Origin of the sequence: Natroniella sulfidigena (assembly GCF_023223645.1) — a bacterium.
GTDB classification, from domain to species: Bacteria; Bacillota; Halanaerobiia; order Halobacteroidales; family Halobacteroidaceae; genus Natroniella; species Natroniella sulfidigena.
Genome location: NZ_JALKBY010000003.1, coordinates 1 through 57,671 on the forward strand (window position 1 = coordinate 1; position 57,671 = coordinate 57,671).

General features: G+C 34.2%; 42 protein-coding genes and 1 pseudogene (1 of these 43 running past the window's edge). 4 read left to right on the forward strand and 39 right to left on the reverse strand.

Annotation, left to right across the window (positions count from 1 at the left end; translation table 11 throughout):
• Positions 1-542: 542 nt before the first annotated feature.
• From ltrA to MWH28_RS02590, 7 genes and pseudogenes are all read right to left on the reverse strand, one after another.
• Positions 543-1,709: a group II intron reverse transcriptase/maturase gene (ltrA, locus tag MWH28_RS02560; protein WP_248617701.1), complete on the reverse strand. Its 1,167-nt coding sequence runs from the start codon at positions 1,707-1,709 to the stop codon at positions 543-545.
• 645 nt (positions 1,710-2,354) lie between these two features.
• Positions 2,355-3,239, reverse strand: a pseudogene (locus tag MWH28_RS02565) (reverse transcriptase domain-containing protein); the annotation flags it as partial.
• 706 nt (positions 3,240-3,945) lie between these two features.
• Positions 3,946-4,863 carry a transposase gene (locus MWH28_RS02570; RefSeq protein WP_248617703.1) on the reverse strand — a complete coding sequence of 306 codons (918 nt, stop codon included), beginning with the start codon at positions 4,861-4,863 and terminating at the stop codon, positions 3,946-3,948.
• Between the two features lie 17 nt (positions 4,864-4,880).
• The gene (locus tag MWH28_RS02575) at positions 4,881-4,994 is read right to left on the reverse strand and encodes a transposase (RefSeq protein WP_248617898.1); all 114 of its coding nucleotides are present in this window, start codon (positions 4,992-4,994) and stop codon (positions 4,881-4,883) included.
• 145 nt (positions 4,995-5,139) lie between these two features.
• On the reverse strand, positions 5,140-6,804 hold the full coding sequence (locus tag MWH28_RS02580) for a Na/Pi cotransporter family protein (RefSeq protein WP_248617704.1): 1,665 nt from the start codon (positions 6,802-6,804) through the stop codon (positions 5,140-5,142).
• Positions 6,805-6,847: 43 nt separating this feature from the next.
• A complete protein-coding gene (gene queG, locus MWH28_RS02585; protein ID WP_248617705.1) occupies positions 6,848-7,981 on the reverse strand; it encodes a tRNA epoxyqueuosine(34) reductase QueG in 1,134 nt (377 codons plus the stop codon).
• Positions 7,982-8,079: 98 nt separating this feature from the next.
• Complete coding sequence (locus MWH28_RS02590) at positions 8,080-8,268, reverse strand: ferredoxin (RefSeq protein WP_248617706.1); 189 nt, start codon at positions 8,266-8,268, stop codon at positions 8,080-8,082.
• 258 nt (positions 8,269-8,526) lie between these two features.
• Here MWH28_RS02590 and MWH28_RS02595 point away from each other — a divergent pair, with 258 nt between their 5' ends.
• Positions 8,527-9,924, forward strand: a complete 1,398-nt coding sequence (locus MWH28_RS02595; protein ID WP_248617707.1) for an aminotransferase class V-fold PLP-dependent enzyme — start codon at positions 8,527-8,529, stop codon at positions 9,922-9,924.
• Between the two features lie 47 nt (positions 9,925-9,971).
• Here the strand turns inward: MWH28_RS02595 and MWH28_RS02600 are convergent, their stop codons facing one another.
• The 5 genes from MWH28_RS02600 to MWH28_RS02620 form a co-directional block, all read right to left on the reverse strand.
• Complete coding sequence (locus tag MWH28_RS02600; protein ID WP_248617708.1) at positions 9,972-11,723, reverse strand: B12-binding domain-containing radical SAM protein; 1,752 nt, start codon at positions 11,721-11,723, stop codon at positions 9,972-9,974.
• Between the two features lie 166 nt (positions 11,724-11,889).
• Complete coding sequence (locus MWH28_RS02605) at positions 11,890-12,315, reverse strand: CBS domain-containing protein (protein WP_248617709.1); 426 nt, start codon at positions 12,313-12,315, stop codon at positions 11,890-11,892.
• Between the two features lie 64 nt (positions 12,316-12,379).
• On the reverse strand, positions 12,380-13,582 hold the full coding sequence (locus MWH28_RS02610; RefSeq protein WP_248617710.1) for an MFS transporter: 1,203 nt from the start codon (positions 13,580-13,582) through the stop codon (positions 12,380-12,382).
• A gap of 243 nt (positions 13,583-13,825) precedes the next feature.
• Positions 13,826-14,752: an AEC family transporter gene (locus MWH28_RS12955; protein WP_248617711.1), complete on the reverse strand. Its 927-nt coding sequence runs from the start codon at positions 14,750-14,752 to the stop codon at positions 13,826-13,828.
• A gap of 176 nt (positions 14,753-14,928) precedes the next feature.
• A complete protein-coding gene (locus MWH28_RS02620; protein WP_282580103.1) occupies positions 14,929-15,864 on the reverse strand; it encodes an AEC family transporter in 936 nt (311 codons plus the stop codon).
• Between the two features lie 267 nt (positions 15,865-16,131).
• On the opposite strand from MWH28_RS02620, the gene MWH28_RS02625 reads away from it, so the two are divergent.
• Positions 16,132-17,091, forward strand: a complete 960-nt coding sequence (locus MWH28_RS02625; protein ID WP_248617713.1) for a hypothetical protein — start codon at positions 16,132-16,134, stop codon at positions 17,089-17,091.
• A 271-nt stretch (positions 17,092-17,362) separates the two neighbouring features.
• Here the strand turns inward: MWH28_RS02625 and MWH28_RS02630 are convergent, their stop codons facing one another.
• The 7 genes from MWH28_RS02630 to MWH28_RS02660 form a co-directional block, all read right to left on the reverse strand.
• Positions 17,363-19,876 carry a bifunctional aconitate hydratase 2/2-methylisocitrate dehydratase gene (locus MWH28_RS02630; RefSeq protein WP_248617714.1) on the reverse strand — a complete coding sequence of 838 codons (2,514 nt, stop codon included), beginning with the start codon at positions 19,874-19,876 and terminating at the stop codon, positions 17,363-17,365.
• 79 nt (positions 19,877-19,955) lie between these two features.
• Entirely contained in the window at positions 19,956-20,417 is a 462-nt protein-coding gene (locus MWH28_RS02635) for a chemotaxis protein CheW (RefSeq protein WP_248617715.1), read from the reverse strand.
• A 235-nt stretch (positions 20,418-20,652) separates the two neighbouring features.
• Positions 20,653-22,521 carry a type I pullulanase gene (gene pulA / locus MWH28_RS02640; RefSeq protein WP_248617716.1) on the reverse strand — a complete coding sequence of 623 codons (1,869 nt, stop codon included), beginning with the start codon at positions 22,519-22,521 and terminating at the stop codon, positions 20,653-20,655.
• Positions 22,522-22,815: 294 nt separating this feature from the next.
• A complete protein-coding gene (gene glgP, locus MWH28_RS02645) occupies positions 22,816-24,474 on the reverse strand; it encodes an alpha-glucan family phosphorylase (RefSeq protein WP_248617717.1) in 1,659 nt (552 codons plus the stop codon).
• A 460-nt stretch (positions 24,475-24,934) separates the two neighbouring features.
• A complete protein-coding gene (locus MWH28_RS02650; RefSeq protein WP_248617718.1) occupies positions 24,935-25,981 on the reverse strand; it encodes a DNA polymerase IV in 1,047 nt (348 codons plus the stop codon).
• Positions 25,982-26,148: 167 nt separating this feature from the next.
• Entirely contained in the window at positions 26,149-26,868 is a 720-nt protein-coding gene (locus MWH28_RS02655; RefSeq protein ID WP_248617719.1) for a lysophospholipid acyltransferase family protein, read from the reverse strand.
• Between the two features lie 418 nt (positions 26,869-27,286).
• Entirely contained in the window at positions 27,287-27,520 is a 234-nt protein-coding gene (locus MWH28_RS02660; RefSeq protein ID WP_248617720.1) for a glutathione S-transferase N-terminal domain-containing protein, read from the reverse strand.
• Positions 27,521-28,205: 685 nt separating this feature from the next.
• Here MWH28_RS02660 and acs point away from each other — a divergent pair.
• The gene (acs, locus tag MWH28_RS02665) at positions 28,206-30,164 is read left to right on the forward strand and encodes an acetate--CoA ligase (protein ID WP_248617721.1); all 1,959 of its coding nucleotides are present in this window, start codon (positions 28,206-28,208) and stop codon (positions 30,162-30,164) included.
• A gap of 65 nt (positions 30,165-30,229) precedes the next feature.
• Here acs and MWH28_RS02670 read toward each other — a convergent pair whose 3' ends face one another.
• The 17 genes from MWH28_RS02670 to tnpB all read right to left on the reverse strand — a co-directional run bounded on the left by MWH28_RS02670 (position 30,230) and on the right by tnpB (position 55,614).
• Positions 30,230-30,838, reverse strand: a complete 609-nt coding sequence (locus MWH28_RS02670; protein WP_248617722.1) for a tetratricopeptide repeat protein — start codon at positions 30,836-30,838, stop codon at positions 30,230-30,232.
• 122 nt (positions 30,839-30,960) lie between these two features.
• Entirely contained in the window at positions 30,961-31,995 is a 1,035-nt protein-coding gene (locus tag MWH28_RS02675; protein WP_248617723.1) for a CsgG/HfaB family protein, read from the reverse strand.
• 133 nt (positions 31,996-32,128) lie between these two features.
• Positions 32,129-33,328 carry a PorV/PorQ family protein gene (locus MWH28_RS02680; RefSeq protein WP_248617724.1) on the reverse strand — a complete coding sequence of 400 codons (1,200 nt, stop codon included), beginning with the start codon at positions 33,326-33,328 and terminating at the stop codon, positions 32,129-32,131.
• A gap of 14 nt (positions 33,329-33,342) precedes the next feature.
• Positions 33,343-34,773: a hypothetical protein gene (locus MWH28_RS02685; protein WP_248617725.1), complete on the reverse strand. Its 1,431-nt coding sequence runs from the start codon at positions 34,771-34,773 to the stop codon at positions 33,343-33,345.
• A 208-nt stretch (positions 34,774-34,981) separates the two neighbouring features.
• Positions 34,982-35,515, reverse strand: coding sequence for a hypothetical protein (locus tag MWH28_RS02690; RefSeq protein WP_248617726.1), 534 nt, complete (start codon positions 35,513-35,515; stop codon positions 34,982-34,984).
• 239 nt (positions 35,516-35,754) lie between these two features.
• Positions 35,755-37,950, reverse strand: coding sequence for a SpoIID/LytB domain-containing protein (locus tag MWH28_RS02695; protein WP_248617727.1), 2,196 nt, complete (start codon positions 37,948-37,950; stop codon positions 35,755-35,757).
• 300 nt (positions 37,951-38,250) lie between these two features.
• Positions 38,251-39,153, reverse strand: a complete 903-nt coding sequence (gene galU, locus MWH28_RS02700; protein WP_248617728.1) for a UTP--glucose-1-phosphate uridylyltransferase GalU — start codon at positions 39,151-39,153, stop codon at positions 38,251-38,253.
• Between the two features lie 231 nt (positions 39,154-39,384).
• The gene (gene wecB, locus MWH28_RS02705) at positions 39,385-40,503 is read right to left on the reverse strand and encodes a non-hydrolyzing UDP-N-acetylglucosamine 2-epimerase (protein ID WP_248617899.1); all 1,119 of its coding nucleotides are present in this window, start codon (positions 40,501-40,503) and stop codon (positions 39,385-39,387) included.
• 150 nt (positions 40,504-40,653) lie between these two features.
• A complete protein-coding gene (locus MWH28_RS02710; protein WP_248617729.1) occupies positions 40,654-42,003 on the reverse strand; it encodes a UDP-glucose dehydrogenase family protein in 1,350 nt (449 codons plus the stop codon).
• Positions 42,004-42,664: 661 nt separating this feature from the next.
• Complete coding sequence (locus MWH28_RS02715) at positions 42,665-44,554, reverse strand: SLC13 family permease (protein ID WP_248617730.1); 1,890 nt, start codon at positions 44,552-44,554, stop codon at positions 42,665-42,667.
• A gap of 822 nt (positions 44,555-45,376) precedes the next feature.
• Positions 45,377-45,991 carry an OmpH/Skp family outer membrane protein gene (locus MWH28_RS02720; RefSeq protein WP_248617731.1) on the reverse strand — a complete coding sequence of 205 codons (615 nt, stop codon included), beginning with the start codon at positions 45,989-45,991 and terminating at the stop codon, positions 45,377-45,379.
• A 313-nt stretch (positions 45,992-46,304) separates the two neighbouring features.
• Entirely contained in the window at positions 46,305-47,138 is an 834-nt protein-coding gene (locus tag MWH28_RS02725) for a PHP domain-containing protein (protein WP_248617732.1), read from the reverse strand.
• A gap of 431 nt (positions 47,139-47,569) precedes the next feature.
• Positions 47,570-48,295: a cytochrome c biogenesis CcdA family protein gene (locus tag MWH28_RS02730; protein WP_248617733.1), complete on the reverse strand. Its 726-nt coding sequence runs from the start codon at positions 48,293-48,295 to the stop codon at positions 47,570-47,572.
• A gap of 160 nt (positions 48,296-48,455) precedes the next feature.
• Positions 48,456-51,599: an SNF2-related protein gene (locus tag MWH28_RS02735; protein WP_248617735.1), complete on the reverse strand. Its 3,144-nt coding sequence runs from the start codon at positions 51,597-51,599 to the stop codon at positions 48,456-48,458.
• 297 nt (positions 51,600-51,896) lie between these two features.
• On the reverse strand, positions 51,897-53,462 hold the full coding sequence (locus MWH28_RS02740) for an AAA-like domain-containing protein (RefSeq protein ID WP_248617736.1): 1,566 nt from the start codon (positions 53,460-53,462) through the stop codon (positions 51,897-51,899).
• Between the two features lie 165 nt (positions 53,463-53,627).
• Entirely contained in the window at positions 53,628-54,278 is a 651-nt protein-coding gene (locus tag MWH28_RS02745; protein ID WP_248617737.1) for a hypothetical protein, read from the reverse strand.
• Positions 54,279-54,501: 223 nt separating this feature from the next.
• A complete protein-coding gene (gene tnpB, locus MWH28_RS02750; protein ID WP_248617739.1) occupies positions 54,502-55,614 on the reverse strand; it encodes an IS200/IS605 family element RNA-guided endonuclease TnpB in 1,113 nt (370 codons plus the stop codon).
• A 92-nt stretch (positions 55,615-55,706) separates the two neighbouring features.
• On the opposite strand from tnpB, the gene MWH28_RS02755 reads away from it, so the two are divergent.
• Positions 55,707-55,859, forward strand: coding sequence for a ribbon-helix-helix domain-containing protein (locus tag MWH28_RS02755; protein WP_248617741.1), 153 nt, complete (start codon positions 55,707-55,709; stop codon positions 55,857-55,859).
• A 78-nt stretch (positions 55,860-55,937) separates the two neighbouring features.
• Here MWH28_RS02755 and MWH28_RS02760 read toward each other — a convergent pair whose 3' ends face one another.
• From MWH28_RS02760 to MWH28_RS02770, 3 genes are all read right to left on the reverse strand, one after another.
• The gene (locus MWH28_RS02760) at positions 55,938-56,720 is read right to left on the reverse strand and encodes an ImmA/IrrE family metallo-endopeptidase (RefSeq protein ID WP_248617743.1); all 783 of its coding nucleotides are present in this window, start codon (positions 56,718-56,720) and stop codon (positions 55,938-55,940) included.
• A 44-nt stretch (positions 56,721-56,764) separates the two neighbouring features.
• Complete coding sequence (locus tag MWH28_RS02765; protein ID WP_248617744.1) at positions 56,765-57,127, reverse strand: helix-turn-helix domain-containing protein; 363 nt, start codon at positions 57,125-57,127, stop codon at positions 56,765-56,767.
• Between the two features lie 219 nt (positions 57,128-57,346).
• Positions 57,347-57,671, reverse strand: the 3' portion of a protein-coding gene (locus tag MWH28_RS02770; RefSeq protein WP_248617746.1) for a hypothetical protein. The gene runs 116 nt beyond the window's last position; only the last 325 of its 441 coding nucleotides appear in the window; its start codon lies beyond the right edge, outside the window — the gene reads right to left on this strand; the stop codon is at positions 57,347-57,349.

The window sequence follows — 57,671 nt, forward strand, 5'->3', positions numbered from 1 at the left end:
TCCTTAGGATTTATTGTCGTTACTTTATTATACACAGATTTTACTCCTTACGACAACTATCCTAACACATAGGGGTTTTGATACTTGTTTAACAGTAGTTTCTTCATTAGTTCTTTTAATTTGGTGTTTCAGCTTATCAGCTATCTTCTTTTTAACACCATTGACTACTCTAGATTTACATACATATTTATTACCTTTCTTCCTAACTTTGAGTTTAATACCCAAAAATTCAGTATAAGTCCTTTTAAGGTTGGTAATTTTAGTTTTCTTTTTACTAACTTCAAGGTTAAGTCTTTCCTTTAGCCACTTGATTGTGGCTACTTTAATCTTGCTGGCTGTTTCATAATCTCTACACATAATCTTGAGTAGGGTCGAAGTCTGGTGCTCTAATTTAGGTTGGCGTTTGTGTTCTCCGTTTGCTCACCCTTTCGTCTGTGAGTGTCACAATATCCCAGCCTTGTCAGTTTCCAAACCCCGCCGCCACAAACCGGACATGAGGTTTTCCCTCATCCGGCTTTCTACCAAGCTTTCTTCTTAAGCATTCAGAGAGGCAAGTATTTAACTCGCCCCGATAAAAAGTATAGACCTATGTTTCTAAAGAAATGAGTATCATAATCTCTATTCCCGTGTCCTCGCTTCTGGTGCTTTCGTCTAAGCCATATCCTTATCCTCTGTTTTATATAATTATCTAATTTGATTAAATGTTCAGCACAGTTACTACGACAAAAATAATTACCCCAACCTATCAACTTTCTATTAATTTTCTCAACTATATATTCTATTTTTGGGGTATAATCTCCCTTCGTCAATGCTTTTACTTTATTTCTTATCTTCTTCATTGCTTTCTGCGATGGCCAGATATAGCACCACATCTTACCCTTTCGAGATAACTTCCTCCGAAAGTGCATACCGAGAAAATTAAAACCTTCCTCAGCTTTTGTAACCTTTGTTTTCTTTTCATTCAGAGTCAATTCTAACCTCTCTATTAGTCTATTCATTTTCTTATACCACGGCATTGGATTACCTTTGGTGAGGATTACATAGTCATCGGCAAATCGCACCAATTTAGCTTCTTTACTCCATCCTAGTCTATTCCAGTTCCTATCCAATAGGTTCAGATATGCATTAGCTAAAAGAGGAGAAATAACTCCTCCCTGTGGTGTTCCTGTGTCAGAAAAAGTTATCTTTCCTTTTTCCATAATACCAGCTTTTAACCAACATCTTATCATTTTAATAATTTTGGGGTCACTTATCCGCTCTTTAATTGTCTTAATTAAATTTTCATGCGGGATAGTGTCAAAATAGGATTTCAAATCAGCATCAATTACATTTGTATATCCATTGACTACATGCCGGCGTACAGCTCTTATTGCATCATGTGGACTTCTTTCAGGACGAAAACCATAAGAACAATCCTGAAAATCTGCCTCCAGTATTGGTTCAATTATAATTTTAACTGCCGCCTGTACTATCCTATCTTTAACAACTGGTATTCCTAATGGTCTCATTTCGGTGCGTGATGGCTCTTTGGGAATGTATGCTCGTCTAATTGGTTTCGGTTTGTATATCCCTTCCTGTAACTCTTTTTGTAGTTGTTTTAAATATAACTCAACTCCATATTCTTCAACAGCTTGCAATCTAACTTCATCTATCCCCGCAGAACCTTGATTTTGCCTCACCTGACACCAAGCTCTCTTTAGTATATCCATACGATATACTTTATCATATAAAATTCCATACCTCTTATTCGGTTTCTCTTTAGCACTAAGATATAGTTTCTGCTGAAGTACTCGAACCTTGTCTAATGACGTGTATATAGCCTTATCGGCAATCACGTAGCTCCTCCTCCTCTCGAAACTTAGCTTAAATCACAGATACTTCACTAGAAAAAGTTATGTTGTCTTTTTCATCATCGTTACTATTACCTGTTCCGACTCCCAATTCATACATTGACGATATCTTCATAGTTCCTCTACTTATATATCGTCTTACCTTTCAGATATGAACGGGCCTCCTTTACTTTCACGAGTTACTGTCATTACATACCGTTCTCTTTGTACCGAGGATGCCTCAACATAATTATTGAGGTTCTGCTTTCACTCAACGACTCGAAGTTCAACCATCCCTACTTCGACTCTCCTAGATATAACAGCCGAATATACGCTGACGATACTTTATTCAAGATTCCCTTCCGGTACGGTCTGTAACTTTGCCTCCGCCCCTTGTCTAGGTTCGAGGACGTTTGTCAGATCGCTTAGGCATAGCAGTTGCCTGCATATTACCCGACCTCAAGCTACTTTGCTTAGTTTTACAAAGGCAAGTACTTTTCAACTTGCTAGCAACAACGTGTGGTAAAGCGCGCAGTCATCAGCATATCTGACTATATATATTTCTTTAAGGTTTGATTTCCTTAATGCCCTGTATTTACTCTTGCTTTTACTGTATTTGTAGTCTGATTTAAAGGTTTCCCATTGATTAGATAACCACCAATCTAATTCATTTAAAACTATATTTGATAGTAAAGGTGAGATAATTCCACCTTGAGGTGTACCTTTATTTGGGATTCCTTCACCTTCAATTTCTGCTTTAAGCATCGCACCAAGTATTGATATTAATTTTTTATCTTTAATTCCCATTGACCATAATTGTTTCTTTAACTTACTGTGGTCAACATTATCAAAGAAAGATTTAATATCAATATCAACTGAGTAATGAAGTTTACTCCTATTCATTAAAGTTGATATTCTTGCTATTGCATGTTTGGTGCTACGATTAGGTCTAAAACCGTATGAGTGCTTATGAAACTTAGCTTCACAAATAGGCTCTAAGACCTGTTTCATACATTGTTGGATAAGTCTATCTTCCATTGTAGGAATACCTAAAGGTCTTTTTCTACCATCAGGTTTAGGAATGTAAACTCTTCTAACAGGTTGAGGTTTGTAATATTCTAATCTGTTTCTTACATAGTCAACCAATTTTTGAGTAGTCCATTGTTCCAAGTCCTCTATAGTAGTATTGTTAGTTCCTCTAGTCTTACTACCTGTATTCCTTTTAATATTACGATAAGCAAGTAAAATATTTTTCCTTGAAGTTATGTGTTGCATTAAGTTCTTAAAATCGTAACCTTTTTGACTATACTTATACAGTTTATCCTGTATTGTTTGGGTATCATAATACTCATTATTCCTTAGTTTTTGTTTCTTAGGATACTCAACATAATTCTCTGCTAATGCAGTCATAAGTCGGCTAAAACCTCCTTTTGAAAAGAGACTTCGCCTTTCTTAGTCTCACGAAGAACCTTATGCTAAAAATGATATATCTTATAACTTAGAATATTGACTATTGGCTATCCCTAACTCTACATTACTAGAGTATTATCGGTTAATGCCAACACTATCACTAACATTAAGGTATGTTATTAAAATCTTCCATACCACCATTTCATCAGTATTAAGACCTCCATGTTGTTAGCTTCCCTTGTTCCAAAAGACCTTACCTGTACATATACCCTTAGATTTCTCCTTTGAGCCTGTATGTTCCACTTTGGTATGGATATACACCCTGTAAGTGTATAAGGATTTTCATAGTTTACAATCTTACTAACCCCACATACCTCAAACTATTGTTGATATGATCATTTCTGATTATTAATATTTTAGACCCGTACTTCCAGAGATTCGTCAGTACCTTGTGGTACATACTAATCATAGGTATTTTATAGGCGACCGAGTTATCTTAACCTTACCTATCTCTAGGTACATTTCCTCTTAGCAAAGCTAAGTTAGGGGTTAATCTCACTTGACTTCACCGAGCTTATTACATTTCATTACTTAATTAACCAAATGCAATTCGGAGTATTATCGACAGCCCTTCAAGGCGTTACCCTCTCATTTGACTATTTAGGTCTCTTAGTTCTAATTATCTTCCGATAACTAGGCTAAACTTTTAATTTAGCAACAAGTCGCACGTAAACATATTCCAAGCACAATCAGAAATCTGTTTCGCTAGTTTAGAATTTTTAAGCATTCCCTTTACATTCAAGTCCTCTAGAACTAAAAGTTGGTTCTCCTTCGTTAATCTAGTGGACAGTTTATGTAAAAAGTCTTTACGAATATTCTTAATTTTAGTATGAACTTTAGCAATTTTCTTTTTAAGTTTATGCCAATTATTAGAATCTTCTTCTTTACGAGCTAATCTCTTTTGAAGTTTGGCTAATTTATCTTCATATTTAGAAAGATGTCTAGGGTTTGAGATATGTTTTCCATCAGAAGTAGTTAAAAAATCCTTAATACCCAAATCTAATCCTAACTTTCCTTGATTATTGTTAACAACAGTTTTTAAAATTTGTCTAACATTAATTGAAATATAGTATTTGCCTGTTCTAGATTTAGAAACTGTAACATTATTGATTTTGCCTTTAACTTCTTTAGATTTAGCAAACTTAACCCAAGATAATTTAGGCAATTTAATTTTGTTATCTTTAATTTCAATATTTGTACTACCACTAGGTCTGATAAACTTTTGTGTTCTATATGATAGTCTAGCTTTCTTTTTACTTTTGAATTTAGGATAATTATATTTACCACTAAAGAAGTTTTTAAAGGCTCTATCTAGGTCTTTAAGAGATTGTTGTAAAGCTATACTATCAACTTCTTTAAGCCACTTATATTCTTTCTTTAGTTGAGGTAGTTGTCTAGAATATTTAGTGTATGATTGGTACTCATCTTCTTTAGCTTTTGCTAAAAATTCATTGTAAATGAATCTAGAGCAACCAATAGTCTTATCAATTAACTCCTGTTGTTCTTGATTAGGATAAATTCTAAACTTATGTGCTTTATTAATTGGTTTGAATTTCTTAATCACTATAATCACCTCGCTTTCTAATTAGAATTTTGATTTTGAATATATCTCTTAATAGTTTTAGAGCTTGCATTCCCAATCGTACTAACAAAATACCCCTTACTCCAAAGCGAACCACAACGAGCATAACTAATTACCTGTCACTAATCACTAGTCACTAATCACTAGTCACTAATTATTAATTACTAACAAAAATTATATTAAAAAAAGCTATTATTGTCAACTCCTTCTATAATGGGTCAACAATAATAGCTAATCTAACTTAAGTATCATTAGATTTTAAATTACTTCTTCTTCCATCTCTTTTGCTTCCTTTAAAGTCAAAGCAATATCAGCAGTCTGATCACTAATATGCTCTAAACTATCAAGCACTTCTAAATAGATAATACCTGCACTAGGAATACAAACATCTTGACTGAGCCGCTCTAAATGTTTATCTCGATACTTCAATTCCAACTGATCCATCTTTGATTCAGTAGCAAGAATCTCATCAACTAATTCTAAATTCTCTTCTTTTAATAACACAATTGTCTTTTCCAATAAATTAAAGATAATTAAAAAGCTTTCTTTAAGACTCTGTCTTGCTTCTTCAGAGAAGACAATTTGATTATTTAAATCATGGAGTACTAGTTCAGAAAGTTCATCAGCGTCATCTGCTATACTTTCAATAGCATCAATCATTGCAAAATACATATCAATCATTTGCACATCACCTTTTGACAATTTAGCTTGTGGTATTCTAGTTAAAAAGATGAGTAACTCTTCCTCTAATTCGTTGATAATATCTTCTTTACACTTAACTGCTTTAGCCAACTCTATATCTTTAGTTAAAAATGCATCTGCAGAGTCATTTACCATATCTCGAGCGATTTCAAACATCCTAATTACTTCATTACTGAGTTGATTAACAGCAACACTAGGAGTCTCTAACATTCTTTCATCTAGATAACTTAAGCCACGCTTAAGGGACATATCCTCACCAGGAACAATATACTTGACTGCTCGAACCATAAAGCCAACAAAAGGTAACCATAATAAAGTATTTAGGATATTAAAGATCGTATGAGCATTTGCCACTAACCGCGTAGGAGTAGTTGTAAAGCCAAAGGTTTCAGAAAAATTAATCAAAAGCACCTCAATTGCTGCTGCAAAATTAGGAATTATATATAGTAAAATTAGAACAACCACTGAACCTAATACATTAAAAATAAAGTGACCTGCAGCTGCCCGCTTAGCGTTAATACTAGCTCCAATAGCAGATAAAATTGCAGTCACAGTCGTTCCAATATTACTCCCTAAAATAATTGGAATTCCAGCTTGGAAACTGATAGCCTCTACTGCAAATAAACCTAACAAAATTCCCATAGCAGCAGTACTACTCTGGACTGCTACTGTAATTAGGGCTCCAATTAAAACACCTAAAATTGGATAATCAGCAAATCTCTCCATCAAATCAAAAAAGACTGGTGAATCACGTAGCGGTCTCATCGTATCACTCATTACATTCATCCCTAAAAATAAAATTCCAAAACCTAATAAGACCTGACCTATATACTTAACTTTTGGCTTCTTGGCAAATAGATGAACAAAAAAACCAAGAGCAATAAAATGAAAAGCATACTCTCCTAAATCAAAGGCAACCATCTGAGCTGTAATTGTAGTCCCTACATTAGCCCCCATAATTACTCCGATTGATTGTACTAAATTCATTAAACCAGCATTTACAAATCCAACCACCATTACACTGGTCGCACTACTACTTTGAACAATAGATGTTACCCCAGCTCCTACTAAAACCCCCATCACTCGATTTGTCGTCAAAGCTGCTAATAAACTTTTAAGTTTCTTTCCAGCTGTTTTCTGTAAGCCTTCACTCATCTGCATCATCCCATAGATGAACAGACCCAAACCACCTAAAAAAGTAAAGATCATTTCAGCAGACAAAATAAAACCTCTCCTCTCTAAAGACTCTCATAATACTAAGCAATTATTTATTATTCAATTTCTCAAGTGCTAACCTTAAGTCCTCTTTAACTTGCTTATCATTTTCAATCTCTAAAGCTTGCCTTAAATCTTTAATTACTTCAACAACTCCAATTTCAGCTAAAGCCCAAGCTGAGTGTGCTCTAACTATTGGTTTAGGATCAGATAATCCATCCTTCAAATCATCAATAGCCCGCTTATCTTTTAAATTACCCAAAATTATTGCAGCATTCCGTTGGATTGGACGTTTGCCTCGCCAATTCATCGCTGCCTTTCCAAACTGTTGTTGATAACTCTCATCCGTTAGCTTTAATAATGAAGTTAATTTTGTTCTAGAAGCTAGATTCTGTGGTTTAAATTCAGCATGATCACCTGTAGTTACCTCTTGATTATGAGGACAGGCTTCTTGACAAGTATCACAACCCCATAATCTAGTTCCTATCTTCTTTCTATCTTGATGATCAATATAACCTTTACTTAAGGTTATATAACCTAAACATTGATTGCTATTTAATAGATAACCATCCTCTAAAGCACCAGTCGGACATGCTTCAATACACCTTTTACAATCACCACATTTATCTTCTATAGGAGAATCAATCTCTAAATCAAGATTGGTAATAATCCCTCCTAAAAAGATCCAAGAACCATACTCTGGATGAATAATATTACAGTTTTTTCCCTGCCAACCGATTCCTGCTCGCCGGGCCAACGCCCGATCTACTGTTGGACCAGTATCGGCAAATTTAACTGCTTCAACTTTTTGCTCTGCTTCTCGTTGTAAAAATTCAACCAACTGCTCTAACTTCTCTCCTAATACCTGATGATAATCCTTCCCCCAAGCAAATCTAGCTATTTTTCCTTTTAAATCCATTTGATCATCTTGATTATCATCAACTATAGAATCTTCATTAGAATAAGCCATCGCTACAACAATTACTGAACGAGTACTAGCCAAAACTTCTTGAGGATCAGTAATTAACTTAAAGTCATTTTTCACAAAAGAGGATAAATAATCCCGCTCCTTTAATTCTTTAAGTAATCTTTCTACTTGCGGAAAAGAAGTAGCAGTTGTAACCTTAAGTTCATCTAAGCCAATTTGAGCAGCATATTCCTTCAAGCAAGCAGTTAATCTCATCTTTTCTCCTCCCTTTCTTATTTTAGCATAATTTTCGACAAAATAAAAGAGGCAGAAGTACTGCCTCTTAGGAATTTATTGCTAGCCTTACTTAAAAGCTAAACTTCTATAATTGCATCTGTTGGACAACTCTCTAGTGCATCCTTAGTTTCTTGCTCTACTTTATCAGGTACATCATCTGTAATTGCCTCAGCTTTATCGTCACCATCCCAATCAAAGACTGCTGGAACTTCATTGACACATAATCCACAGCTAATACAATCATCTTTTTCTACTTTTACCTTCATCAATAATCCCTCCATTTACTTAGATTTACATATAGTATTACCTCCTAGTAGTCAATTATTCACTACTTAAAATCACAATTTAAAAGAATAATTCATAAACTAAAAGTAATCACATATATAACTGTGCCAGTGTGAGTGATATGTGTTAGTTAAGCTCAAGCTCCTTAAAATCTTTTAAATTAAAAGAACTGAATTTACAATTTTTAACTCACACAAACACTGAAACTCACACTATTTTGTAATTGAAAGGAGGTAATTATGCTTACCACCAGTTTCAAACAACAAGTCAGAAAAGAAATTGTCGGGATCAATACTAAAGTACCTGTCAGCAATAACCGCTACCTACAGTACATAAACTTCGATAATGCTGCTAGTACCCCTAGTTTCAAACAGGTTTTTGAAAAGATTAAAGACTTTCTTGTTTGGTATTCTAATGTGGATCGAGGTACTGGTTTTAAATCTCAAATTTCTTCAGAAATTTATGAAAAAACCTATCAATTAATTGCTAATTTCATGGGAGTTGACTTGGAAAAAAATACCATTATTTTGGTCAAAAATACTACTGAAGCAATTAATAAGTTAGCTAATTCATTACAACTAAGCTCGGAAGATGTTGTGATTACTACCTTAATGGAGCATCACTCTAACCTATTACCCTGGCGTAGTAAAGCTCAGGTAGTTTATTGCGGTTTAACTTCTAGTGGCAAATTGAATTTAGATGACTTAGAAAGAAAATTAAAAGAGTATCAAAATCAGGTCAAATTAGTAGCAGTCACTGGAGCCTCTAATGTAACTGGAATAGTCAATCCAATTCATGAAATAGCTAGGTTGGCCCATCAATATAATGCTAAAATATTAGTCGATGCAGCTCAGCTTGCTCCTCATCATCCAATTGATCTTAAACCAAATCATTCTGCTGAGCATATTGATTATTTAGCCTTTTCAGCTCATAAGATGTATGCTCCCTTTGGAACGGGAGTCTTGATTGGCCCTCAAGAAACATTTCTCAATCAACCACCTGATTATTCTGGAGGAGGAACTGTCAAATCTGTTACCTTAGATGATGTAATTTGGGCCAACTTACCTGATAAAGAAGAAGCAGGTACTCCTAATATTATTGGAGCAGTAGCATTACAAGAAAGCATTAAAAAAATTGAAGAACTTGGCTGGCAAAACATAATTGACACAGAAGAAGAATTAATCGCTTATACATTAAAACAGTTAAAGAAACTTCCCAAAATCAAACTCTATGGTGTCAATGAGCTAAATAATCTTTCTAATCAAGTTGGAGTTATCTCTTTTAATATCGAGCCACTACCACATTCATTAGTGGCTACAATTTTGGCCCATGAAGCAGGTATTGGAGTAAGAAGTGGTTGTTTTTGTGCTCATCCTTACGTTCATCAATTGTTAAATTTAACTCCAACTGAAATAAAAAGATTCAAAGACCAGATTAAAACAGATGACTTCTCCTCTAGTCCTGGTCTGGTGCGAATTAGCTTTGGCTGCTATAACTCTAAAACAGAAATTGATCGTTTCGTTGAAGTTATAGAATCAATTATTGAGCGAATAACTATCAACTTTGCCTTCTCAACCCAATATACTTTCAATCCCACCACTGGAGAATATATCCCTAACACTAATGCAAGCTTTTAAGGAGAACTAAAATTTAAATTTTAGTTCTCCGATTATATCTGTTAGGTCTATAATTCAACTACCTTAAATTGAGCTTTGTTAAATATTTTATCTCGCTGTTCATAATTAAATAAAACTGTTATTAATGACTCTTCAACCTCTGTAGTCGGTTGCTCAAGTATCTCTAATATATCATACTTAAAAGTTTCAATTTGAACCTTTCTTCTAATCTGGCGTGGTGAATATTCAGCTAACCTTGGTGCAACTTCTTTTATCTTTACTTGATCTGCAGTAAAATCCCTGAATTTTTGATCATAATCTTCAATTTTGTATTTATCCAAAAACTCAGGTAGATTAATCCTCCTTCTCCGCAACAAATAATCAAACTTTAAAATTTCATTAAATAGATCAAACCGTTTTGAACAATATTGCTGATAAAATTCCTGCAAGATTTGATATAATGATTCTAACTTATGAGAATAACGATAATATCCTTGCTCTTCCCAGAACTCTGCCAAATCTGCCCACAATAAAAAAGGATCTTGGTAGAAATTTTGCTCTATAAATTTCAAACTATGATCAAAATGATGAGCATTACAGAAGGTTTCTAAAACCTCTTCTACCATCTGCAACTCTAATAATTCTTGATAATTAAGCCACTTACTCTTTAAGACTTGATAAGGTGGCTTATCCAAATAAAGATAACTATACTCTTCAGCCTTCTCTCTTAAACCTGACCCCTTTAACAATTTTAAAAAACCCAACTGTAACCGACCAGCCCGTAACTGATAGACATCATTAAAGGAATTTATAAAAGTTTGATAGTCTTCAGCCGGTAAGCCAGCAATTAAATCTAGATGCAAGTGAATATTTCCTGCTGCTTGTAATCTCTTTACAACTTTAGCCACCTTAGTAAAGTCCATCTTGCGATCGATCAATTCTAAAGTTTTAGGATTAGTACTCTGTACTCCAATTTCAAACTGGAAGTAACCAGCAGGTACCTCCTCTAAAAAGTCAAGAATCTCTTCACTCAATAAATCAGCCGTAATCTCAAAATGAAAGTTCAAATCAGACTCATCAGGCCTATTTTCTAGCAAAAATTTAAAGATCTCAAGTGCTCGCTCTTGATCACAGTTAAAGGTTCGATCAACAAATTTAACCTGTTTGACATCCGCTTTAATCAGCTTTAATAGCTCCTTTTTTACTAAATCCAAAGGAAAATATCTAACTTTTGACAATGTAGACGATAAACAATACTGACAATTAAAAGGACAACCCCGATTGGTTTCAAAATAAACTATCTTATGTTCTAAGCCCTCTAAAGTAGAGTAAGGAGTAGGTAACTGAGCAAGGTCTAATACAGGACGAGCTTGATTTTTAACTACTTGCTCTTCGCTACGATAAGCCAAACCTAAAATTTGTTGAACAGCTTGATCAGTAGTTAAAGTGTTCAATAATTGTTGAAATGTCTCTTCCCCTTCACCATACACAATATAATCAATCTCTTGATATTCTCTCATTAAACTAACTGGATCATAAGATACCTCTGGCCCTCCTAAAACTATGATTAACTCTGGTCTAACTTGCTTTAAGATCTTAATCACTTCTAAAGTTTGTTCTATATTCCAAATATAACATGAAAACCCAACCAGCTCAGGCTGTTGTTTATAGATCTCTGCTGCAATATGATCACTAGCCTGATTAATTGTATATTCAGCCAGATCAATTTCAAACTGACCATGACAATAATTTTTCAAATATCTTAATGCTAAAGAAGAATGAATAAACTTTGCATTCAATGTTGTCAACAAGACATCCATCTAATTAAAACCTCTCTTTCGTAAACAGTTAAATTCAATTTTGGGTTCTATTATATACAGTTCTAGATTATAAATTCAAAACCTTCTTTACTACTCACTAACCTGATAAATTTAGAGATTAACTTAATAGCTAAAAAGCACCCATGTGGGTGCTTTTAGCTTAGAATTATTTTTGTGGCTTGCTTGGAATGGATATAGTTGATAATGCATCCCCAGCTTCCATATCCGCTTCAGATTGAACTGATATATCTCCTAAAGAAACAATACCTACTAAATTTCCATTTTCAACAATAGGTAACCTTCTAATTTGATTCTCTGCCATCAAATTAGCAGCTTCTTGAGTCGTCATATCCGGACTCCCATAAACCAAACCACTGGACATAACCTGCTCTACAGCAGTATTACCATCATGATTTTCAGCAACATTACGAATTGTAATATCTCGATCTGTTACAATCCCTACTGGCTCTTGACCATTACTGACAGGAATTGCCCCTACATTTAACTCTCTCATTTTTTGAGCTGCTTCACTTACAGGTGCATTTGGCTCCACTGTTGATACATCTGAAGTCATAACTTGTCTAAGATCCATCATATCCTCCTCCTTTTCAAGATTAGGATATGCAATTAATTAAATTTTAATCATAAATTTATAACTAATTATTAGCTTTACTCAAACTTTGATCATTGTTAACTGCTAAACAGTTTTCTGTTAAAGATTTATACTTCAGCCAACCGGTTAATAATATTAAACTGATCAGATAAAAGATTAATACCCCATAACCAAATTGAATACCTAATAGATCATTTACAACCCCCATCAGCCAATTAGCCAATAAAACATCTCCTATGCTACCTGCTGCCAAAGTTAGACTGATAATAATAGTCAGTTGCTCTTCAAAAGCTTCAAACATAGCAGCCTGCATTGTCGGAAAGATAGCTGACATAAATAATCCTACAACTGAAAATAAAATCGCAAACTGATCCGGGCCAACTAATGCCACAAAAATAAGAATTCCTGAAATAGCACCACAAATTAAAACCAGATACAAATAACCTATTTTTTCTACAATGAAAGTAGTCAACAATCGCCCTACAGTAAACAATACAAAAAAGAGCGATAAGAAGAAACTAATCTCTGTTTCACTTCGCCCCTGAACATCACTCAAATAAATTCCCAGCCAATTTATTAACCCAATTTCAGTACCAACATATAATAAGAATAACAAAGCAAAAATAACTACCTTATAATCTTTAATTACCTCTAAAAATACAGACTTCTTTTTATCTTTATCTTGCTTAACTGTAGGAAATTCACAATAAAGTCCTAACAATAATAAACATAGAACTAATCCCGTTGCAAAAAGATAGACACTTTCCCAACCAAATCCCCTACGCAATAAATAACCAGCATAAACTGGAGCAACAATACCACCAATTCCAAAAAAGAGATGAAATATATTCATCTTTTTACCACGATCTTCAATAAAAATTAAAGAGGCTAATGTATTACTAGTCACACTTAAAGTTCCTACTCCAATTCCAAACAATCCCATAGCAGATATAAAAAGTTGATAGGTCGGTAAATAACTAATTCCAATTAAAACAATCATGATCATTACTAAACCTGCTAAGAATGTATTCTTTAAACCAAACTTGCGAATTAAAAATCCACTACTAAACATAGCAATAATACTTCCACCAGCCATTACCGAAAAGGCAAAGCCTAAATAAGAATAACTGATTTGAAAGCTATCTTGGATTAAAGGAGCAACTTGGCCCCTTAAATTTACTAACACCCCAAAGGTTAAGAGCATTCCACAAGCTAAAACACCTAATAATTTATTATTATCTAACAAGCCTTAATCAATCCTCCTCCTAAATAGTGTACAGTTTACGGTTGACAGTTGACAGTTAAAACCTTAAAATCTATAACCTGAATTAAATTGATAAATAGCTTAAGTTTAAGGCTGAGGAAATGGTTTTTATTACGAAGGGTTTTTATAAACCCGAAGGTGAGTTTAAGTCAATCACTAGAAACATAAGAGCTTAGCTCTTACTTAGACTTAGACTCAAACTTAAACTTAATTGTAATTAAACACTTACAACAAATAGATCATTAACGGAATCGTCAATCCAGATAATAATGTAGTTAAGAAGATACCTTCTGAAGCCAATTCATAATCTCCACCAAATTCTTGAGCAAATATAACCGCAGTAACAGCTACAGGCATTCCTGTTAAAATAACTGTCACCCCTAAAACTAGATCATTAACTGGTAAACTTCTTAATAGAGCTAAAACAAAAAAAGGTAAAACAATCAGTCGCAATAAAGTTATCAACCATAATTTAAAATTAGTAAAGATTCGACTCAATTCTATTTGGGCCAAAATTGAACCGACAACAAATAATGCTAAAGGAGTTGTTGTTCCCCCTACTTTCTCTAAGGTAGTAAGGATTGGCCCGGGTAAATCAATCGAAAATAAGAAGAGAAGCATCCCAATCATTACTGCTACAATCCCTGGAGTCAATAACTGTTTAGCAGAAAACTCTTGTTTGCTAGTTCGAGGATTAATAATGAAGACCCCTATCGTCCAGATCATTAAATTAAAGATAGCATTATAAATTGCTGCTAAAAAAATACCCTCTGCTCCAAAAATCAAATCTATAACAGGATAACCTACAAACGCTGTATTGGCAAAAATTATCATGAATTGATAGATGTCTTTCTCTTTTTCTGTACTAGGTAATATAAATCTGATCAGATAAGAAACTGAAATCATCAATAAGTAAACAGCTAATGTAATAAAAAAAACACTACTTAAATTAGCTAGTCGTTCAGAACTAAATTCATAATTCATAGAAGTTATAATTAAAGCCGGTAAAGTAAGATTTAACACTAACCCACTTAAGTTTTGATCAATACTCGGCTTAACAATTTCTAACTTTCTAAAACTAAAGCCTAGCAATACTAATAAAAATAGAACTAAAACTTGATTGAAAATTGCTATAAATCGGATTAAAACCACCCTTTCTTCATAAAAAACAATTGCTTCTCTTGCTCATTATATTGAATTAATTATGTTTGTTATTGTATCATAATCACTCTTTAATTAATAGTTCTATAATAAATTAATACTTCTGTAAGTTATAAAGCAAAAATAAATGCTGGTTAATAACCAACATTTAATAAACATCTATTACTTCAAGTAATAATGGAGACTACTAGAGGAATAGTTACCAATGCTAATAAAGTACCAAAGAAGACTCCTTCAGAGGCTACAACAGGAGGGTGTTTTTTATATCGCTCAGCAAAGATTGCTGTAAGAGATGCTATCGGCATTCCTGTCAGTATAACACTAATACTTACAATCAAAAAATCAAAGTTCAATAAATTCAAAATAATAAATACTAATAATGGAAAAACAAGCTGCCTGAATAAAGCAATTGTCCATAATTTAAAGTTAGAAAAGACATTTGATACTTCAACCTTAGCTAAAGTTGAACCAACTACAAGCAAGGCTAAAGGAGTTGTAGTTCCACCCAACATTTCAAGTAAATCATTAATCAATCCTGGTATCTCTATCGAGAAGAGAAATATTACAAAGCCAAGTATAACAGCTACTATACCTGGATTTAATAACTTTTTATAGGAAAATCCACCTCCTTGTTCATCTTTAGTCATAATTATTACCCCAAAAGTCCACAAGAATATATTTACCACAAGATTATAAATTGCTGCTAAAAATATTCCCTCCCTCCCAAAAATAACATCAATAATTGGAAAACCTATAAATACTGTATTACCAAAAACTATCATAAATTGATAAATTGAATTTTTATCGGGTGTAGAACTCATTACATAATTTACTACAACATATGCAATTGCAATCATTATTAAAAAGATCACTAAAGTAATCAAAAACATATCTCTAATTGTAATTAATCGTTCTAAACTGAATTCATAATCCATAGAAATTAAAATTAAAGCAGGAAAACTAATAGAAAGAACAATATTGGCTAAATTTTCATTCAGGTTTTCATCAACTATATTATATTTTCTCATGAAGAATCCTAAAAATAAAATAAAAAATAAAATTAAAACCTGACTAAATACAGTAAAAAAGTTAATTGAAATCATTCCTTTCTTGATTTAGTTGATTTATCAAGTAGTTAATCAAACTTAACAGCTCTTTTAATACAATAATCCTTGTTTTTAAATTATTATAAACAAATTTCAGTTTGATTATTATATTAAATAATCTTATAATTAAATCTAAGCTACTTTACTGAGGTATCTAGCCTATGGTTATAGTTTATTTGAGTAAAAAATGTAATTTTATTGAAAAAATAACAAGGGTTTTAATTGAAAATAAAGAAAATAAGTAGTATAAAGGAGGAATCTATTATGGAAAGTAAGTATACAGTCAAAAATTTAGCTAAATATTTTGACTGTACTCCACAAACAATCCGTAATTATCTTAAACAGATTGAAAGGGAGAAGACTGAATTGGTTACTAGAGGTAAAAGAAATAAATATATATTGACAGAAACTGGCTTTCAATATTTAAGGCAATCATTAGATGATAAACTGACTTGTAGTAATAATTTTTTATTGAAATTTATTGTTTGTAATAAATTAAAATCACTAATCAATAAAGATACCAATTATATTTTACAATATACTAAACGTACTAGAATCAAACAGAAAAAAGACCTAACTTATTTTGAACAATTACCAACTTTACTACAAAAAAGGTATGAAAAGTTCGCTAAAAAAGTTTTACACTGGCTAAAAAGAAAGTTTCTTTCTCCAGATATAACAAAAATTATTGTAGATAGATTGCCCAAATGGAAACAAGATGATAAAGATAATACAGATCTTAGAATTACCTTCTATGAAGGTAATCATCCACAAGATTTAAATTTGATTATTAAAGAAAAATTGACTAGTTTACAAGAGATAAAAGTAGAAAAACTTGAGCAAGATTTAGAAAAGATTGATCAATTAAGGGCCAACATTTCAGACCTTAACCCCACTGCTGATCAAGAAATTTTTCTTGCTAATTTAGCCAATTTATTAAATAGAACTAATAATAAACGTTTGATCAAAAAACTCTTTAGAGTAATAGTCGGAGCCAACCCACACTACCAAATCATTGCTGAACCGGAAATTTTAATCATCAACTTTACTAAGATTAAATTACCAACTAAAGTATCAGCTGATTATGATCAACAAGAGAAGAAGCTATTAATCGACTTTAATAATAATTGCAATTTAACCTGTTCAATAGATACAGAAGAGTCAGAAAAATTAATCATTAATTTCCAACAAGTACCTCCGACTCTAGAACTAATTTCGTTATAAAAAAGTGGTTTTCACCCACTTTTTTAGCTTAAGGTTAAGTCTGAGTCTAAGTAACCCATTTAAAACCAATAAAAAAGTTGCCTCCGGCAACTCAGTTTAAGTCTAAGATTAAGTTTAAGTAAAACCAACAAATACAAGCTCTAAAATCATAATTTCCTTAGTGATAACAAAACCCCCTGCTAACTAGCAGGGGGTTATTAATTACTTCATATTTATTAACTTAAACGTACTTGGACTTATGCTTTTTAATCACACAGACACTCACACTAAATTACTTATAGTATTCAAAGTATTCTTCAGCTGTAGGAATTCTTCCTAAGATGGCAGCAACTGCTGCTACATGAGCACCACCTAAATAAGTCTTAGCATCAGCCGGGCCAATCCTAGATTGATAGTTACGAGTTGTCGTCGTCAGGGCAGTAGCACCAGAGCCAATTCTACGCTTATTACCCATACATAAACCACAACCAGGCATCGTAATTGTAGCACCTGCTGCTGTTAAGCTAGCTAGACTACCATCCTGTGCTAGTTGATTATAAATATCACGCGAGGCAGGACAGACTACAAAATTAACCCCCTGTGGTACTTGCTTACCTTCTAAAATCCTAGCTGCTGCTTGGATACTCTCTAAATCTCCTCCAACACAGCTACCAATAAAGATCTCATCCAACTCTACTCCACCTACTTCTGATAGGCCAGCTACATTATCAGGATGGTGTGGTTTAGCTACTAACGGCTCCTCGACTTCATCTAAAGGAATCTCAATTGTAGCTGCATACTGAGCATCTTCATCAGGCTGTAAAAGAATAGGATCAGCTAAAAACTCTTCAATTGATGCGATCGTCTCCTTGACTGATGGAGAAGTCTCAGCATCTACTCTAGATTTTAAATACTCCAAATTATCCTCAATCGCTTCGATAGTCTTCTGATCAGAGACTACAACTCCAGCTGAAGCACTCCTTTCAGCTACAGCATTCGTCAGGATATATCGCTCATCAGAATCTAAAAAGTCGACTCCTTCCATCTCAATAATTCGACCATTATAAACCTCTTTACCTACAGTCTTTTCAGCATAAGTTACTAATGTAGAGACTAGATCTCTAGCAGTAATACCCTCTTTAGGTTGACCAGTAAAGACAACCCTTACTGATTCATCCATCGTTAGATCCTGCTTACCATACTTCATCGCACCTGCTACAATATCTGAAGCCGCAGGGAAAGAAATCCCTCGTGGTGTTCTAGTATGAGAGTCACCACCAACGATTACATCTGTCGGTAAGACGAAACGATTAGCAATTGTATGAATAATCCCTTCACCAGGTTCAAGACAGACTCCACCCCGCTCAGTAACAAACTCTTCAATAAATTGATGCCTGTCCCGATCTTCTGTAGATGGACACTCACCTGTATGGCATAAAGATTGAACTACAAACTCTGCTCCAAAATCTTCTCCAGCCATAGCTTGATACTCATCAAGGGTCATTGGCCCTGTAGTATCTTGAGAATAGACTCCTCTAATCTTAACAGTAGCAGTCTCACCTGGCAAGATTGTATCTTTACCATCAAGTCGATTCAGACCAACGATCTTTTGGGCCAACGTCTGTGGTACCCGCTCCTCTTCAGCTTGAGCTCCTGCTGGCAACTTGCTTTGATCAAAGTCAACTCCTTGCTCTGTACAATAATCAACAGCCCATTGCTGCAATTCATTACCTGCATCAAAGTAAGTCATACCGCCTGCAGCTATCTTATCTAAGTTATACTGAATCGGTAATTCAACCTCTATTTCTTCTTCATTGACAATTAAGATTTCATTCTCTAAATCTACCTTCAATTGATCCCCTTCTGCAATACTATCAGTATCACACTCTAATGGTAAAATACCAGAGGCTACTAAAGAATTCTTAAAGATTGGAGCAAAGCTTTTAGCAATTACAACTCCACCTTCTTTCTTTTCTGGCTCACCAGCAACTGGCTTACCTAAAACCTGTAACATTGTATAGGTAGCAGACTTTCGTGAAGAACCTTCTCCTAACGCTGCTCCTGCTACAAAGAATATATCTTGGCCTTCTTCTTTCAACTCCTCTAACCGCTCTAAAAAGTCAGCTTCATCTTCTCGACCATCCATAATAAATTGAGCATGTAACGGATGATCAGTTCGACTATCAGCATTTTTAGAAGGGCTCAAATGGCCAGTAGTAATATTATCTCCAACCTTAATTGATAAACCTTGATACTTATCTTTTAACTTCCACTCTGTAGCAAACTCTCGTTCAGCCCAACCCTTAATTAACTCTGTAACAGCATCATTATCTACTGCTAACTGGGCTAATTTATCAAATTCTGTCCGATTAATTAAGACCGTCTCTTTTAAAATTCCTATGATCTGATCAACAAAATACTCTTCTTCTAATAGCTTCACTAATTCACCAGTAGCTGCTCCACCCTTCATCTGGGCCAACAACTCTAATGCTTCTTGTTGTGATAAGTAATCAGTCACTAGCTCTTCTCTTACAATATCAGCTAAACCTTCTGCCTTGACATGAGAAGAAGGGAAAGTTCCTCTTCTTACTTCCTCGGTCAACAATCTTAGTAATAATTGATCCAAACTTTCTTCCTCAAAGATAGTAAATGTCTCTTCCGCTAAATCTTCTAGTTCTAATCCTGCAATTATTGCTTCAACCTCAGTAGTTGATAATGGACGTGGTGCTAAATCATAATTCTTCTTCCGAGCTAAAGCTTTTTTCTTATAACCTTCTAAAACTTCTAACAGATCTTCTTTGTTCATACTCTACTCCTCCTACTATATATTTTGCTTATATTAATTATATATTAAAAGCTATAAATTTACAAACAGTTGACATCGATTAATTTTCATCTGCAACTTCTTCTAATTTAGCCTGCTCTGTTGTAGATAATAATTTATCTAGAGCTAATAAGATAATCAACCTATCTTCTAGCTTAGCAATCCCCGAGATAAACTCCGTCTTGATTCCAGCCATGCCCCCTGAAGGTTGAGAAATCTCTTCCTGAGCAATTCTAACCACCTCAGAGGCATCATCAACAATAAAACCTACATCAATATCATTAATCTTTACTACTATAATCCTAGTTTCAGCTTCAGGATCATATTCAAATTCTAGCCGTTTTCTTAAATCAATAATAGTAATGATATCCCCTCTTAGGTTAATAATCCCCTCAATAAAATCAGCACTCTGTGGCAACTTTGTTATCTCTTTCATCTTAATAATCTCTTGCACCTGTGTGATCTTGACTCCAAATTCTTCTGTTCCCAATTTAAAGACTATAAACTGATCAATTTTATTCATCACTCATCCCCCTTTCAATTTATGATATAATTTCTAAAAAAGAAAGTAAAGAGCAATTGATATAAAGTGGCACTTTGCCACTTTATATCAGTGTACAGTTTACAGTTGACGGTTGACAGTTAAGAGAATTAAAACATTAAAATCAATATAAACCTATGATTACAGGGGGTTAATGGTCTTAAGTCTTTAAGATTTTGATCTTAACTGTAAACTATACACTGTCAACTGTCAACTATTATTTATATAGCACCATCGTACTAATCCTAGGCACAATCACTTGCTTATCCGTTAATACCTCTAATGTTTCAACGCCTGCCTGCTGATCAGCCACCACAATTTTCCAAGACCCCTCAGTCGGTAAAAATATCTGCTGTGCCTCTGGGTAAGGATTATAGATTACAATAATCTCTTCCCACAGATCACCGTTAGCATGCTCTTGTAGCTGATAAGCAATTACACCTTCAGGACTATCCAAAAATTGTAGATATTTTTTGATTTGATCAGCAGTATTCATTCTAAATGCTGGATGCTCTCTTCTTAGTTCAATCAATCCCTGGTAATACTCAAAAGTCTCGTAATCATAAACTTTTCGTTCCCATTCAAGTTGATTAATGGCATCGGGATAATTATAACTATTTTCCACCCCATATTTAGTTCTTAAAAACTCAACCCCTCCATGTAAAAATGGAATTCCCTGTGAAGTCAGTACAATTGCATTAGCCAAATTATTCATTCTGACCTTATCCTCACGATTAGCATCTGGATTACTCTTTTTAATCTTATCCCACAAGGTTAGATCATCATGGGCTGAGACATAATTAATAGCCTCTTCAGGATCAAAACTGAAGGAATCAATCCCTCCCATGATTCCTACTTTTACCTTCTCGATCGTCTCCTCATCTAATTTACCGCTGACATAACCTCTATCTTCTCCTCTAGTACTACCCTTTAGAGCATCTCTAAAATCATCATTAAAGACAGCAACTCCAGACTCTTGTTGAACTCCTTTTTTCATCTGCTTTTCAATCGGCAACGGAGAAAGATCAGCCGTCCAAGGTTCTCCATAGATTAAGATACTAGGATCAATCTTTTTTAACTCTTGAGCTAATAACTCCATCGTTTCTTGATCATGAAGAGCCATTAAATCAAATCTAAATCCATCAATATGATACTCCTGAGCCCAATACTTAACTGAATCAATAATAAATTTACGCACCATCGGATGTTCAGAAGCAATTTCATTACCACAACCAGAACCATTAGAATAATTACCATGTTCATCAAACCGATAATAAACCTCAGGGGCCAACTTACCAAAATTAGAATTTATAGTTTCATAAGTGTGATTATAGACAACATCCATAACCACTCGGATTCCATTACGGTGTAAAGATTTAACCATCTCCTTTGCCTCTCGAATTCTAACCAATGGATTAGCAGAATCTCTAGCATAAGAACCTTCTGGAACATTATAATTTTGCGGATCATAACCCCAATTATACTGATAGTCAACACTCTCATCAACAGTAGCAAAATCAAAGATAGGTAATAAATGAATATGGGTAATCCCCAACTCTTTTAAATGAGCAATCCCTGTCTTGATCTCTGTTTTAGGAATCGTAGTTCCTTCTTCAGTAAATGCTAAAAACTTGCCCTTATGCTCCATACCTGAATGAGGAGAAATTGAAAAATCTTTGACATGCATCTCATAAAGAATACTATCTTCTAATTCAACCAACGGAGGTTTTTGATCCTTCTCCCATTCTACTGGATTAGTTTCTGCCAAATCAACAACTACCCCTTTATGTCCATTCTGGATTACTGCCTTAGCATAAGGATCAACAGCACACTTGATCTCATTATCTATCTCTACAATATAATTATAAAGTTTATTTTTTTGATTACCATGCACAGTCACACTCCAAACCCCTTGTTGATCCTGATTCATCTTAACAACCTGCCCCCCGTTTTGTTGAGAAGGATCTGGCTCATATAAGATCAAATCAACATTATTGGCCTTAGGAGACCAAACAGCAAATTCGGTCTGTTCAGGGTTATAGTTGGCCCCTAAGCTTCTATTCAAAGGATACTCAGTAGTCATCATTTAAACACCCCTCCTTGATAGTTTACAGTGTACAGTTGACAGTTAAAAACATTTAACCACCAAAATCATTCGCTTTAATTTGATACTTAATTGATACTTAGTGTCAGTGTGAGTAGTGTGTGTGAGTAAAAGCAAAACCTTATCCCTTATGGTTTTGACCTCACTCACACTCACACACATAACTGACACATAATTGTAATTAAGCTCTAGTCACTAATCACTAATTACTAATCACCAATTACTAGTTACTAACTGCTATGGAAAAAGCCAGCTTCACAGCTGGCTGATAGCACTTTACTTTGTCTTTTTGTACATTAATTGATAATAATCTTCAACCATTCTTGCTGCAGAAAATTCTTGATAAGTATCTTCATGGCTTGCTTGCATCATCTTGACCCACTTTTCTTGCTTTTCATAATAAGTAGGTAAGACCTCATTAAATAAAACTTGATAGAGATTCTTCAGATCATACTCATCTAACTTCTTAAGCTTCTCGTCGTGATCTCCTGAAAAATCTTCGGCAGTCTTAGGCTCAGTTCCAATCGCCCAACCATTCTTACCATGGCGACAAGCTTCTGGCCACCATCCATCAAGAATACTTAAGTTAAGTACTCCATTCATTGCAGCTTTCATTCCAGAAGTACCACTTGCCTCCTTAGGACGACGTGGATTATTCAACCAAACATCACATCCTCGTGTCAACCATTTACCCGTTTCCATATCATAATCTTCAATGAAGACAACACTTTCAGGATATTTTTTAGACATCTCAACTAGATTGGCTATAATCTCTTTACCCATATCATCTAATGGATGGGCTTTACCAGAGAAGATGATTTGAATCTTACCTTCTTCTAAATATTCCTTAACCCTTGCTTCATTAGTAAAGATTAAATCACTTCTTTTATAAGGAGCAGCACGGCGAGCAAATCCAATTAACAATTTTTCGGGATCTAACTCTACTCCATTCTTCTGCTTTACATATTCTAATAACTCTTTTTTTATCTCTTGATGGGTCTCCCAAACATTTTCCTGATCCCTAAATGCTTTAACTATTCGATCATCAACCCAAGTCGGTCGATGCACCCCGTTAGTAATTCCTAAAATTTCAGGAGCATTATCTACATAATCCCACATCTTGCGTGCTGTCTTCTTATGTAGCTGTGCCACCCCATTTGCATTCCGACCTAATCTTAAACCAGCAACAGTCATATTAAATGGAGCATCTCCTAAAGCTACCATCTGTTCTGTGGTCAAATTCTGATCTGCTCCCATATACCTTAATAATAAGTGAGAATGTCGTTCATTTCCTTGTTCTACTGGAGTATGAGTTGTAAAGACTATATCTTCTCTCGTCTCTTGCCAAGCTTGATCAAAACCAATTCCTTCTTCTTCCATCTTTTCTCTGATCAACTCAACCCCCGCAAAGACAGCATGCCCTTCATTAAAATGATAGACATCTGGTTCGATATCCAACTCTCGTAATGCTCTAACTCCTCCAATACCTAGTACCATCTCCTGAGCAATTCTTTCCTCAGAAAATCCACCATAAAGTTGCCCAGTAATCCATCTATCTGCACCATCATTTTCTGGAAGATCTGTATCTAATAAATATAGATCGGCATGACCAAACTCATCTACTTTCCAAACCTTACAGTAAACATCTCGTTGTCTGATCTTAACTTTAACCTTAACTCCCGTATCCTTCAAGAAATCATAATCATAAATCTTATAGCTATCATAGGGTTGGCCCTCTTCATCAATTTGTTGATAATGATAGCCCTGCTTCCATAAAATACCGATACCAACTAACGGAGCACCATCATCTTTAGCAGCTTTTAAATGATCACCAGCTAAAATTCCCAGTCCTCCTGAATAAATATTAAAACTATTATCTAAACCATATTCCATACAAAAATAAGATACTTGTGGCTTTTCTTTTTGATTAGCCATTAACATCCTCCTCTTAGCTTAAATTCAATTGATAATTGATAATTTAAAATTGATAGTTAAAAGCTTCAAAACCTTTGACTTTATGAACTTGATATTTAACTCTCAATTATCAATTATAAACTGTTAACTGCAATTACAATCAATCTACATCACTTATTATAAACCAAATGAAGTCTATCTATTTAACTTAATTCAATAATTTACAATAAACTCCTCCCTGTTTTAGTCTTATTAGTCAAAATTATAATTTATATCTTATTACTCTATTTTTTTACAGTTAGAAACCATCCCCAACATTTAAAAAGCAGAGCTTCCTAAATAATAAAAAAGTTGCTCCGGCAACTCAGTTTAAGTCTAAGATTGAGTTTAAGTAAAACCAACAAATACAAACTATTAAAAGTTATCCACAACCTCTAAAAAACACAATTCTTTAATGATAAAAAAGTGGCCACAAGACCACTTAATCAAATAGTTTCAGCTGTTTAAAATCACTATGATTTAAGGTTGATAAACTGATTCCAGCTAACCTTATCTTTTTATTTAATTCAATATCTTCTAGCAGTTGCTCAGCCACTTGATAGATTTGCTCTTGTGCTTCAAGATACCTTTCTCCAGTCTTACTGCGAGAAATTTCAGTGAAATCTTCATATTTTATCTTAACAGTAACAGTCCTACCCTTGACCCCTTTTTTAGTTGCTCGTTGTGCGACCTGTTGGCTCAATCGCTTTAAATTCTCTAAGACTGCTGCTTTATCATCTAGATCAAACCTGAAAGTCGTCTCCTTTCCAATTGATTTAGGAGGGCCAGCAGGGGTGACCTCCCGCTCATCTTTTCCCCAAGCTAAATTATATAATTGATAACCTTTTTTACCTAGCTTTCTAATTAAAAAATGCTTATCAGCTTGAGCAATATCTTTAACTTTATGCAAGCCTAATCTCTTTAACTTTTCTTCTGTTTGCGGGCCAACACCCCACAACTGACTAACATCCAACGGAAATAATATCTTCTCAGCTGCAAAAGGTGAAATAACCTTAAATCCATCTGGCTTATCAAAGTCAGATGCTAGCTTAGCCAAAAATTTATTATAACTAACTCCTACCGAAGCAACCAAACCTACCTCTTTTTTAATTCTACGCTTAATCTCTTTGGCCAACTGGAGACTATTTCTATCATTTTGACTCAAATCTAGAAATGCTTCATCCAACGACAACGGTTCAACCAACTCTGTATATTGACAGAAGATCTCTTGAATTTTAGCTGATACTTCCTTATATCGTCCATGGCGTGGTTTAAGATAAACCCCATGTGGACAAAGTTTTCTGGCTTGATGCATCGGCATCGCCGAATGGATTCCATAATTTCTAGCCTGATAAGAAGCAGTACTGACCACCCCTCTTCTACTCAATCCACCAATAATCACTGGCTTACCGACCAATTCAGGATTATCCTTCATTTCAACCGCTGCATAGAAAGCATCCATATCAAGATGAATAATATCTAACTCCATAATCACACCCTCGGGAATACAGTTTACAGTTGATAGTTGATAATTGATAGTTAAAAAACTTTAAATAATTATAAAGCAAATAAATTATCCCTTCATGTTAAAAACAAGCTCTTAGATATTTCTATTGAACTTTTTCTTGATCTTAATTGACAATTGTCAATTGTCAATTATTTTTTCAGGTTTTCCGCAATGACTTCCCTAACCTGTACAGTCAAATCATCCTTTTCTTCTTTTGATAACTCGTCCACATAAATTGGATCAGAGATAATAAGCTCTACCTCTGTTGCTGAAAGCAGACCTTCTTCCCCGTTATTGATTTGATAAGAATTATTAATTGTAACCGGTACAATCGGAACATTCTCTCGTAAAGCTATCTTTAAACTACCCCGCTTAAACTTATTCAATTTAGCAGAACGACTCCGCGTACCCTCAGGGAAAATAACTAATGATTGACCGGTCTCAAAGACTTGGCCCGCATTCTTAAAAGCCCGTAAAGTTTGGCGAAAATCACTTCGTTTAATAAAGATACACTTTATCTTCTTCATCCACAGATTAATTACTGGTAGATACCTCAACTCCCACTTAGCAATAAATGATTTAGGCTGTTTAATATAACCTAATAATAATGGAATATCAAAAGCTCCTTGATGGTTAGCCACAAATAAAACAGGTTGATCAGGTATTTTTTTAACACCTAATACCTTAACTTCACTACCAGTAGTCTCAACTACTTTTTCTCCCCACTGATAAGCAACTTGATTAGCATAAGCTCGAACTTTCTCTTCTGTAGCTGTCAATTCTAAAAAACTCAATTTTATAAATTGAGGTAATCTTAAAAAGATCAAATCTGCTACAAACATTATTACCCATATTAAATCCTTCAACATACTATCACTCCTGGTTAATTTATTAAAGAATTTCTCCTCCGCCTTTATTATATCTAATCCTCCTGCTCTAAACAACCTCAAACCAAAGCTTAACTTCAATTTACAATGTACAAAATTGACAATTGACAATTAAAACCATTGAATCTTATAATCAAAATCAACCAAAGCTTATTGCCCAAGACTTTTCAAAGAACTTAAGCTTTTAAGAACTTGACCTTATCCTTCGGGTTCTTTGAACTCTTCGTGATGAAAAAATCCGCTCTTAGATTTTTTCTATCCATTGTAAATTGTACCTACGGGTCTTTATCAAGACCCTTCGTGAAAATCACAAAAACCGTATCCATTGTCAACTGTACATTATATTGTGGCACAAAATGCCACAATGAAAAAGACTACCCTTGCGGATAGCCTTTATTATTTATGCATATTTTTCCTCTAAATATTCAACTATCTTAGCTGAATCATTGACTACTGTACCATCACTATCCTCTATTACAGGCACTTTAATCTGACCTGATAACTCCTTGATCTTAGTTCTTTTGCTTCTCTCCCTGGGAACTTCTATCTTTTCATAGTCTAAATCCAGTTGAGCAAGTTTTCTTCTTACTTTAGCACAATAAGGACAAGCTTCAAATTGATAAAGCTTAATCATTTTTAATCCTCCTACTGTAATTTTTAACAACTATACTTATTATTATAGACTATTAGCTTATATTTTGCCACAATTATTATTTTATTTATTCTAGATTAATAATCATCCCTCTTCTACTTCAATAAACACTTAAAATCATCCACTATTTAATTAATTATTAATTACTAAGCTTTTTTAGTTGATTTTTAAAATATATTGACAAAATAATCATTTTTCTATAAAATATGTAATACTAAGCTGTTTTTGCCCCATATTTCTTAATTATCAGAAATTTTAGAAAACCTATTGACAAAATAATCATTTTAAGATAAGATATAATCAATAGATAATTCTGATTAACCAGATGTTTCTCAATTATCAGAAATTTTAGAAAACCCATTGACAGAATAATCATTTTCTGGTATTATATGATTGGATAGTGAGCTAAGATACTTTTATTAGTTAGCCGCACAATTCTTTATTTAATTTTAATTTTTAGAAAATTACATATATTAAAAATGTCTGTTATCCTAGCTATCTTAGCTAAATTTACTATATAGATTATTTTTATTGTTTAAATTATTTGAAAATTTTATATTTTGCCATTATGCTTTAAATTCTGATTTGCAATTAAATAATCTTTTCAATAATGTGTATTAATAAGCTTTTTTATAAATATCAAAAAAATTAAAGGAGTGATTAATTTATGTCCAGTAAAGAAGTTATTGATGTCTTGTTAGAGGAAGATCGTACTTTTTCTCCGCCGGAAGAATTTGCGAAAGATGCTAATGCTAATGATCCGAAGATTTATGAAGAAGGCGAGGATTTAGAAGCATTTTGGGCTGAACGAGCAGAGGAAAATATTGATTGGTTTGAAAAGTGGGATGAAGTCCTTGATTGGAGTAATCCTCCTTATGCTGAATGGTTTATCAATGGTAAATTAAATGCTTCTTATAACTGTCTGGATCGTCACTTAAAAAATGGTCGTAAAAATAAAGCAGCTCTTACATGGGAAGGTGAGCTAGGCGAAACTGTTACTTATACTTATCAAACTTTATATAATGAGGTATGTAAGTTTGCTAATGTACTAAAAGGTTTAGGTGTTGAAAAAGGAGATCGTGTTGCTGTTTATCTACCGATGATTCCTGAAGCAGCAGTTGTTATGTTAGCTTGTGCTAGAATTGGTGCTCCTCATACAGTAGTATTTGCTGGTTTCAGTCCTAGTGCCTTAGCAGAAAGAATGAATGATGCAGAAGCTTCTGTTGTAGTTACTTGTGATGGGTATTATCGTCGTGGAAATGTTATCGATCATAAGACTAAGACAGATAAAGGACTAGAAGAAGTTGAAAAGCTTGATGATGTTATCGTTGTACAGCGTGCTGAAAATGATGTTAATATGGAAGAAGGTCGAGATCACTGGTGGCATGAATTAATGGCTGATGCAGATAGAGATTGTGAACCAGAAGTAATGGATGCTGAAGATATGTTATTCTTAATGTACACTTCTGGTACAACTGGAAAGCCTAAAGGAGTTGTTCATACAACAGGTGGTTATTTAACTTATGCTACTACTACTAGTAAATACATCTTCGATTTAAAAGAGGATGACACTTATTGGTGTACTGCTGACGTTGGTTGGATTACAGGTCACTCCTATATTGTTTATGGTATCTTAGCTAACGGTGCTTCTATGGTAATGTATGAAGGTGCTCCTAACTATCCTACTAAGAATCGTTTCTGGGAAATCATAGAGAAGTATCAAGTTAATATCTTGTATACTGCTCCAACAGCAATCCGTTTATTCATGAAGTGGGGTGCAGAGTATCCTGAAAGTCATGACTTAAGTAGCTTGCGTTTGTTAGGATCAGTAGGAGAGCCAATCAACCCACGAGCGTGGATGTGGTACCACGAGCATATCGGTGGTGGAGAGTGTCCAATCGTTGATACATGGTGGCAAACAGAAACAGGAGGTATTATTGTTTCTCCTCTTCCAGGAATTACAGAGCTTAAGCCTGGTAGTGCTACTAACGCATTCCCTAGTCTTGAAGTTGATGTCTTGGATGAAGATGGAAACCCAGCAGACTCTGGTTATCTAGCAATTAAGAGACCATGGCCTGGTATGTTAAGAACTTTATATAATAATCCTGAACGTTTTGAAAACACTTACTGGAGCAAGTGGGATAATACAACTTACTTCGCTGGTGATGGAGCTAAGAAAGATGAAGACGGTTACATCTGGGTTCTAGGTAGAGTCGATGATGTAATGAACGTAAGTGGTCACCGCTTAAGTACTGTTGATATCGAAAGTGCTCTTGTAGATCATGAATCAGTAGCTGAATCTGCTGCTGTAGGTGTTAAGCATGATGTTAAAGGACACGTTCCTTTCGCTTATGTAATCTTAGATGATAAAGCAGAACCATCTGAAGAGTTAAAGCAGGAGTTAAGAAATCATGTTTCAGATATAGTTAGTCCGATTGCTAAGCCGGCTGATTTAGTATTTGCTCCTGACTTACCTAAGACACGTAGTGGAAAGATTATGCGTCGTCTATTAAAGGCAATTGCTAATGGAGAAGATATGGGTAACACTAGTACTCTAGCTAATCCAGAAATTGCTGAAGAGTTACAAGCAAAAGTTGCTAAAGAAGAAGTCGCTGCTACTAAGTAATTAGCAACTGGATATGTTCCACAAGAAAAGTCCCAGCAAATGCTGGGACTTTTTTTATTTAATTTTTAATCTAAAAAGAGACTGGCTGCCCTTCTTCCTCTGGATATATGATAAAGAGCTCTAAAAAAATTACGCTGTTTATGATAGTTGGCCCCTAATAAAAAGTGGGTATACTGATTTTCCTCTAACTCCAAAGAATATTTCAAGTTCTTTTCAGCTTGATCATAATCTTCTAACTCATAATTTACAACAGCTAAATAATTATAACTCCAAATATTTTTAGGATCAAGTTCAACTATCTTTTCAAAGTTATCCTCTGCTTGTTGATAATCTCGACTGATATAATAAGCAAAAGCTAAATAATTAAGTAGTTTAACATTATCAGGTTTGTTGACCAGTTGAGTTTGATAATCCTCAGTCATCTCTTCTATCTTTGTCTCATAATCTTCTATCTCTTCATCTAAATAGTCAAAAATATCATGGGCTTCTTTTATCTTACCTAAGTTAGCATAAGCAACAGCTAACTCATATCTAGCTTCTAAATCATCCTCTTGTTCTAAAATCTTGTTTCTTGCTGTTATTACACCCTGCCATTCAGCTTCGTATTTCGTCCGAGCAATGACTAGACCTTGGCTTAAGATTAAAATAATCAGACAACAAGCTAACTTTTTCATTATCTCCCCCCTGGAAAAGCAGATAATAATTAATAGTTAATAGTGAATAGTTTAAAATCAAAAGCATTAGTTCTTTAAAATGTACATTGTACATTTTACATTTTGTCAATTGTTCATTATCATTAGATCTCATATTTCTCATAAATCAATCGGGCCAACTCATCTACCGCTTCAATCAAGACATCATCTAACAGCTCTTCATTAGAAGGAAGAACTATCGTTTCTCCTTCATAATAAGAATCTTCATATCGGTCTCGTTTGGCAATTGTTCTACTCATTTCCACTGCTCCTGTAGAGACATCTAGTAATCTAAAATTAACCCGAGTATAGGCCTCTTTAATTACAGTATATTTATCCTTTTCCTCTCCAGTATAAATTTCTACTTCTTGACTACTCTCATCTTGGCTAACACTCCCACTAATTACATCACCTGTTATTAAAAGATCTACTCCTAATATATCACCTATCTCTTGAGCAGTAGAAGAATCAACCAACCCTGACTGACTTAAATGTTGCTCTTCCAAAATGGCATTAATCTGCTCTCGTTCAATTACTTCAATAAATTTAGGATCTTTTTCTAATAACTGAGATATAAATAAGCTAGTTGCCCTCCTTCCTAAGTTATAACGATAGCTAGTATCAGAAAAATCAAGAATGGCCACCCTTTTTAACTTTATCTCTTTTAGATTTTGATAAGCTTCTTCTTCCTTTAAAGCCAATTCTTTATAATTTGAATCATACTGAGCAACATCTCTAAATGCTCTATACGCCACTTCCCACTCCTCTTGTTCTAAATAATCTACCCCTAGTTGATAATTCTCCTCTTGATACTTCAATTGGGCTCTACTTAATAATTGCTTAACCTCTGAAGTATCATCAATCGCTTTAGCTTCTTCTAAGTTAACTATAGCTAATTCATACTCTCCTTCTTCTAAATACTTCTCCCCCTCTTCTAAATGAGTTTGATATCTAGCTTCTCGGCGACTGTTAACTCTACGATAAATACCCCAAATTCCTAATCCAACCAAAGTTACGACCCCTGCTCTTTTTTCTAAACTAGAATCACTGGAACTGGCCACTCCATAATCAACCCTTAAAAATGTAACAGTTACTACAATTAATAAAATCAACGCAATCTTTCTTAGATTACTATGCAACAAAATCATCACCTTTCTTGATAACTTATGATTAGTTACTAATCACTAATTACTAAATTCTAGATTTTCCTATAAAAACCTTTTTCTAATTAAGCGGTAAAATAAAAAAGCAGGGGTTGGCCCCTGCCCTTTCTTAAAACTCTATCCTTGCTGTCAATCCACCTTCTATACCCTTAGATTCATTAAATAAACCCATCAAATCAGAGACTCCTAGATCTGCTTTCAACGGGCCAAGGTGTAAACCAAAACCTGCTGCCCATTGAAAATCATTCTGTAATGTAGAATAATTAATTCCCGTTCGCAATGGTAAAAAACTTAACTTTGTTAACTCTGTAGCCGCAGAAAATTTATGATCATCATATCCCGACTCATGATAACGAGTATAAGCATAATCAACCAACAGATCAATATTTGGAGTATAATCCATCTTACCTCCTAATCTTAAAGTAGAAGGTAGTTGCCAAACAAGTTCTTCATCTTTGTATATCTTATCTTGTTCTTCCCATTCTTCATCATCAGTATATTCATACTTAGCTTTTGTATAACCATCAACTACTAACGAACCGATATTCATCGTACTAAAACCAATTGTATAGCGATCATTTAATATAGCGTATCCACCAATATCAATTGCTGATCCTGTAGCCAAGTTCTCGTCTGGATCATTATAGTTAACTATAAATTGACCATCACCAGCAAACTCCCGATCTTCAGTTAGCTTACTACTTCCTTGGCCTTCAAACTGATAAATCATTCCTTCCAATCGATGATAAGTAAATCCAACATATAAATCATCTATCCCCCAATCATCAACTAAATCCTGTGGTGCTTGTAAAGAAAGATTTAATCCTACATCTCCATAAACTCCACCTACTCCAGAGCTGCCATCAAACTCGTACTCTCGATCGATCTCATTTCCTTGTAGCAATAATTCTGCAATATCAGAATTCAGTCTCAATAGACCATCATGTTTGATATCCCCAACAAGACCAACCGGGCCAACGATCAAATTCCCCCCACTACGTACATCAGTCCCAAACAATAAACCATCATCCTCTATATTCTCTAATAAATCTTCTTTATCCGCATTATCAATATAATCATTCATTAATAGGTTATTCCATAACGAAGCTGTCGCTCCTAACTCTAGGCTAAAGAAATTATCTCTGACATTGACAGCCCCAGGATTACTCGATAAAGCATCTGACCCAGTAACTGTTGTAAACTGATTACCAAGACCAATTGTTTTAGCCGAAGAGGCAGCAACAGTTGTAGATAACAGAAAGATTAAAAACAAACTGAAAACTAAAATTTTCCTATAATTAATTACCATCTTTATCACCTACCTTATTGATTTATCTCCACTTCTAAAACAGCATAGGAGTTTAAATTAATATCCTGTCCAGACTCAAACACTTCATTACTAACCCTTAATTTAACTCCTAAGTAAGCTGGTTCCCCTCTAAACTTATCTCGAATATCCTGCTTAAGAATAAATTCATCAAACTTAATCTCATTTGCTGGAATAGTAAGTAACTCCCCTACTAAATTTTGCTTCTCATATAAAGTATCCTCTTTCTCATTACCAACATAAAGCTCTACAATAATATCAGCCGGAAAAGTACTGTCAGCCTCAAATATCAGACGACCTTCTTTTAAATTTTCCTCTATCTTATCAAGTTTATCATCCGTCATCTCAAACTCATTTCTTTCCTTAAATACCAGATAATCATCCTCAGCATCTAAATCTATATCAGGTAATTTAACAGTAATTGAGCCATACATACCTAGCTCTAATTGTAACTTTTCAGTAAAATCAAAGGTAACATCTCCAATATCTTTTATCTCACCATTCAATGTTAAATCATCATTTAAATCTACATTTGAAATTTTATAATAGCCTTCATCGGCACCACTTTCTTCTTTGGTTAACTCTGTCTCATCAATCGTAAGCCTATCAATTATAAACTCTAGATTGCTTCCTTCAGGAAATTTAGGATCAATCCTTAAATATAATCCTTCTTCTCCAACCTCTGCTTCTTCACCAATATCAAGATTAGTAGTAAAATTAACCTCTTCAGCTATCCCTTCATTATATCCTTCTAACTTATCCACTTCAAACTTCGATGAACTAATTTCAATCTTAAAATTAGCCTCACCAGAAGTTTGATTACTTTCTAATATAATTTCTAAGTCATTACTCAATTTTTGAGCAGCCAATGTAATATATTTTGTTCTATTCTCTGTAATATCAGTAAAATTAACTTCACCTGAAATCTCTCCACTACTATTATCCTTTAACTTAACAGTAAAATCATCAATTTTTTCCTTATCAATCTCAGTTAAAGCTACCTCCAATCGATTATACTCCCCTGCCTTATCAGATAGAGTAATACTATCAAATTCTTCAATACTCACTTCCCCACTAAACCCACCAAAATCTTCACCATCAACCTGATCTGATACTATAATCTCTGTTGGCCCAATATCAATTAATTCATCCAGTTCAAACTTGTCCAATTCCACTTCCAACTCAGTTATTATTTCATTCTCAGATTCACCTTTCAAAATAAATCGTTCTTCTTCACTATCGTATTTAAGAGATTGAAAGCTATCCATATTAACTAAATCATTTATCAACCAATTATCTTCTATTGCCGGTATCTGAATCCCTACATCCCAAGACGGGCCAAAAGTACCGCGCGGGTTCTCTGCACAACCGACCACAACAAAAACAGGTATCAGTAACATTACTACTAAACCCATTACTCTCTTCATCTCTAGTCCCTCCTCTAATTTTTATTATCGTAAATTAGCGAAATTTGTTAAGCACCTTATATCAATTGATAGTGTATAATTGATAGTTGATAGTTAAATTCATTAAAATCGAGAATTTCAAACATATTCAAGTATATAGGATTTTTTTAAGCTTTTGAACTTTAAATTTTTTAACTGTACACTGTCAACTGTAAACCGTAAACTGCCCTTAATGCAAAGTCCCTTCCCGATGTACGACATCATAAGCAAAGAGTGCATAGCCAACCTCTGCTACCTTAAACCCTTCCTGCTTAGCCATCTGACGAATAATCTCAATCATCCGCAGATAATCATCAGGTTTAAACCGCTCCTTCTCCCGCTCAAAATAACCAAGCTTATACAAAGTAGCCCACACCCTAGTATCAACGACAGCATGCTGGGTATCATCCAAACTGGTCAAAATTGCCGAAGCAGTCGGAGTTCCAATCCCTTGTAGACTGACCAATAAAGCCAGTTGACAGAATTCATCTTCAAGCTGATAGGCAGCCTCGGTCACCTTCTCCACTCGCTTTGCTGGATTCTTCTTGACATGATAGGAACTGCGAGTAGAGTTAAGATGGGCCAACTGATATAACTCTTCTATAGTTAGATATCCTTTCTGGTGATATTTTTCACCAATCCGCCCTAACTTCTGCGGATACAACCCAGAAGTCTCAGGGTAAATTTCTAAGTACTTCTTTATATTTATTGTATTAATAATCATCACTCCCTGTCAAAAAATTACTCATATATTTATTATAACTCGCTCTAGTTATTTTGTCCATCAGAATTAAGGTTAAGTTACACTTAATTGATAAATAGCTTAAGTTTAAGGCTGAGGTTGAGTTTAAGTCAACCACTAGAAACATAAGGGCTTAGCTCTTACTTAAACTTAGACTCAAACTTAAACTAAATTGTAATTGAACATAAAAAAAGAGACCCAATCTCTTGGGCCCCTAATGCTTAATTCCAATCTTCAATTTCAATACCTGTATAGAAATGCTTTAATATCTCTTGATAACTATAGCCTTGACTGACCATTCCTCCCGTAGCAGTCTGATCCATTCCTACACTATGACCCCAACCACTACCCTGGAATTTATAACCAACTAGCTCACCATTCTCATACTGTGGCTGAATCCAGAAGCGATTACTTCGCAGTTCACCGAATCTAGATCGTAAATCATTTTTAAATTCCCGTTCTTCCTCAGCTCCAATTACTAACATTGCTTCTACACTACCTGCTTGACCACGCTTAGTAGGTCTAATCTCTTGAATATCTTCAATCCCCAATCTTGCTTCCAAGTAATCTAAAGATAACTTCCGTTGCCAACGATAATTACTCATCGTCCAACTTTCAGTCAATAAATCTGAATAAGAGTCAGGTCGTTCCCGTAGCCACTCCCTTAACTCCAAAGGAGACTTTGAGAACTCCTGTTCGTTGATTTCAGTTCCAATCTCAGTTGATACACCACGCAAATAAGGGATCACTCCCCCCCAGACATCTTCACTATTCTCAGTATGACCACCTGAATTGGAACTATAGACAGCATTAATCGGTTGATCATCATAAGTGGCTACCTCACCGCTCGTCTCTATTACAGCCTGATTAGAACGAGGGTGCTCTCTGCCAATTCCATTATAAGCTGCACACTGTACAGTATCACATAAGTCATACCCTTTATCTGCAAAGCGACCTAAATTGAACAAAGTATAACTTCTAGCTGCCACTGCCTGAACCTTTAAGGCCTCTAGTTCCCAGGAAGCTGACATCTCTGAAGGTACTACTGCCAATAAATATTCCTCTAGGCCAACTAAATTAACCGCTGTAATTCCATCCTCTCGTGGTAAAAACTCCATTGTACCCCGATATTGACGATCTTCAATTCCACCCCAGTAATACCCTTCTCCATAGATCACATTATGCAATAAGACTGGCTTCTCTTCTGTAAGCTTCAACTCAATTGCTTCACTAAATTGAATCTCTTCTTCTGGCAGTTCTAAATAGTAATTACCATCAACAAAACTAACCTTATATAACTCACCTTTTTCTCCTGCAGCAATTTGAGTTCCTGCTTCTTCAACAACAAAATCACTACCTGCCCTAAAATAGATCTCTTCTTGATCATCCATAATCCCAACTCTAATCTCTTCTCCTGGATCTTCTAATGGTTCAATCTCTTTAAACTCGACTTCTTCTGGAATCTCTCGGTCTTGTTCTTCTGGTAATAGCCGTTCCTCTTCTTCAAAATAATCTGGATAATCTACTTCTAAATCAGTCAACTTAGCCTTAACTAATTTATCAGCTCGATCTTCACTTTCAGCCTGCTGTAAATAATCTACTGCTTGTTCAATCTGACCTAACTCAAGATGTGCTAAACCAATCTGTCGCTTAACCCCTTTTAAGCTTCCATCAATCCGCAAGGCTTGATTATAACGCTCAATTGCGGCTTGATAATCTCCTTGAGCAGATTTAACCTCTCCTAATTGAAAAGAAGCTTGGGCAAAGGTATCATCAACTTTTATTGCTTCTAACAAATGCTGCTCAGCCTTTTCATATTGCTTCTGGCTAGTAGCTAACAAAGCCAAATAATAATTGGCATCTCTTCTTAGATAATTAGCTCCAATATCTGAAGTCAAAACTAAACTTAGTTCCTCTTTAGCCTGCTGATACTCTCCTAACTGATAATAAGCAACCCCCAAATCCAATCTCCACTGAGCTACTTCATCTTGCTCTAATAACTGCTGATACTGCTCAACAGCAAGTTGGTAGTTACCAAGTTCTTCAGAAATAGCAGCCAAATTCAGTCGTGCCTCTTTATTTTCTTGATTAGTAAGTATTTCTTGATACTGTTCAATACTTGCTTGATAGTCTCCTTGATAATATAAATTTTTAGCTTCTTCTAGTAAAGGTTGTAATTGAGAATCATCTTCTATTTCTTCATCGCTTTCTTCTTCAGTTTCTCCTGTTCTTCCTTCAACCTTTTCTTCTGTTTCTTCTTTCTGTGTCTCATCAACTTCTTCTGATTTTGTATCATCAATTACTTGCTCTTGGCCCTGATTGTTGATATAAGCTATAACTCCTGAACTGATAAATGAAAAAATAAGCACTATCATAATTAAAAGTCTGATTTTCTTTTGTTTGAGTAGTTCTTGCATAAGTTATCACAACCTTCATTTATAATTAGTAATTTGTAATTGGTGACTTGTAATTAGTTTCCAATCACCAGTTACTAATTACTAGTTACCACTTGTAATTATAACGTAGTTTAAGCTGTAAAACAATTTTTAAATCTTGGAAACAAAAAATGACCACAGGTCATTTTAGGCTAAGTTTGAGGTTAAGGTTAAGCCAACCATTAAAAAAATAAGGATTTAGACCTTACTTAACCTTGGACTTAAACTTAAACTAGATGATAAAAAAGCGTTAGGATAATTATCCTAACGCTTTTTTATCATCTATTCAGTTACCGCAATCTCCTCTAACATATCTGTATCTCGCTGCAAAAATTCAATCAAATACCTCTTAAAATCATCTCTAATATCATCTCTAGCCAACGCAAATTCAATCGTCGCCTCTAAAAACCCTAGCTTATTACCTATATCATAACGCTTACCACTGAAGGCTTGAGCATACATCTCTTCTTGTTCCATCAGCGTCTGTAAGGCATCAGTCAATTGAATCTCATTACCTTTGCCTGGTGGAGTATTCTCCAAAATCTCAAAGATCTCTGGTGTAATGATATAACGACCTAAAATAGCAATATTTGATGGTGCCTCCTCTAATGACGGCTTTTCAACCAAGTTCTGTATCTTATATAAGCCATCATCATTGTTAGAATAGTCAACAATCCCATACTTATGAACAACTTCATCCTCAACCTCTTGAACACCAATTACAGTTGTCTGTTTTTCAACAAAAGCCTCGATTAACTGTCTAGTGACTGGCTTTTTAGCCCGCACAATATCATCACCTAAAAGAACAGCAAATGGCTCATTACCTACAAAGGTCTTAGCACACAAAATAGCATGACCTAAGCCTCGTGGCTCCTTTTGGCGAACATAATGAACATTGATCAAATTAGAGATATCTTGAACCGTCTCTAACATCTCATGCTTACCTTTCCGCTCTAGTGCTAACTCTAACTCTAAATGCTTATCAAAGTGATCCTCAATTGCTCGCTTATGCCGTCCAGTCACAATGATTAAATCCTCAATGCCAGACATAACAGCTTCTTCTACAATATATTGAATCGTTGGTGTATCAACAATCGGTAACATCTCTTTCGGTTGTGCTTTTGTCGCTGGTAAAAATCGCGTTCCTAATCCCGCTGCTGGAATGACAGCCTTTTTAACTTCCATCTACTTTTAACCTCCTATATTAAAAACCATTTAATATTTAACACTTAATAAAATTGCCTAAAGGCAATTTTAGGCTAAGGCTAAGACTAAGTTTAAGTAAAATCAAAATCTTAATAAAAAGTACTTAAACTCAAACTTAGACTCAAACTCAATCTAAATTACTCTTGCTTTCAAGATAATACTTATGTAGTTATCAGTGAATTATTAAGTTTAAATTTATCCTTGATAAACTTAATTAGCAAATAAATCTAATATCTTCCTGACAATCCGTTGGCTTGCCTGTCCATCACCATAAGGATTTTCGGCTTGAGCCATCTGATCATACTGCTGCTGATCAGTTAATAAGTGATTGATCTGACTAATAATCTGCTCAGAAGTAGTACCGATTAACTTGATTGCCCCTGTCTCAACTGCTTCTTGTCGTTCAGTAACCTCTCGTAAGACCAAAACAGGTTTATTTAAGCTAGGTGCTTCCTCTTGAATCCCTCCCGAATCAGTGACAATTAGATGAGATCTAGCCATTAGATTAACAAACGGCTGATAATCAAGCGGAGAAACCAAATGAATCCGCTCTACCTCTTGTAAGATATCAGCAGCCAACTCTTTGACCTGCGGATTTAAATGAACAGGAAAAACCACTTCCACTTCAGAATTTTGCTCTACTACCTTCCTGACCGCTTTAAAAATATCCGTCATCGGCTGACCAAAATTTTCTCGCCGATGGCAAGTAAATAAGATCACCTGTTTAGAAAAATCAAGTTTCCTTAGATGCGGATTATTGAACTGATAATCAGCATCTACTGTCTCTAATAAAGCATCAATCACTGTATTGCCGGTCACAAAGATCTGCTCCTCAGCTATATTTTCAGCCACTAAGTTGGCCCGATTTTTAGCAGTCGGAGCAAAATGAAGATCAGCTAGTACTCCTGTCAAATGGCGATTGACCTCTTCAGGATACGGGGCATACTTATCATAAGTCCGTAATCCCGCTTCTACATGACCAACCTTAATCTGGTGATAAAAAGCAGCCAAACTAGCTACAAAGGTCGTCGTCGTATCACCATGCACTAAGACTAAATCAGGCTCTTCTTCATTTAAAATCTGACCAAGCTTAGTCAAGATTCTACTCGTTAAAGCTGATAGAGACTGCTCTTTTTTCATCACTGCTAGATCATAATCAGGCTCTAACTCAAATAAGGCCAACACCTGATCTAATAACTGACGATGTTGGCCCGTCACTGTCAGAGTAGATTCTATTCTAGCTTCTCGTTCTAGTCTTTTAATCACCGGGGCCAACTTAATCGCCTCCGGCCTCGTGCCACAAACAGTCATCACCCTAATCTGTTCCATAATCTCTTCCACACACCCTTTTAGAGATAGTATATGGAAGAAAAACAGTTAATATTTAAATTTGAGGTTGAGTTTAAGCTTAAGTTTAAGTCAAGCATTAAAAAGCTTTTAATTTTTTACTCAACCTTAACCTCAGACTTAAACTTAATATTACTCTCCCGTCGCTGCTATCTCTTCAAATGCTAGTAGATCCTCTTTAGTTACTGCAGGTCGCCCAACACTATGATAAATAAAACCTTCTTCTTTCATCTCGGCTGGCTGATAACAGTTACGGCCATCAATCAAGATCGGTTGCTGCAATAAGTTCTTAACCCGTAATAGATCAAGCTCTTGGAACTCATTCCACTCTGTAACTAAAAGTGCTGCATCGCTATCTTTTAAAGCGTCATAAGCATCAGTAGCATACTCAATATCGTCACCAAAGATCTCTTGAGCTTCCTCCATCGCAATTGGATCATAGGCCTTCACTTCAGCCCCTGCTTCTAACAACTGCTTGACTACAGTCCTTGACGGAGCTTCTCGCATATCATCTGTATTCGGTTTGAAAGCTAGTCCCAATAAAGCAATCGTTCTTCCTGCTAAATCAGGTAGTATCTGCTTTAGCTTAGTTACTAAACTTTTCTTTTGTAACTTATTGACCTCAACTACTGAGTTGACAACCTTAAAGTCATAGCCATACTCTTGAGCTGTTTTGACAATTGCCTTCGTATCCTTAGGAAAACAAGCCCCACCAAAACCGACTCCTGCTCGTAAGAACTTATCACTGATTCGATGGTCAGTACCAATACCACGGGCTACTTCTTCAACGTTGGCCCCTGTTAACTCACAAATGTTAGCTATTTCATTGATAAAGCTGATCTTAGTAGCTAAAAAAGCATTAGCAGCATACTTGATTACCTCTGCACTATAGCGATCTGTATGTATAATCGGTGCTCCAAAATCTTGATGTAACTGATCTAAAGTTTCAGCAGCTTGTTGATCATTAGAACCAATCACAATCCGATCTGGCTCCATCGTATCACTGACCGCTGAACCTTCTCGTAAGAATTCAGGACACGAAACAACCGTAAAGTCATGCTCAGTCGTCTTATGCTTTGCAATATACTCCTCTACCCAATCACCTGTTCCCACAGGTACTGTACTTTTATTGATCACAATTTTATCATCATTAAGGTTAGTAGCAATCTTTTGGGCTACAGCTTCAACAGCTGAAAGATCAGCCCCACCATCTTCTGCTGAAGGTGTCCCGACAGCGATAAAGATAATATCACTCTCTTGTACCCCTTGCTCAATAGATGTAGTAAATTTAAGATTACCTTGTTCATGATTTCTTTCAACAATCTCTTTTAAACCTGGTTCATAAATTGGCATTACACCATTTTTTAATCCTTCTATCTTTGCTTCATCAATATCAACACAGATGACTTGATTGCCCAAATCAGCAAAGCAAGCCCCTGAAACTAAACCTACATAACCTGTTCCTACAACCGTTAATTTCATCTATTCACTTCCTCCTTATCAATTACTTAAATTTAATACTTGTCTAGTTAATTATGTTCCCCTCACAGTCTAAAGTTCAAGACTGCTCGTGAGTGGTTGACAATTACTACTCCTTAACCGTCAGTCTCTACACCACTCTACAACTGTTAATTTCATCTATTCACTTCCTCCTTATAATATAGGGACTAGTTACTAGTAATTAGTCCCTAGTTGGAATCTGATAACATATCATATGCGTCAACTTAATACATATTTTTCTAGTTAACTTGCTTTTAATTGATATATAGTTTAAGGCTAAGTCTAAGTTTAAGTTTAAGTAAAATCTAAACCCTTATGCTTTTAACGGTTGGCTTAACCTCAAACTTAAACTAAATTGCAATCTAGTAAAATTTAACTTAAGTTAACACGTCTAACAAAATATCAAAAATTTATTGACTGATCATCCCTCTAATTAAATATTATAACATAAAATCCAATAGTTGTGAAATAATTATCTAACGGGAAATACCTTTTTTCTTATTATATTCTTCTTTTTTTAGAACTTAAACTCCTGCTTATGAAACTGGTAAAATTAACAGCAAATCATCCAAAATAATTATCTCAATTAAAACAAAGTTGCCGCTAGGCAACTTTAGATTTAAAGATATATTCTCTTTTCAGATTAGATCCCCCAAAACAAAGAAATAAAAACAGGAACTACAATAGATAAAAGTAATTGTAATGGAGCTCCTACTAAGATAAAATCACGGAATTTATATCCTCCAGGGCCATAAACCATTAAATTTGTCTGGTAACCTACAGGAGTTAAAAAAGAAGCACTAGCAGCAAATGTTACTGCTAAAATGAAGGCAAATGGATTTGCTCCTAACTGATTAGCTGCTCCTACTGCTACAGGAATCATTAAGACTACACTGGCATTATTACTAATAACACTAGTTAATATTGCAGTAAATAAATAAAAGACCCCTAGAATTATGACCAAAGGAAAGGACCCTGTAAGTTTTATTAATTGTGAAGCCATATACTGAGCTGTTCCAGTCTCTTCAATAGCTACCCCTAGAGGAATCAATCCTGATAATAAAAAGATGACTTCCCAATCTATTATGTCATAAACTTCGTTAGAATTTACAGTATTAGTTAACACCATAGCTATTACTCCACCTAAAGCAGCGATTGAAATCGGCATTATATTCAATGCCGCCAGGCCAATTACAGCTCCTACAACCCCTAAAGAAGTGGCTATTTTAGTAGGCTGATACTCAAAGGTTTTCAATTCTACTTCTCCAACAATGAAATTATCATTATTCTTTAATCGCTCCAATGTTTTTTCAGTAACCAACAAAAGCAATACATCACCAGGTGAAAAAGTAAATTCCTTTAAATTTCTATGCTCTAGCCCTTCTCCATGCCTAATTCCAATTAAGCTAGCATCATAACGTTCAAGAAAATTAACCTCTTTAACATTTTGATCTGCTAAAAAAGAATGATCTGGTATAACAACTTCTATAACTTCTTGTCCTTTATCTAGAGATTCCAATTCTTGTTGAGTGATTTGAAAATCTGATAAGATCTTTATACCTTTTTCCTTGATAAAATCCAGTAAAGTCTCCTTATCAGCTCTAATAATCAAGCGGTCACCATTACGAATTGTCTTGATCTCTAATGGCTTCATAAATTCTTCTCCATCACGAATCAGGCGTAAAATATCTAAATCCTTCTCTATATGCTTTGCAAGTTCTCCTATATTTTGACCAAGCAATGAAGAGTCCTCTTTAATTTCAACTTTAGTCAAAAAATCTTTCATCTCATATTCTTTAACTAAATCATTCTCATAGGTAATTCGGGTTGGAATCAAATGATAACCTATTGTAATTAAATAAAATAATCCTACTATAAATACTACTATTCCTAATTTAGTAAATTCAAACATACTAAAAGGGTGCCCAATCAACCGAGCAGATATATCACTGGCCAAAATATTAGTCGAAGTCCCCAACAGAGTCATAGTACCTCCAAACATAGATGCATAAGACAGAGGGATTAACAGCTTTGATGGTGATACCTTAGTTCTACGAGCAAGATTGGTTACCATAGGAATAAAAGCAGCTACTACAGGAGTATTGTTAATAGCACTAGCAACAACCCCAGTCAAAATAGAGATTACCCCTACTTGTGCTCTTTCATTACCTTTAGTAACCTTTTCTATTTTACTACCGAGAAGTTGTACAGCACCACTATTTTGAATACCTTTACTCAAGACAAACATAGCCATGACAGCAATTGTAGCATTATTACTAAACCCTGATAGAGCTTGCTCAGTAGAAATCTTAGTCCATGGGCTTAAAACCACAAGAATTACCGGGACTGATAAAGCTATCATGCCAATTGGCAGTGGTTCCCAAATAAATAAAATTAAAATTAACATTATTAATGACATAACTATAGCTATATTAATATCAAAAGTTACTGTAGAGACTAGTTCTTCTTGATAATCTGCCGCATTAACTATAGTAGACTGACTAACAAAAGATATAACTAAAACTATTAACAAGATAAAGATTAATTTAAAACTAAAATTAAAAAATTTACTCTTATAACCAAACAGATTAACCCCCTCCTTACAAAGACTTTAGTGCTCTCAATTAAATTCAACTCACTTTTAATTATTATTATCAAAATTATTTTATTATGTAAAATTCGATTAATCCCTACTAAAACTATATGTTTTTACTACTTTAGGTTTGTTTTGATTATAACAAACTATTATCCAGATTACAAATTATTAATAAATAGATTACTTACAATTAATTGATATATAGCTTAAGTTTTAAAATTAAAAAATTACAATTTAAACCTTAAAATCAAAACCATTTTACGGAAAAGTTAAAAACCAAACTTTATTCCGTGCTACCTTTTTTCTTGATAAAAAAGTAGCCAAAAAATCAATAAGAATTTGAATTTTTGCAATCACCAAAATCTAATCATTCTCATTTGAAGTATTAAAATTACATATAAACTCCTCCACTTCCACCGCAATCGCATAAATTCTTCGGGTAAATCAAAACATTACAATCTAAAAACTTAACATGAGGGGTGTTTCGCAGTGACATTTAGATTTTTTCGTCTAGCTTCTTGATGAGTCGAGAAATGAATAAGAGTATGAATTAGCTAATTTCCCCATTTTAAATTAGCTTGCTCTTATTTATTCGCAGACGAATCTTAGAAGCTTAGAAAAAATCTTTCCAAACAAGAAATACCCCTCATGTTTCACATCATAACTGACACAATATTGTAATTAAGCTATAATTTATAACCACAAACAAAAAACACCCCTCTATCTTGCGATAGAAGGATGTCTTCTAGGAGGTTGAGCTTAGTTTTGCAAATAATCTATGATTTTTTCAGTAATATCCTGAGTTCCTGCAACGACCCCTTGATCAGTGATAATTATCTCTAATCCTAACTCTTCTCTAACTTCAGTTAAGATAGGGTCGATAACTTCCTCTAATTGCTCTTCTTGCTCTTGTTGTAAAGCAAAAATTTCTTGTTGAACCTCTTGTTGTAACTGCTGTGCTTTTTCTTGCTCATCTTCACCTAATTCTGATACCTGTTGATAAAATTCTTCTTCTAAGGCTTCTACTTCTGCTTGTAACTCCATCTCCATCTCTTCTACTTCTGGATGGGATTGATAAACTCTAGCCAAATCTACATAACCGATCATTCCCAATTCACCTGTTGGTTCAAAACTTGACTCATCATCATCTACTTTTTCCTCTTGCTCTATCACTTCAATCTCTTCCTCAAAATCCTCATCTTCAAAATCTTCATCTTCGAAATTTTCTTCTTCAATTACTTCCTCTTCTACAACTTCATTTTGCAAGTCTTCTTCACTCAAATCAACATCTTCGCCATCTTTACAACCTACTACAACCAATCCAACGACAATAACTAGTACGACTAGAAGAGTCTTCTTGTTAAATTTGATCATTAATTAATTCCCCTCTCAGTTAGATTCAATCCTACTTATTTCAATTCACAATTCAAAAAATCAAAACTGGCTGTGAATTGCTTTCAGCTCTTGATTTGTCAACTATTCATTATTCACTATTAACTATTCACTGTCTTTTCTAACTCTTCTTTGATAATAGTTTAAATTACAATTATGATGATTTTGTGAGAAGGGATTGATATTAAGTTTAAGGTTAACTTCAATTGATAATTGATAGTTTAAAATTGATAGTTTAAACCTTTTAATTCTCTTGATTTTAAGGACTTGATCTTTAATTGTCAATTATCAATTATCAACTATCAACTGATTTAATTGCTCGCTGTAAGGAAGCCAATAGCTCAGTCGATATATCCAAAGTTCCTAATAATAACTTGTCATTCTCGTTTGACCCGTGACAGTCAGAACCACCGGTAATGATTAACTCCTCCTTACTGGCTAAGCGAAGATAATAACTGAGTTGTTCTGGACTATGCTGAGGATAATAAGCTTCTATCCCTGCTAAATCTGGCAGTTGCACTAGCTCTTCTACAATCTCGACCTCAGAAATGATCCCTGGATGGGCCAACACCGCCACCCCACCTGCTGTAGTAATCAGCTCAATTGCCTCCTTTGGTAGAAGTTGATACTTATCTACATAAGCTGGCCCGCCATCTGCTAAGTATTTATCAAAAGCTTCTTGTTTGCTAGCTACATGACCTTCATCAGCTAGTAGTTGGGCCAAATGTGGACGACCGACCCCTTCTTCCCCAGCTAACTGTTGAAGTTGCTCGTAATCAACTTCAATTCCTAGATTAGCAAGCTTGTTGATCATCTCTTTGGCCCGTCCTTTACGGGCTGTCTGTAACTTCTCTAAGATCTCTAATAATGCTTCATCCTCCCAGTCAATATAATAGCCTAGGATATCGACCCGCTCACCTTTGTAATAGGTTGTCAACTCTATCCCTGGGACTACCTCTACTCCTAGCTTCTCCCCTTCCTCTAAAGCCTCAGTTATTCCACTGATGCTATCATGATCAGTGATCGCAATTGCTGCTAGATTCCTTTCTTTAGCTGCTGCAACCAACTCTTTCGGAGTTAAGTTTCCATCTGATGATGTCGTATGTAGGTGTAAATCTATTTTTTTCATTTTTTTACTCCCCTCGTGAAAACATTTAAATTTAATAATTAATATAAATTTTCACTTTCAAAATTAAGATCTTAAACCAATAAACTTCAAAATCAGTTTCGAGAGGGCTAAAAACCAGCCCTTCCTCGACTAAATTTTTTTACTGCAAAAAAATTCAGAAAAAAAACTCAAAACCAGAGGAAAATTAAACTCGCTACCCAAGCTAACTCTTTACTTAAAATTAATTCTATTACCTAATATTTAAAAATTTAATTGCTGTTCAGTAAATTAAGTGCAGAATCTATGCTTAGCTCAAACAGAAATTTTCCTAAAACCTAATTAGTACCCTAAATTTAAAATAAACCTATAAATATAATGCTTTTAAGAAATCTTAAGCTTTTTAGGTTTTGATCTTTAACTATCCACTATCAATTATCAACTATAAACTGAACTTATCCAGCGTTAAAAATAAATTTAATCAGATCACGAAATAACCTTTCCATGATAACTATTCGATTGGTAACTAACAAAAGCCCAACAATTAATAAAACTCCCCCAAAGATGACTTGAAAGAATCTAGTATATCTTTTAGCTCCTGCCATTAATCCTACTGCTTTCTCAAAAGAGATCGCCATTAAAAAATAAGGAATCGCCAAACCAATAGAAAAGAAGAACATAATCAATAGATTATTCACTTCTGTAGTTCCTGTAATTACAAAGATCGAAGATAAGGTTGGGCCAACAAGATGAGATGCTATCAGTGCAAAGAAAATACCAGTGATGAAGACAGTTAGATACTCATATCTTTTCGAGACACTGACAATACTAACTCTACTGCTGAGATTATGTAGCTTAGAACTTGGTAGAACTCCTAAGAGTTTGGCCCCTATGAAGATGATAAAAATTCCAGCTACTAAATTAAATAACCTCATCTGATCCATCAATAGATGCCCTAAGCTATCGATTAAGCCTCCGATCGAGACAAAGACCAAGGTAAATGCTAGTACAAAGATAGAAGTATTGACTAGTAGCTCTCTTCTTTCAAAACTAGCTGCTTCCATATTCTCGACAGAAAAGCCTGAGATCATACTGAAATAAGCTGTCATCATCGGGATGATACAGGGTGCTAAAAACGAAAGAAAGCCGATCATAAGTGCTATTAAGTAAATACCTTCCAATAATCTCCCTCCTTTTGATACCCTCTAGAGGTATGTTATTGTAAGGTATATTACTTTTTAAGCTAAATTATGATTTAAAATTGAGGCTAAGTTTAAGTCAAGTAAAATCTAAGCCCTTATGCTTTTAACAATTGACTTAGCCTTAAACTCAAACTTGAAGTTAATTATACTCCAATAAATCTTGAATATCCTCCCAACTAATACTCTGAATTGGACTACTATTCTTCTCGATTATACTCTCAAAGATATCCTGCTTTCTTTGTTGTAACTTCAACATCTTCTCTTCGACCGTTCCAGTTGTGATCAATTTATAGACAGTTACCTGCTTAGTTTGACCAATCCTGTGGGTTCGATCGGTAGCCTGTCGTTCGACCATCGGATTCCACCAGGGATCAACATGAATTACGATATTAGCAGAGGTTAAATTCAAACCGGTTCCTCCTGCCTTTAAGCTGATTAAAAAGACCTTTAACTGATCATCTGCATTAAACTTCTCAACCCGTTCCATTCTATTTCTAGTACTACCATCCAAATAGGTGAAAGGTATTTCTTGCTTCTCAAATCCCTGCCTGATTATCTTAAGCATCTTCACAAACTGACTAAAGACAACTATCTTATGCCCTCCAGCAATAGCAGCTTGGACTATTTCTAATAAGGCGTCTAACTTAGCAGAACTTAATTGCTGCTCACTCTCTTCTAAAATCAAGCTAGGATGATTACAGATCTGGCGTAACTTGGTCAAAGCAGCTAAAATATTAATCCGTGACCGATTAAATCCCCGCTCTTCAATCTGGGCTGTTAAATCAGTCTTGACCTGCTCTAAGATCATCCGATAGCTATCCTCTTGCACCTTAGTCATCTCGACTGGATGGATATTGATCAACTTATCTGGCAGATCAGCTAAGACCTCTTCTTTTCTTCGTCTTAAGATAAAAGGAGCAATCCTCTTCTTCAATTCTACAAGCTTTGTCTCATCTTGATCCTTAGTAATTGGATTTAAATACTTCTTTCTAAATTGACTATAACTATTTAAATAGCCTGGCATGATAAAATCAAAGATAGACCATAGCTCTTCTAAGGAATTTTCTAAAGGAGTTCCTGTCAGAGCCAACCTATACTCTGCTGTAATCTCTTTGACACCTTTGGCCCGCTTGGTAGTTCTATTTTTGATATAGTGTGCCTCATCTAAGATAACATGAGAAAATTTAAAATCCCCTAACTCTAAATAATCACGACTGATGATCGAATAAGAGGTAATTATTAACTGATACTTACTAAAATCTTGTCGCATCTCTGCCCGCTCTTGCGGAGTACCATAATAGACTAAGTAATCAAAATCTGAAAAGAACTTATCAACCTCAACTCCCCAATTATAGATCAAGGTTCGCGGACAGATAATTAAAGCAGGTTGGTTATGCCCCATACTCTTAAGCAAGGTCAGAGTCTGTAAGGTCTTACCTAAGCCCATATCATCTGCTAAAATCCCACCGAAATGATATTTAGCTAAGAATTTCAACCAATAATAGCCTTGCTTTTGATAATCTCTTAAGATATCTTCAACCTCCGTAGGAAGTTCTACCTCCTGGACTAAATTATCCTGGGTAATATCCCGATCCAACTGATCATAGACCTGATTACCTGTAAAACTAATCCCTGCTTCTTGAACTAGATTACGATAATATAAGAGTTGATAATAACTACTCCGATAGCTACCATCTTCTTGCTTGTCGGCTTGAGCAATCATCTGCTCGACCTGTTGTTGGTTATCTTCTTCGATCAGATAATACTTATTATCAAGCTGTAGATAACCCTCACCTTGTTGATTATACTTCAATAATTCTTCTAACTCTGCTTTAGTATAGCTTTCTGCCCCGATATTATATGTAATCTTAAACTCAAACCAATTAATATTATCATCATCTTCAACAAATTCAATTACTGGTTCGAGCTGACAAGGGACTACCTCTAACTCTTCAAAGTCAGGAGTAGTCTCTACCTCCCATTCTGCTGATAAGTCAGCTAAATCCTCAGTAATAAACCTTTGCTGATCAGTCTCATCCTTAATACTGAAACAATCAGGCTGGAGATGAAACTCATAATCCTCTAGAAAGTTCAAAAACTGCTTAACCTTTGCTGTATTCCACGCCGACCATACTTTAGGGTCTTGTTCATCTTGTTGATAATGCTTCGCATCATAATCAAACCCTACAATCTCAGTATTGTGATAAATTTGCTGGTCAATCTTGACCTCTGATTGGCAGATGATAGTCTGTTCTTGATAATCAAACTTCAATCTTATCTGTGGCTCTTTTTCAATCAATTGATAACCCTCTAAGTTTTGAGCAACTTCTAAATTTAAATTCTGCTGCAATGAAGGCAAGACCTCAAAGATAAACTCCCCTTGCTTCTTTTCAGGGATCGGTATCTGCGTAGGTGCATTCCTAATAGTTTCCATCTCCACAGGATGTACCTTAGCCTCTTGAACCGTCCAAGTAATTCCATTACCTTGATAAGTTTGATAATTACTATCTTTAATCTTGATTTTGACTTTGCTTAGATCACCAGTCATGATTAACTTAGGATATAGTAATTGCCCTACCTCAGCTAGTTGATCACTTTCTGCTAAATAGACTTGACTATCTTCTATCAAGCCTAATAAGAAATTGAAGTTAGCCTCATCTTTAGAAAAAAGAAGTGCTCCCTCAGTCTGACTACCTTTTGTTTCAACTTGAGCTAGATAATTAATCTGAGCTAAATCTTTGCTTGTTAATCTATCTTTAAAAGAGTCTAAGCCTGAATAATAAGAATCTTGAATATAAGCGATAATCCTTTCTAGTTCATCTACTTCTAATTCTTCAGACTGTAAAACCAGCTTGAAATTAACCATTGAACTGGTCATTAAGCCTTTGATTACAAATTGCAAAGACGCTGTCTCTTTAGTTCTGACCTGCTGACTCAACCCTACTAATTTATTATAATTAACCTCTGTTAAGCGATTAAAATTGAGTGTAGGATAATCCTCTTCTAAAAATTTATACAAGACTGCTATTTCGTGCTTACAGATTGGCCCCCAATCATAGGGACAATTACATTGGCCCTCCGGATAAACCTTCTTATTTTTCAAGTTAATCTCTATTTTGACCTGATAGAGTTTAGTACCTGATACTTCTGCTTTGATTTCTAATTGCTGATCATTTATAATTTGATAATCATAATCGACAACCCTACCGGTTTGATAATAGTTTCTTCCTCTGTTATAGATTTTAGTTGAAACATTTCTTCTAAGCTGCTTCAGTACTGACATCCATTACACCCTTTCTTTTAAAGCTCATTAAGATCATTATATCTTATTTCAGGGTTTCTTAAAAGAAAAATTAGATACAAAAAGTTGCCGTTAGGCAACTTTAGGTTTAGGTTGAATTTAAGTGAAATTTAAAGATCAAACTTCAAAAGCAATTTCGAGCGGGCCAAAGACCAGCCCTTTCTCGACTAACCTTTTTTTAATTGTAAATTGTACATTGTCAATTGTTAATTATCTTAATTTCTCCCACCACTCTCTATGCTCTAAATACCAACCTATCATCTATATAGCTAATCAACTTTAAACCCAAACTGCAAATATATCTTTATCATTCTTTGTTACCTCTTCTTCTTTATATTCCTTATTCTGGTTAAAATTAAAGCTGACTAGATAACCTTGCTCTAGATTCTGCTGATCAAGATAATCTGCTAATTGTTCCAAACCCTCCTGATGATACTTCTCTCCTCGCCAAATCTTTAGTTCTACAATATATTTCTTATCTAAATAAGTAACCACTACATCCAGCCGCTTCTCCTGAGAGATTTGAACTTCTTTAAAGTCAAAGCCTTGTCCGTTAATGATCGGTTTGATAAAAGCCAAAAAGATAAGTCTCCCATTTCTTTCTAGAAATTCTTGATCTTTATCACTATACTGCTCTTTAATGAACAACTGGAACTTCCTTAATATCTTCCTAAAGTCTAAATAGCCATCTGCTTTAATAAAGTTCTCTCTAAAATTATAGACTGTCATATCTAAATCTGTCTCAATCTTTGAGCTTAGATAATTATAAATAGCCTGCTCATAGATTCTATTATGAACCTTTACTCTCCCGTTATCATTCTTTAAAATTCCATATAATTCTCCCAACTCTATAAGTGGATTATGCCGATTATAACTTAGCTTCTTACCTTCCATTATTAGTTCATAGACAAGTTGATATAAGTCTTGATTATTTTCTAAATTCTTGATCAAACTTTCAAAATTAACACTCTTATCCTCTAATATCAGCTTCACTGCTGCTTCTAAATCTTTTAAGTCCCAGCTTTTATTCTCTTTTTGAGGTAGTATCTTTTCATCTATTATCTTAGCTATTTTACTAACTAAATAAGGATGGCCTGAAGTATAATAATGAATCTTTTTAGCTATTTTCTCTACATTTAATTTAATATTTTTATCTTTTCTATAATCCTTAAGCATTGTAGCTATTTCTTTTGGATTAAAACTTAAATCTATATCAAAATCTACTGCTATATTCCAAGGACTATTATACTTTTTCTCATCATCTGCTCTTAACTTTACCTTAAGGTTCTTAACATCATGGACTCCTGCTAAGATTACACTATGGAAAGTATAATCTTCTCCTTCAATACTAGCAAGATATTTACTTCTTAACATTCCTAGAAAATCCAAAAACAATTGATTATTGCTACTTTTATCTACTTCATCTATCATTAATACTATTCTTCTTTTCTCTTCTTTAGTTAATTCAGTTATTACTCTTGCTAATTTTCTCATATTTGTAGCTGTAGCTAAATTATTTTCTATAATATTAATTAGTTTTTCTTCATTTTTAAGCTCTAATTTATCTTTTAAGATTAATAAAAATTCCTCTATAAATACCTTCTGTTCTTTATATATTTCCTTATCAAAACCTTCAAAACTAATCCTTAACACTAAATAATCTTCTTTGCTTAATTTATTAGATAATAGATATAGTGCAGTTGTTTTTCCATATTGTCTTGGTTTATTAATAGTAAAGTAATTCCCTTTATCTACCAACTTCTTCATCTGATCTAATTTATTCTTTATATCAACCATATAATGTTTAGCTGGAATACAGGTTCCTGTTATATTAAATTCTTTCATTTTTTCACCCCTTTTATTATTATTATACCCTAATTTTAGGAAGGATAAAAGAGGGGAGTGGCTTTTACTCAGCCTCAACCTTAGACTTGGACTTAGTCCTTTTTTGCTTCCTTCAGACAAAATTTCTTCGAATACCAAACCTTTAAATTCAGTAAGAACTTAAAACTATTTTAAGATGAAATCTCCTGTTATAAGCCTTTTTAATCTACCAGCATACAACTTTTCTATTATAATGTTATTCTCCAATTTAATCATATTTCTTTTCTGATCGTATACTTTAGTCTTTGTAAATGAAAATTTCTTAATATATTCCAATGCATTAACTTTAGCTAAACCATTTTCCTTTAACAGATCAAAAGATCCTAAAACACTAAGTCCAGTAATCTTATCATCGTAAATTGTCTTTCCGAAAGTCAAGACTATAGCTCTTCGTGCTCTACGATCATCAGATAAGAAATAATTAATCTGTTTATTTGCAATATCTCTTAACAGTATAATCATATGTAAAGTTTTAATTTCACCGATATCTTTTAGTTGATTATCGATAATCTCTACAGCATTAAGAAGTTCTTCATTAGAATTTGAATCCCTAAGCTCATCATAATACTGCTCATAATAATCTACTCCAAAAACTTCACAAACCTCTTCTAAAGTCGCAAGAAAATATTCTCTTATTTCTATTTTAGTTAATAACTCTTCATCATTTACTAAAATTATCTGTTGTTTTTCAATTAAATCATTTAATCTAACCACTACTTCATCTGGCCACTTAACTTCTTGATAAACTCTACTATGGAGATAACATTTATCAAACAATGAGATTACTTCTTCTAATAAGTTGGAATTATTAAAACTCATCTTGATAATTGCATCAGTATCTAAACATAGTACTTTATTCTCCTTGACCCTCCTCGAGGCAAGCCACCGAGGATTCTTAGGCTGAGAGTGTAACCACTACTCATATATAGCAAGTTTAAAATTCAAAACCTGCTATGTAAACTCCTAAGCGTAATTTCCTGTTAGCCCGACAGTACATATCCTAAGTGCTATTTGCCTTTATTTTTAGTCCTTCGTTTAAAATATTCAAACTTGCGTTAATGTCCCTATCGTGTACTTCTTTACATTCGGGACATTTCCACTTTCTAACATTTAAATTTTTAACCTTTTCATTCTTATAGCCACAGTTGCTACATAATTGACTACTTGCAAAGAAAGTATCTATTTTAACTAAATCCCTTCCATACCATTTAGCTTTATAAGTTAGTAATTCAATAAACTTGCTCCAAGATACATCTGATATTGATTTAGCTAATTTAGAGTTTTTAAGCATATTCTTTACTTTTAAAGTTTCAACTACTATGAATTGGTTTTCTTCAATTAACTTAGTTGAAACCTTGTGTAAGAAATCTAATCTAATATTAGCTACTTTTTCATAAACCTTACCTAATTTCTTTTTAGCTTTATACCAATTATTAGAACCTTTTTCTTTTCTAGCTAGACTTCTGTTTAATCTAGCAATCTTTCTCTCGTATTTCTTTAATACCCTAGGATTAGCTATTTTCTCACCATCTGACATAATAGCAAACTCTTTTAATCCCAAGTCTATTCCTATTTGCTTATCTACTTTAGGCAACTCTTCAACTTCTTCTTTAACTGCTATTGAGATAAAATATTTATCTGTATTAGATTTAGTTACTGTAACATTTAATATCTTACCTTTGACCTTTTTAGACTTTCTAAACTTAATCCAGCCCAATTTAGGCAATTTAATTTTGTTATCTTTTATTTCAATATTTGTATTTCCACTTTTTCTAGTAAATTTATTAGTACGATAAGAGTTTTTTCTGTTTTTCTTGGATTTAAACTTAGGAAAATCGTATTTTCCATTAAAATAGTTTTGGAATGCTCGGTCTAAGTCTTTAAGTGCATTTTGTAAAGCGAATTTATCTGGCTCTTTTAACCATTCTAGCTCTTTCTTTAGTTTAGTTAATTGCTTAGAATATTTAGTATAAGCTAAGTATTCATTTTCTTTAGCTTTATCTAAGAAATGATTGTAAACAAATCTCGCACAACCTACTGATTTATTAATTAATATCCTTTGGTCTTTATTAGGACATAATCTAAACCTGTATGCCTTTTCTCTAACTGTCATATTTTCACCTCCTACTTAACATTATAGCATAAACTTAAATAAGTTGCAATATTAATGTTTAAGTGTTATAATTAATTTAGGAGGTGCTTATTATGTCAGATTTAACCACTAGAAAGAGAATTACTACTACTTTAGATAAAGATTTAATTGATAAATTAGATAATCTTTCTAAAGAAACCAGAATACCTAAATCTAAATTATTTGACGAGGCTATTAAAGATTTACTTGAAAAGCATAAAAAATAAAGTCAAGACCGTCCACTCTTACCACAGGGCATTATCAAGGGAATACGATAAATCCGCCACAGTGGTTTGCGAGTGGACTTAACTTCCATCACTATCACCAATAAGGCTTAAATCCTTCTCTATCTTTTGCTTAGGTAACAATTCTGCTAAATCATTGTCAATAATTAATGATTTAAGATTGCTATACTTAACTTCTTTCATTCTCTTTTGCCATCTTTGTCCAATTTGATGTTTATTAATCTGATATAAAACCCCTTCTTGAGGGTTTCTGTCAGGAATAGAAAGCCACTTTTTAACCTCTTTTAGCTCTAATAACTCAACCTCATAGAGTCTTAAAATAATCGTTTTATAAGGAACTGCAAAGGTATCCATCAGTTTAATAATCTTTAATAAATCTAGATCTTTTTCGGTTCTAACCTTTAATAATTTTAACTCTTCTAATAAAGATAACTCAGGTACTAATATCAAAGCAGCAAATAAATTGGCTTTACTCTCTTCTAAATTAAGCTCTTTATTCTCTTCTACAACTCGCCGATGTAATAACTCCTCTTTATCCTTATTATGTAAGTGATATAATTCATGGGCAGCAGTAAAGATCTGTTTTTCGTATGGTAAATAAGTATTAATATAAATAAAAAACTGACCTCTATGTTCACAAATAAAACCACAGAGGTCATCATCATTAATAGGAAATCTTAACAGATCAACTTCTTCTTTCTCTTCAATGATCCTAAAAATATTATCCTTTAAGACCTTATTACTAGCCCCTGCAAATTGATCTAATAAATATACCGCTTCCTTTTTAACCTCTTGGTATAATTGGGGTTGAACTTTCTTAATAGTCTGATTTAGTAGCTCCAATATTTAAGCTCCTTTCTTCTCTAACTAAAAATATTCTTAGTAGCTTATACAAATAAATCTTGATGGCTATCTTTTAAATCACGATGAAAGATAATTAAATCCATGATTTCCTTAGCATGTTCTAGTCCTTCTTTAGCTTCTTTAGAGTTTACTTCACCCATGAAAGCAATAATAGGATCAGTCTTTTCTTCTTCCATAGGTTTTTCAGTCAGTTCTTGTAGCTCAACATTTAAAATCTCAGCAATGCTTTTAAGCTCTTCAATCGTTATTTTCTTTCTACCATGAACAATTTTATTGACCATTTGGCGTGAAGTAGCTAATTTTTCTGCTAAGTCAGTCTGAGTCCAGTTAAGTTCATCTAATTTCTGTTGGATTCTAGTTCCTACTAATTGGTTAAAAGAACTCATCTGTAATCCTCCTTTCTTTAGTTTTATTATACCACTCCCAATGGTTTCTAGCAATGATATATTTACATTAATATTATATGCACATTTCTTGTGAATGATACATTTACAATATTAGAAAAATAAAAAGAGTAGATCAGCAATAAATCGACCTACTCCTAATTTAAATATTCTTTTAATTTTTTATCTCTTCGATCTCAAATAACCAATAATCCCTTGTTTTTAACTGACAAACTCTAAATTAGATAAGTTTAATTCTACATTCCCTACCTCTTCTTTCAATTGCTCAAATTTATCCTTTCGAGTAAAATCACACAAAAACTTAAAGTAACCTTCTAATAAATCATTATCAAAAACAGGTTCAATATAAGAAGTACTGAAATATTTAGCTAGTAAAGAGTTAGCTACTTCCTTGATTTCAGAAGAACCATATACTTTGTGATTTTGAATTTCAGTTAAAACATATTTGGCTATACCTAAATATCTTCGACCTAGCTTAGAAGAAAGAAAATAATTAAAAGTTTCTTTATCTCTCAAACCGTAAAAA

What these genes read in the sequence shown, in the direction of transcription:
- ltrA (WP_248617701.1), bottom strand. Translation starts at nt 1,709, where the DNA reads ATGGATATACTAAAGAGAGCTTGGTGTCAGGTGAGGCAAAATCAAGGT.
- queG (WP_248617705.1), bottom strand. Translation starts at nt 7,981, where the DNA reads ATGAGATTAACTGCTTGCTTGAAGGAATATGCTGCTCAAATTGGCTTA.
- MWH28_RS02590 (WP_248617706.1), bottom strand. Translation starts at nt 8,268, where the DNA reads ATGAAGGTAAAAGTAGAAAAAGATGATTGTATTAGCTGTGGATTATGT.
- MWH28_RS02595 (WP_248617707.1), top strand. Translation starts at nt 8,527, where the DNA reads ATGCTTACCACCAGTTTCAAACAACAAGTCAGAAAAGAAATTGTCGGG.
- MWH28_RS02600 (WP_248617708.1), bottom strand. Translation starts at nt 11,723, where the DNA reads ATGGATGTCTTGTTGACAACATTGAATGCAAAGTTTATTCATTCTTCT.
- MWH28_RS02605 (WP_248617709.1), bottom strand. Translation starts at nt 12,315, where the DNA reads ATGGATCTTAGACAAGTTATGACTTCAGATGTATCAACAGTGGAGCCA.
- MWH28_RS02620 (WP_282580103.1), bottom strand. Translation starts at nt 15,864, where the DNA reads ATGATTTCAATTAACTTTTTTACTGTATTTAGTCAGGTTTTAATTTTA.
- MWH28_RS02625 (WP_248617713.1), top strand. Translation starts at nt 16,132, where the DNA reads ATGGAAAGTAAGTATACAGTCAAAAATTTAGCTAAATATTTTGACTGT.
- MWH28_RS02630 (WP_248617714.1), bottom strand. Translation starts at nt 19,876, where the DNA reads ATGAACAAAGAAGATCTGTTAGAAGTTTTAGAAGGTTATAAGAAAAAA.
- MWH28_RS02635 (WP_248617715.1), bottom strand. Translation starts at nt 20,417, where the DNA reads ATGAATAAAATTGATCAGTTTATAGTCTTTAAATTGGGAACAGAAGAA.
- pulA (WP_248617716.1), bottom strand. Translation starts at nt 22,521, where the DNA reads ATGATGACTACTGAGTATCCTTTGAATAGAAGCTTAGGGGCCAACTAT.
- glgP (WP_248617717.1), bottom strand. Translation starts at nt 24,474, where the DNA reads ATGGCTAATCAAAAAGAAAAGCCACAAGTATCTTATTTTTGTATGGAA.
- MWH28_RS02650 (WP_248617718.1), bottom strand. Translation starts at nt 25,981, where the DNA reads ATGGAGTTAGATATTATTCATCTTGATATGGATGCTTTCTATGCAGCG.
- MWH28_RS02655 (WP_248617719.1), bottom strand. Translation starts at nt 26,868, where the DNA reads ATGTTGAAGGATTTAATATGGGTAATAATGTTTGTAGCAGATTTGATC.
- MWH28_RS02660 (WP_248617720.1), bottom strand. Translation starts at nt 27,520, where the DNA reads ATGATTAAGCTTTATCAATTTGAAGCTTGTCCTTATTGTGCTAAAGTA.
- acs (WP_248617721.1), top strand. Translation starts at nt 28,206, where the DNA reads ATGTCCAGTAAAGAAGTTATTGATGTCTTGTTAGAGGAAGATCGTACT.
- MWH28_RS02670 (WP_248617722.1), bottom strand. Translation starts at nt 30,838, where the DNA reads ATGAAAAAGTTAGCTTGTTGTCTGATTATTTTAATCTTAAGCCAAGGT.
- MWH28_RS02680 (WP_248617724.1), bottom strand. Translation starts at nt 33,328, where the DNA reads ATGGTAATTAATTATAGGAAAATTTTAGTTTTCAGTTTGTTTTTAATC.
- MWH28_RS02685 (WP_248617725.1), bottom strand. Translation starts at nt 34,773, where the DNA reads ATGAAGAGAGTAATGGGTTTAGTAGTAATGTTACTGATACCTGTTTTT.
- MWH28_RS02690 (WP_248617726.1), bottom strand. Translation starts at nt 35,515, where the DNA reads ATGATTATTAATACAATAAATATAAAGAAGTACTTAGAAATTTACCCT.
- MWH28_RS02695 (WP_248617727.1), bottom strand. Translation starts at nt 37,950, where the DNA reads ATGCAAGAACTACTCAAACAAAAGAAAATCAGACTTTTAATTATGATA.
- galU (WP_248617728.1), bottom strand. Translation starts at nt 39,153, where the DNA reads ATGGAAGTTAAAAAGGCTGTCATTCCAGCAGCGGGATTAGGAACGCGA.
- wecB (WP_248617899.1), bottom strand. Translation starts at nt 40,503, where the DNA reads ATGGAACAGATTAGGGTGATGACTGTTTGTGGCACGAGGCCGGAGGCG.
- MWH28_RS02710 (WP_248617729.1), bottom strand. Translation starts at nt 42,003, where the DNA reads ATGAAATTAACGGTTGTAGGAACAGGTTATGTAGGTTTAGTTTCAGGG.
- MWH28_RS02720 (WP_248617731.1), bottom strand. Translation starts at nt 45,991, where the DNA reads ATGATCAAATTTAACAAGAAGACTCTTCTAGTCGTACTAGTTATTGTC.
- MWH28_RS02725 (WP_248617732.1), bottom strand. Translation starts at nt 47,138, where the DNA reads ATGAAAAAAATAGATTTACACCTACATACGACATCATCAGATGGAAAC.
- MWH28_RS02735 (WP_248617735.1), bottom strand. Translation starts at nt 51,599, where the DNA reads ATGTCAGTACTGAAGCAGCTTAGAAGAAATGTTTCAACTAAAATCTAT.
- MWH28_RS02740 (WP_248617736.1), bottom strand. Translation starts at nt 53,462, where the DNA reads ATGAAAGAATTTAATATAACAGGAACCTGTATTCCAGCTAAACATTAT.
- tnpB (WP_248617739.1), bottom strand. Translation starts at nt 55,614, where the DNA reads ATGACAGTTAGAGAAAAGGCATACAGGTTTAGATTATGTCCTAATAAA.
- MWH28_RS02755 (WP_248617741.1), top strand. Translation starts at nt 55,707, where the DNA reads ATGTCAGATTTAACCACTAGAAAGAGAATTACTACTACTTTAGATAAA.
- MWH28_RS02765 (WP_248617744.1), bottom strand. Translation starts at nt 57,127, where the DNA reads ATGAGTTCTTTTAACCAATTAGTAGGAACTAGAATCCAACAGAAATTA.